The sequence below is a fragment of the Moorena sp. SIO3E8 genome, assembly GCF_010692445.1.
GTDB lineage: Bacteria > Cyanobacteriota > Cyanobacteriia > Cyanobacteriales > Coleofasciculaceae > Moorena > Moorena bouillonii.
Window position 1 is genome coordinate 1 of record NZ_JAAHHM010000047.1, and the last position, 51,462, is coordinate 51,462.

Sequence of the window (51,462 nt, forward strand, 5' to 3'; positions counted from 1 at the left end):
GGGTCAGGCATAGCACAAGTTGTGAAGAGTACAATAGGGTAAGCTGAGCATCGAGTAGGTAAGCAGTTCATCCTTCTATTTTACCATTATCAGCAGCTGCTCAAGTATTTCTGCCGCGCTGCACTAGGTTTCAATGAGCGGGTAGTTCCTTCACAACAGAGTAGCAACGGATACAGAAGTAATCACAGACCTGACTTTTCAACCAATGTAAAAAAGTTAACTCCAAACCTAACCCCCCAGCCCCCTTACCCTCATAAGGGTAGGTTTTTAACAAAGACGTGAGGTGTGGGGTGTGGGGTGTGGGGTGTGGGGTGTGGGGTGTGGGGTGTGGGGGATAAGAAGGCGCTGCATCGCTTATTCAGGTGCGACCCGTGGCGAATTTAATAATTAGATACGGAAAGCGCACCTAAGTTGTTTTCCTTTTCCTCTACCTCTGATCAGCCCCCGACCGGTAGGCGGTTGCGGGTGGGTTTGACCCTAATGTAAAAAACCTACCCCTGTGAGGGGGTGATGGGGAGATAGGGAGATGGGGTCAATTTTGGACGAATACTCGGGATTTTGGGCAAATTTATCTAACCTTTATCGAAGGCCGTTAACAAATTGTTAGTGATAAAAGTTGATTGAAGGCGGCTAATTCGTCAGATTTTAATGACCTTATTTGGGCATTCTTCGGTAAATTTTAGTTTATTTCCCTATCCCCCTATCGACTTTTATCGTTAACTTACTAAAGTTTGAAATAGCCCATGGTGACTTAAAGGGGTTAATTTGACCGAAACAATTGCGAAAAATTAATCATTATAATAACTAATTTAGGTGAAGTCGCCTGTGAGCAACGACTTCACCTAAGGAAAGTGGGATGGGTTAACAATTGCCTCCACAAGCAATTTTTAGTAAAAAAATCGGTCTATTATTGGTCAATCTACGGATTCTAAAGGTGCGCTTTCCGTGATGGCGTTCGCTTAGCGTGACCTACGGTCAAGGGATTGCTCGCCATCACGGGTCGCACCTAAAGGTATCGTAGGGATTGACACCTGTGGTAGATGTATTTTTTCAACTGTTGGAGTGTAACCCAGCCATTGTAGGGACTGTTGGGCAAACTGTTGAGGACAACCGCTGACCCCAAAGCGAGTTGGTCTTGGCTCCCCAGTATTCTTCCCTCCAATTAAATCCAGTTCTTGAGCAGCAGCAGCAACAACGTATTTTGCTGGGTCTACCAATTTAACGTCTGGGGGTAATATTTCCCGCAGGATCGGTTCTAGATGGGGATAATGAGTACAGCCATAAACTAGGGTATCGATTTGGGCTGCTAGCAAAGGTTCTAGGTACTGCCGTGCTACCGCTGTAGTGTAGGGTTCGCACAAGCGATTTTCCTCCACTAATGGCACAAACTCCGGACAACCCACTTGCCAGACCTGAGCAGTTGGTTCAACCTCTAAAATAGCATTTCGATAAGCATTGCTGGCAGCGGTAGCTGGTGTAGCAATCACCCCAATCCGACGACCTTGGTGGAGCGCCCCACGGGCACCTGGTAGAATCAGCCCCAGCATTGGGATATCAAACTCACTACGCAGAGTTTCCAATGCCAGAGCCGAACTGGTATTGCAGGCCATCACCACCATTTTGACCTCCTGTTGCACCATCCAGCTGAGAATCTCGAAGCCGAACTGCACGATTTCATCCGCAGACCTGGTACCGTAGGGTAGCCGTGCTGTGTCCGCAAAGTAAATAATTGATTCGGATGGTAGTTGTTTGTATAGTTCCCTCAGAACGGTCAGACCCCCCACACCACTGTCGAAAATCCCGATAGGACGACTCTGGGGTTGAGTTCGAGAGATCAAAATTGGGTTATTGATCATTGGTTAAGAATTGGCACCTACCCACCCAGGGGCAATAAACAGATTACTTGGGTTCGCTCAAAACAAGAAAATTGTTAGATTATAGGTTAGCAATTATGAATTAAGAATTGACAAAATATCATAACTTAACTTAGGTCAACCGATTCTGCCGAATATAACCGATTCTGCCGAATATATAGGAGGATGCCACGAGCGATCGCTCTAGCCATCTGGCTGCGATAGGCGGCAGTTTTTAGTTTAGCTGAGTCTTCATAGCCAGTTAGAAAACCAACTTCTACCAAAACTGCTGGCATGGAGGTTTTCCTGAGCACATAAAACCTCGCCCGTCGGGTACGTCGGTCACTAATATCCACGCTCCGCAAGATAGTGTAGTGGATGGTTTGGGCAAGACTCTGACCAGTAGAGTAGTAGTAAGTCTCTAATCCATTCACATCCGGTCGCTTACCCCCGATAGCATTGGCGTGGATGCTGACAAATAAATCAGCATCAGTCCGTTCTGCCACTTGAACTCGTCCATTCAGACTGATGAATCGGTCATCTGAGCGGGTCATGACAACCTGAATCCCCTGTTTTTCCAACAGCGCTTCCACCTGTCGGGAAATCGACAAATTAACATCTTTTTCTTGTATACCCCCAAGCCCAATAGCACCAGGGTCTTTGCCACCGTGTCCCGCATCAATGACCACTACCAGGCGCTCTTTGGGAACCCGACGTCTGGGAATTGGTGGGCGAGTCCGGTTAGGCGGTGGCACAGGAATCGAGTGAGGCGGTGGCACAGAAATCGAGCGGGGGGGTATCCTGGTTGGCCTGCGTGATATCAATGGTCTCAGTTGCAGAGCCAACAGCTGATCATTGAGCTGATTGAGGCTACCAATCCGGGTACCGTTTGATGGCTGTACCAAAATCAGCACCGTGTTTTTGTCCTCCTGCCGCACCATCACTTCTGATACGGGACTAGTGGTATTAAGTTGAGGGCCACTGAACTTCTCAGCTAGTTTGGCATTCGGTATAGTAATTTGGTAAGCCTTTGAACGAGGATCCCATTTGCTAGTGGCTCTGACCCGTTGGTTAGCCTTAATCAACAGCTGAGTCTGATTGCTAGACAGTTCCACTGACCCAATGGTGGCTAACTTACCGATATTAGCCGAGCCACGAGATTGAATCGGTTTCGTTGGCACTTTGGATGTTGGTCCATTATCTAAGCGTTGAGCTGGGATTCCCCTAGGGAAAATCAACACCCCTCCCAATCTTTGACTGAACGATGCCAGCCAATCAGGGCTGTCACTATCCACATTCAGGGTCATCCGGACAATCGGTGGGGACTCTTTTTTCTTTTCAAACTCGATTTTGCTAACCCCGTAGCGATTTACATCCAAATCCTCCCCTAACAAACTCTCGGGAATCGTAACCCCTTCTAGGTCGATGTTAATGCGGCGGTTATTGCGACTTCGTTCGATTTGAATGATAGGTTTCCCACCATCGGTACTGACAAAAAATCCATTTCTATTGATCTCAAAGCCTTGGCGGCGAATCCCCGGATTGGATCTCGGAATAGTTGGATTTGATCTTGGAATAGTTGGCCGTGGTGGAGGGGATTGAGTGCGAGTCGGTGGCTGAGCTGGTGGTAGGGATGGCGGTGCTGGGTTAGGCAGAACCGGCAATGACCCTCGATAAGGCTGAGGTAATTGTACAGTCCACTGATTGGGGCTAATACCCCTAAATTTTACCTGCTGGGGGTCTATAGTGTAACCAGGAGCCAATTCAACCACAATCCGAGTGGTTTGTCTCTCAAATTGACCCACTCGCACTGCTCGAATCGCCCCGCTTAGACGCTGATTTGTTGATGGACCTCCGACGTTAATTCCCGGTAAATCAATGACTAACCGGGTAGGATTAGAAATGAGTTGGGCTGTGGGTTGTACACCCACATCAGTGGTAAATTCCAGGCGATTCTGATTGCGATCATATTGCCAAAATAGTAATTCACGGGCTTGAGCCGCCAATGAAAATAGAGAAAATGTCAAAGAGCTGGAGAGTAGCAGTAGCCAGCGAAACCTCACAATTATTACTCCTGTATCATGTATCTTAGGTAATTGGTTATAGCAATTGGTTATAGCAATTGGTTATAGCAGCTGTTAGCGGTTAAGTATTAGACCCTAACAGCTGCCTAGAGTAGGCTATAGTTAACCGCTAATCCCTAACCGCTCACGATGAATACCCCTAATTAATAGCCCAGTCAACCAATGTAAGCGTCTGTTTGACTAATAAGATTAATCAGATTAATCTTATTAAAACCGTTAACAGACTCGGACGTAGAGTAGCTTGGTTAAGTTTCAAGAGTTTCAGTATACACGGGTTTCTCTGAATCGAAAATTTGGTTTTAGTTAACACACTTAGCTGTGTCAAATCTTAAAGCATACACAATCAACTAAATTGAACAGGATTCTTCAAGAATCCTGCATCAATAATTGTCTTCACTCAGCAAGCTCAGATACCATTAGAAAAAGTCTCAAGACTCTCCAGCTGTTTCCACCTGCTCAGATGGCTCTTGAAAGACCAACCGCAACAAAGGCGGAGCAATAAAAGTCGTTAAGATAACCATCATGATAATCGCTGCTTCAGTTGCTTCTGAAAGAGCACCACTTGCTGAACCAACACCAGCAAAGACTAGCCCCACTTCACCTCTGGGAATCATGCCAACCCCAATAGCCAGACGGTTAATTCCTGATTGACCAAAGACTGTCAATCCTGTGATCACCTTACCAAGAATTGCCACCACAATCAGGAAAGTTGCCAAGATCAAACCCTCGCGATTACTGGGAACTGCTGGGTTAAGCACACTCAAATCAGTTTTGGCTCCCACTGTAACAAAGAAGATGGGCACAAGTATATCTGCCACTGGTAGGACCTGTTCTTCCAATTCTCGACGCTTATCCGTTTCTGCTAAGACCAGCCCAGCAGCAAAGGCTCCTAAAATGGCTTCTAATTGGATAGCTGTGGCAATATAGGACAAGACAAAGGCAAAAATGAGTGCTGTCAGTAATACCTGACCTCGGGTTTTCATTTCCTTGACCAAGGCAACGAAATACGGACCAAGGAAGCGACCGATTAGAATTGCTCCAACTAGGAAGACACCAGCACTAATAATCAAATAGATCACATTAGTGATCACGACTTCCCCAGTTTTTGCCAGACTAGCCACCACAGCCAGGACAATAATTCCTAAGACATCATCGAGTACGGCAGCACCAATGATAATTTGCCCTTCTTTAGAACTCAGTTGTCCAATTTCTGCTAGGACTTTAGCGGTAATCCCGATACTAGTGGCAGTTAGGGCAGCACCAGCAAAAATAGCAGGAACAGCAGAAATATGAAATAGGTAAGCTAAACCAGCAGTACCAGCAGCAAAGGGAACAACCACCCCAACTACAGCTACTACAGCGGCCTGCGGACCAACACGGATCAGTTCTTTGAGGTCAGACTCTAGTCCAATTTCAAATAACAGGATGATCACGCCGAGTTCCGCTAAGACGGAAATCACCTCGCTAGTAGACTGAAATACTGAGTTGGTAGCTTCTGGGGTTAGACCAGCGGTAGTTTGGAGAAAGCTCATCATTACGGAATTGCTAGCCGCACTGCCCCCTTCTGGGAAAACTAGCAGATTTAGGGCAGAAACCCCGACAACTACACCACCGACCAATTCCCCTAATACCGGTGGTAAGTTAATCCGAGCACAAATTTCGCCTCCGAGTTTACTGGCGAAGTAGATCACCACTAGACTCAATAGCACTCCTGCAAGAACCAGTGAACCGTTTTCTGCTTCATTAGCAGTGGCTTCAGTTGCTGTTGCCAATAGGGATGGGAGAGGGTGTTCAGGGGGGAGTAATGGTAACGGGGTGAGGAGATTCACCCAGGCAGTTGTATCAGCCATGTAGTTGCGAATAAATCATTCATTATACTTTACAAAAATTATGGCAATCCTTGAGCCTCTAAGGTCTAGTCAGGGGCTCAAAATAAGCTAGTACTCTGTCAATTTAGTTTTGAGGGTTAGGTGTTAGGTGTTAGGTATTAGGTTTCAGGTGTTAGGTCTGAGGTGTTAGATGTTGGGTTAACTTCTGATATTTAATGCCTAAGCGTATCGTGCCTAAGCGTATCGTGCTATCATGCCTAATCAAGCCCATGGGAAAGGACCAGTGTGTCTAGGATAAGAACAACCCGATGGCTTAGTTAAAATAACTCATGGGGAAAATCATCACATCTTAACCTTTCGTATTCTTTGAGAGCCCACTCATTCTCTTCAGTGTATTTCGTTACCAGCTTAATGCATTGCTGTCTACGTTGATCCTGCTCCTGAGCTTTTTGTTGTGCTTTTTCTCTGGCTATGCGTTGAGCTTCTTGCTGGGCTTGTCGTCTGACTCGTTGAGCCTCTTGCTGGGCTTGTCGTCTGACTCGTTGAGCTTCTTGGTGGGCTTCTATGGTAGAAATTTTCGCATCTGCCCTGTCTATAATTGGTTCAACTTGCTTTTGCCAATAGCCAGTGGTCACCCTCCTAGCGTTTTGCTTAGCCTGTTGCCATTTACCTGCCTCCAGGGCTTGAAGTGCTTGTTGGCGAATCGATACATTCACAGCCCACTCTTGTTTCCATTGGGCAATGGTCTCGGGTAATTTTTGACGAATCAGATTAGTTTCAGGAATGACTTGAGTTAGAGCAATGGCTTCATTGAGCTTCCCTTGTTCCTGATACAGCTTGGTCGCTTTCTGAAATAGGCTGAATGACCACTGATTAATTAACTTTTGTGCCTCTTGGTAAGGAGCACTATCTGGGGTTAGTTTATTGGCCTCGATAATTGCGTCTTTATATTGGTTCGCTGCAGCTAGTATCTTAGCTTTGCCAAATAGTTTCTCGGCGCATTCATTGAAAATTACCTGAGTCTGTTGATATATAGGGGACTTTTCAGGAATAGTTGTGGCTTTATTGATGCATTCTTCATATTCCCGTTCTGATCGGTGCTTCTGAATCTCTTCTAAGCGTAATACTAGATTTCGATAACTTTGCCATTCTTGATATGACCAACCTAGCCCTGCACCAATGACAGCAACTGCTAGCCACATCCCTACCATTCGCAGCCATTGGTTGGTTGGGGGGGAAGACACAGGTGGAATTGAAGGTGGAAGGGATGACACAGGATTTCCTCCTGAGAGTGGATGCTATGGAATAGTAACTATACTATTTTGAACACATCTATCCGCTTTGTGCTATACCTGCAGTTCAGTAATGAGACCACTACCCCAAACCCCAAACCCAAAACCCCGTCAGGAATTGTGCATCTTCCCAACAGTGTCCACTCCCAACCCCTCTATAAAAGAATCCCAACAAAATTAATTCGTCTTTCAGGAAACTGTCATATTACTGCTGTAGTCTTCAAAGAAGAGTCCCAAGTCCGAGGGACAATCTGGATGGTTTTCTTGGGTACACCGAAGACGCATGAATAAGTGACACATTAAGACCAACCAGCTGGGTGCTGTTAGCCGTAAGGTTGAATCTAGATAGGCTGCAAATGAGGTTGAGGCAATTATGAATGCTCCTACTTTTCTAAATCGGCAAAACCATAATCGACAGTGGTTCCCAATGTCCCGCAAAAACCACAGGCATTTAGCACCAGTGAAGCTAGTGCCTAGAAAAAGCCACATACATTCTGTGAAAAGCCTGCGCACCTTAGCAAACTCGAAAGTGAAACAAGGGGATTACAGCAGTGCGATCGCATTGTTAACCCAGTTGATTAATCTAAATCCCACCAGTGCATCAGACTACAACAATCGGGGATTGCTGTATTTCCAAAGTGGTCAGCCTTACAAAGCTCTATTTGATTACAATCAGGCACTGCGAATTGATCCCAGATTGGACAGTGCTTACAACAATCGCGCTAATTATTATGCATCAGTTGGGCAACTGGCTGAAGCCCTCACCGACTACGAGCAAGCTATTGATCTCAATCCGGGAAATATCCGCACCTGGATTAACCAAGCGATCACCTTCCGGGAATTGGGATTGTACGATTTAGCCCTAGAAAACCTTGACATGGCTCTAATGCTAGGATGCCTGGAAGACCATGTCTATGCCCAAAGAGGGCGTACTTACCATCTCCGGGGTGACTGGAACTGTGCCATCAGCGACTATCAAAAGGCTTTGAAGTGGCTGCCATTGTCTGGTTCTTCTGATTCCTTGCGCGAGAAAGTGGAAAATTGGATCAATGATTTGCTTAAGCCACTGAGAGCTTGAAGGGATTAGTGGTTAGCTCTTGCGTCCCAAACAGCGATTCTCCCTAGGAGACGCTACGGGAGTCACGGGAAGCTTTCGCGCTTATGGGATTGGCCTATGGCCACGCTACGGGATTGACCGTAGGTCACGCGGGGCGCGAACCCACAGAGCTTGCTCTACCGATTACCTTTAGCTCAGTTTCTGCCCACCGGAAGTATAACTAATTTCCATCCCCTAAGTCTGGATCTTGCCAGACGACCTGAACCTGATTCGGATCACGTCGTAAGCTTTGCTCTCGCATTACTTTCTGGGCTTGCCTGGGGTCAAAAGAGCGACTGAATTCACGGCGCAAGTTATTCACTCGTGTCTCAGTTCGCTTCACCTCTCGTTTTACTTCTCGCAACTTGGCTTGCTGTGAGAGATGATAAGGTAATAGTTCCATGAGTGCGGTAATGGCAGCGGCACAGAGAACTAGGTTTACAAGTAACTTAGCAGTAGTTTCACCAGCAACTGCCCCGTAAGACTGTCGCTGCGGACGGTGCTTGATTCGAGGAACTCTTCGGCGAGGTTTTGATGGTACCCGAGTTGAGTCAGAGGGTTGGATTGCGTTCATTTCCGTTTACAATGCCACGCTGGTACACCAGCGCCCTTGGGTTTATTATTGGGTTGATTAGGATAGAGTTTTGAGTATGCACCTTTTATTTAGCCAGATAATTTAGCTAAAAAATAGTCTTTATGGAACAATCAAGCCCCCAAATAGACTAAGAGCTTAGCATAATGTGAGTTTGATCACATAAATTTCCTGGTTTTGACTTGAATCCAGGGGACAGGAGCTTCGAGTCAGGATAATAATTCAGAATTATTGCTTATAATATAGGAAATATCTATTAACCTTCCCAGGTAGACTGGCCTTGGCAGCCATCATTCAACTCCAATTCCCCTCCCGTTATACCCGCGTATGAAGCGCGGTAAAGGGGGCGTATAGGGTGTGGACGCAGGTGACCCACACAGCCCGGAGACGAAACCTTAAAATAAGGTTTGAAGTTACCGTAAGGAGAGTGGAGCCTTAATCAAACAGTTTTAACCCTTTTACGCATAACCGACTAACCATAAAGGCTCCACTCTCCTAAGGTTTCGTCTCTGGCCTTAATCATGGAGGCGCGCTTGACCCGTAATTAAATTCGCCATGGGTCGCGCCTCAAAGTTTTAACCAAAGGTGCGCTTTCCGTAGGCGAATTTAATTCGCCACGGGTCTTGAAGTTACCGTAAGTGTAGTGGAGCCTTAATACAATAGTTTTAACCATGCATCCTCATAGCCAGTCACCTATAAAGGCTCCACTACACTAAGGCGCGCGTCTCTGCACCTCTTTTACCCATAGCCGACCAACCATAAAGGCTGCCCCAGGGAGGGATTGCTCGCTGGGGTAACTTCTGACCCTTGGGAATTGGAGACTCAATCTGTTGCGCTTCTTGATGAGCTCTGCTAAGATTAAAAAATATTAATGCACCCAAAAGGTGCCGGTTTGCGCCCAAGCTGAAAAGCCGCTGCTAAAAGCGTAGATCAAGATGCAAGTAAGCTCAATGATTTTTTCAGAGAGTCTAGAGGCTGTTTGGATCAGCCATTAATATTTTTATGCTCTTAAGAATCCCTCACTATAATAATCGCGTGATGAGCGTGAGGGATTGTCAAGGATTTCACTAGCTTTAATGATGCTTCGCCATTGATTAACTAGTTTAACTAACCCACCCAAATCCTAGATTATGGGTGGGTTAGTTAAACTATTTTGTTTATCCTTTGTCCGCTCTAGATCTAGGCCGCTTTGGAGCAAGGCTTTGAGCTTCCCAGGATTATTTGTAAAGTTCCGTAGACAGCCGGAAGGCTAGAAATCCCGGAAGCAAAGCCAGCAATAGAGCTCCGATAACTTGCGCATCTGAAATAGCCATCGTATACAATCTCCTTTATTTGAGCGATATTCTATACCATTAACGGTGCGCTTGACCTAGGCAAATTTTATTAGCCATGGGTCGCACCTAAGCCAACTAATTGGGCTAGTTATGGAATTTTATCACAATAACTTGTCCAATCCAGATATTAGAATCCTTGTAGCTTAGGTTGATATCAAATTGGGATCACAGCTATGTACCTTTATCTTGCTGCAGGTTCGGTGTGGGTGTTGGAACCTCAGTAGGGTCGCAGCGCACTAAAATTCTGATTAAATGTTAAGATTAATTAAGTTAGATATCAAAGTTTTAGTAATTTTGGCGATTACATATATTACATATACTAAGTTAACCCTTTAAGACCTTAATAATTTTTAATGCTAGACCAAATTCTTAACTCATCGTTTAATGTTGGGCTTGAGGCTCCTGTGGTTTTGTTGATTCTGGTGGCACTAGAAGCTGTACTGTCTGCTGATAATGCGATCGCATTAGCTGCGATCTCCCAAGGCTTACAGACCAAACAACTTCAACGCCATGCTCTTAACTTGGGCTTAGCAGTTGCCTATGTGCTACGAATCACTTTGATTCTCACAGCCACTTGGGTAGTGCAGTTTTGGCAGTTTGAGTTATTGGGAGCAGCCTATCTGCTCTGGTTGGTCTTTGAGTATTTCAGATCTGATCAAGATGAAGACCATCACCATCATGGCCCGAAGTTTACTTCTCTATGGCAGGCAATTCCGCTAATTGCTGTTACCGATTTAGCTTTTTCCTTGGATAGTGTCACCACAGCGATCGCAATTTCTGACCAGACCTGGCTGGTTATTGCTGGTGGCACCATTGGGGTAATTGCCCTGCGCTTCATGGCGGGCTTATTTATTCGTTGGTTGAAAGAGTATGTCTATCTGGAGGATGCTGGCTACATTACCGTGGGCTTTGTGGGATTGCGGCTGTTGGTCAGAGCCATTAAACCGGAATTAGTGCCACCGGAATGGTTAATGGTTGCTGCCATTGCCCTAGTGTTCATGTGGGGATTTTCTGAAAAGTCTAAGACCCCAGACCTTGAGCCAATTCCTGTGGAAAACGAAGGGCGACCGGCTTTGACGAAAGACTAAAGGGCAAAAGAAGCTAGCCGCTAACTGCTTTTAACAAGAGTCGGGAAGAATTCGGCCATCTTTCAACCAATAATCCCAACGCTCACCAAACATGGGTAGAGCGTGGGACTTCCCGTTTAAAGGTAAATGTTACCGTTACTCATAAAGCCAAGAGGTTATGGTTGGTTCCCAGCTAACTAGCTCTTCGTCCTTAAACCAAAGACTAATCTCCTGCTGCGCTGTCTCAATGGCATCTGAGCCATGGATAAGATTGCGACCGGTGTCTAACCCATAATCGCCCCGAATGGTTCCTGGTTCAGCTTCCAGAGGTTTGGTAGCACCAATCATCTTTCTTGCGGAAGCCACTACTCCATTTCCTTCCCAGACCATTGCTACTACAGGACCAGAGATGATGAATTCGATTAGTTTGGGAAAGAAAGGTCTCTCTTTGTGAACAGCGTAATGCTGTTCGGCAAGTTCACGGCTGACGTTCATAAGCTTCAGCCCAACTAAGGTAAAACCTTTTGTCTCAAAACGCTGGATGATTTGACCAACAAGATTCCGTTGTACACCATCCGGCTTAACCATCAGAAATGTCCGTTCCAAGTTTATCTCCTCAAATTGTTTAACTCAGGTCAATCTTGGGCATAGCCTTTCCTATGATATTCCTTTAGGACTAAGATTCAAGCCCGCTCTATTGCTAGCTCAATTAACTGATCCACCAATTGTGGAAACGGAACACCTGTAGCTGCCCACAGTTGGGGATACATACTGGTTGCCGTAAAACCTGGTAAGGTGTTGATCTCGTTGATGAAGATTTCCTTAGTGGCTTCGACATAAAAGAAGTCTACCCGTCCTAAACCAGCCCCATCAACGGCAGTAAACGCCTGGATTGCCATTTCCTGAATCTGGGTAATGACGTCAGTGGGCAAGGGAGCGGGGATTAACAAGTCCGCTTGACCCTGAGTGTATTTGGTTTCGTAGTCATAGAAATCACTATCATAAGTAATTTCACCAACTACTGAGGCTTTGGGATGATCGTTCCCTAGTACAGCACACTCTACTTCTCGCCCTACTACCCCTTCTTCTACAATCAACCTGCGGTCATAATTAGCAGCATTATCTAAGGCGGCTTCTAATTCAGAACGCGATCGCACTTTGGCAATCCCTACCGATGAGCCTAAATTAGCTGGTTTGACAAAGTAGGGATAGTCTAAGGTTTCCTCAATTTGGTCACAGAGTTTGGTAAATACACAGGGATCAGACCAAACTTGCGATCGCAAAACTTCCATGTAGTTGACTTGGGGTAATCCGGCTTGGGCATATACTGTCTTCATTGCCAGCTTGTCCATGCCTACAGCAGAACCCAAAACACCACTACCGACAAAGGGAACTCCCATCAGGGTTAGTAATCCCTGAACTGTGCCATCTTCCCCATTGGGCCCATGGAGGATGGGAAACCAGACATCTACCTCACTGACAACGGCAGGAAATTCCCAGACATTACCGTTAGGAGCAGATTCTAGGGGAGTTCCCGAGTCTAAAACCTGTGCGATAGTTTCGACCGCTGTCCAGATGCCATTTTTTTGAATGTAAACTGGCACCAATTCGTACTTAGAGGCATTTTCATCGGCACACAGAGCGTTTGCGATCGCTCTTGCAGAACTAATCGAAACTTCGTGTTCTCCTGAGACACCACCAAACAGCAGTCCAACTCGGCGTTTTGTCATATTAGTATACAGTTAATTAAAAATCCTCTAATAAAGAACCCAAGCGACTTAGTAACGGATCATCAGATTGATCAGCGTCTTTTTCCCATCCTACTTGAGCCGTAGCATCTGACTCTCTAGTCGCTTTTGCTGTGGATCCCTGTTCTGTGGCGCGAGACACATCCGTCGTACTAAAATTGGACAGCACTGTTTCTACACCAGCAACTTGCTGTTTTAAGTGTTCGAGTTGTTGATGAGAACGGTCATCGACTTGCTTGACCTGTTCGATTAATGCCATCAATTGATCATCAAGTTGTTCAGAGGATTCTTCAGTAGATAGAACTTGCTCTAATTTCCCAAGCTGCTGTTGTAACTGGGTCAATTGTTGAGTTGTATTAGAGTCTATTTCCTCAATTCGTTGAGTCAGATCAGTTAGCTGACTATTCAGTTGGCTAGGACTCTGAACGGATAACGTCTGTACCACTTCAGTTAATTGCTGCTGCAGTTGGGTTAGCTTGTCTTCAAGATTTCCAACACTTGCTGTTTCCTCGGTTGTTCCCTCGGTTGTTTCCTGGGAGGATGCTTTTTCCTGAGAGGATTCTGGTTTTAACAGAAACTCTTGGATAGCTTGCTTGCAAAACATGCTAAAGCTAGGATACTGACCCTTAGCTAGTTCTTTCTCCACTGCCTTTAGTAGGGCTTGATCCTCCCGGTTAGTGGTAAATGCTACTGTTTTATTTACTTTTTTTGCGATCGCTGCCATGGGAATTATTCCTATAATCCTACTGGATAATTACAATAAAATTTATCGAGATGCTGATTGCTTCTGCACCTCTCCATAAATGTATTGTCCCAAAGCATTCGCTTTTCGAGAGGGTTGAGCTAAGTAACCCTTGAGTCTAGCTTCCTTAAAGATAAGTTGAAGATCATTCCAGAAGAATTGTCCACCACCACCGGTCACGACTACGTCTGTGGTGCGTTCTGGTAGCCAAGCGAGCAAGCGATCAGATAGTTCACGGGCAAAACTTTTGCGCAAACTCGGTATAATTTCGTCGAGGTCTGTGGGCTGAGCAGCACCCTTAGGACGATAAAAGCGCTCTCCCTCTGGACGATTAACCGCTTTGATTAATAGTAACGATTGACTGTCAGCTCCCTGAATTTGGGTAGCTAATTGATCATAAAACTCATTCATGGCAAATGCTTCACTCTGAGATGCTCCTCTAGCAAATCGGAACGAATCTGCCATTATAAAGTCAGTGGTTTGGTGGCCAATATCCACAACGGCGACGGAACGGTCATGTAATCCGCCATCGGATGGATCGTTTTCCTGAACTTCAACCCAGATCAAGCTACCATAGCCCTCTGGTATTACCCAAACTTTCTTAATCGTAATCGAGACTTGTTCCCCTCTGTAGTACATGACATGAGGAGAAGCCAGGATACCAATTAATTCCTCTTTTTCACGCTCAAACTGCTCTTGGGAATGGTAGGGCAATCCCATGATAATTGCCAAGTCACCTTGAAGCTCGAAATGTCCTACGCAGGCAAAAACTTTTATCAAGGCATCTTCTACTTTCGATTGACCAACACCCAAGTTAGCTCCGAAGTCAGCAGCTAGTTGTCCAATGGCGTATCCTTTGCCTTGATACTCCAGCCAAATATCTAATAGAGGGTCACCCAGTCGAGCTTCAAACCCACCCCGACGCACTTGCTCAACGGTAAGATGGGCAACGTTGGCAGGAATGAGCACTACACCATCGGGGTAACGGCTGATACAAGCTTTAGTGGAGGTGCGACCTAAGTCAATGCTGAGAATAGGAACTTTGTTCACGATGGTAGCAAGCTGTTTAGCAGTCATTGGTTAGTATATAAGAGTTTGTCTAACTCAACTCACAAAAAATAGTCCGATGTTTGGAAGCCCCGTCTAGGCAAGAGCGGGGTGGGGACATTGATCAGGCTGTTTGCGATCGCTCTGGCACCAATGGCCAAAAATCCTTAGACTAGTTGTGCAACAGACGCAGGTTGACTCAAGTTGGTTGGACACTATGGCATCTAGCTATTTCATCTCATAATAGTAGAATACTGATTCATAGACCTGTTATACACCTAAGATTAAAACCAATTTCCAATTACTAGATAAGGTGCCCAATAGGCGGGGCGAGCATATTGTCCTCCTGCTTCCAGTAAAGCGATTTGAGCAGCACGAAGGGCTTGGGCTTTGTTTAAGTTTGATTGTCGCAAACCCTGGTAAAATTGGGCGGCAATTTGGGCAGTGGTTTGATCATTAATGAACCAAAGCGAGGCTAAGGCACTTCTGGCTCCTGCTTGAACAGCTACACCGGCTAAACCTAAGGCCGCTCGGTCATCACCAGTGGCAGTTCGACAGGCAGTGAGGGAGATTAACTCCACTGGCTCAGTAGTACTAGCTACGCTGCGAATTACCCGATCTAATTCATCAATGGTGAGTTGATCATTTTCCCCGGTGACTAGGAAAGTATCCTCCGGTTCAGTGCCGAATTCACCATGAGTAGCTATGTGAATAATCGGGTAAACCGTTGCACCTAATTCTTGTTGTAAGCGATCGCGGGTAAATTCCTCATCCAATAGCTGTTTGCTCTCTGGTATGGTCTGTGTCACTGCCTTAACTTCTGTGGATACATTGCTCAAGGCTTCAAATTCACGACCATCGACAATAGCTTCTTTGGTTAAGCCCAACACCAGTGCTCGCCAACTCTGAGGGGTTAATGCTTTAGGCTCAGTCAGGGTGAGGGTGGGAGTGGTTGCGATCGCATAGCGTTCAACTAAAAATTTTTCCCCGTCGTGGAGGGCTGCCATTGGCACAGTGCGTAGGATGCCATCATTGATGAAGACCAGGGTTTCTATTTGAGCTTGTTCTAATTGATTGGCAAAAGGACGAATTAACCAATTATAAATTTTTTGTGCCTGTTGGGAATTGTAAGGCTCAAAAAAGCTTTCTAGTTCTCTACGAAATTGATTAATGTCTTGTCTTATACTTTCGCGATCACTATCAATCCACTCCAATTGCTTTTCACCATTAGGCAGACTTAAAATCACTGCAGTTCGGTCTTTGAGGATAATGGTGCTAATCACAGCTGTCCGAGTACTGACTAGGTCAACTCTGGCTGGATTCACTGCTGCTAACACACAGTCGTTACCAAAATAATCTTGTAATTCTGCTAGTTTGAGACCATCAATGGTTTTCAGGACAATGTTAATATTCTGAGTACGCACATCGGGTAAAGCTGATTTTAGGAAAGTTTGATCTCCCTCTAACCTCAATGCCACTAACTGTCGGTAAATTGGGTTAACGGTGTCAAGAAAATCAAATTGGACATCTCGACTGGCAGTTAGGATATCGCTACGGATTGTTTCGAGAGTAGCGATCGCGTTTTCATAGGCTCCGATTGCCTCAGTTACTTTCCCCTGCTCCTTAAAAATCCGTGCTGTTTGCCACTCCCACAAGTACAGACTATCCTTTGCCAGCAAGTTTTGCTCAGCTGCTAACCTAGCCTGTTGGCTTAACTCTAGGGCTTTGGTATACTGGTCACGACACTCATAGATATGACCCAGTTCCCCTAGGGCAAAGGATTGGGAGCGGTGGTCATTAATCCGTTGCGCTATTCTTACGGCTTGAGCCAGGAGTGCAGTAGCCTGGGGTTCTAGTTTGGGCTGATAGCATCGTATCCAGGGACTAGTTTCATGAGCCGGAGCAATCGGTTGCAACAGGTTAGCTAACTCAATGGCAGCATAAACCTTATCCTGGGAATCTGGTAGAGTTTCCAAGAGGGAGTAGGCTTTTTGCCATTCTTTTTGCCATTTCATAACACTAGCGCTAGATTCACTAAGGCGGTAGTACAGGGGAATCTCATTAAGCCTTGCCCGGATTTGACCGGATTGGTCGTTTTGAGTAATAGCAATATCGAGGCTTTTATGAAAATACTTTAGTGCTTCGCTATCGTTATTTTTAGCTTTTGCTTCGAGTGCCAAAGCCTTTCTTGTGTAGCCGATTTTTTCAGCAGAGTTTGCCCGACGATAGCTGAGCTGAGCTTTGCTACTGTAGGCATTTCCTAAACTATTCAGGGCTGAGGATTGATAGGGAAGGTGGTCAATTTCTTGGGCAATAGTTAAGCTCTCTTCGAGATAGTTAATGGCTAGATCGTACTTGCCCCTGAGGCGATAAGCATCCCCTAAACTCCCCAGAGCCGCAGCAACTCCAAGTTGGTCTTGATGGCTGTGAGCCAGTTGTAAAGCACTTTCTGGCACACAGGGGTTATCTTGGGGGTAATCGTAATTAATGGTACCACATAATAATGCGATCGCTTTTTGATTTTGCCCCAATTTACTATAAGCTTGAGCCAGTTCGGTAAGCATCCGCCCTACCTGTTGTAAATCCCCCAGTTGCTGATAATTAGTGATAACTTTTTCCCAGTAGTTAATGGCTTGGTCGATTTGACCAATTTGCTGATAAGCTCTCGCTAAGTTTTCTAGAACAATAGTTTGGTTAGGGCGGTTGTTGGTTTGTTGATAAGTAGTCAGGGCAGTTTGCCAATATTCTATAGCGCTAGTAAAATCTCCCAGTTGGTAGCGTTCCACCCCTTGTTGGACAAGTTGGCTAGCATCAGGGGATTGAGCTGTGGCTGGGTTTCCCACTTGCAGTTGCCAGGTGGTAGCGGGAACATGACCGAGCCACAGGGTAATGGTGACGCTGGATAGGAAAAGAAGTCCTAGAACGGTTCGGACACTGGATTGGCGGCTCATGGGAGAATGCCAGTTGCAGATTTAAATGATAGCAAAGGGAGTAGGGAGTCGGGAGTCGGGAGTCGGGAATCGGGAGTAGGTTTTTACATTTAGGGTCAAAGGGGGAGTGTGGGGGGAGAACAGAGAACAACAGAGAAAAGGAGAGAGGGGTAGTTTTTTTGTGTAAGGGCGATTTCGTCAGATCCGATCACAGGGAAATGGGGAGAAGGGCAGAAGGAAAGAATTGTCTCGGTAATTATTGGGTGTTGCTGATTCTGGGTATGGTTTAGCCCCCCTAGCCCCCCAATTTTGGGGGGAACAAAACTCTCTTGCGTCTCCCGATTCCTGATTCCCGATTCCCGATTCCCAATTCCCAATTCCCAATTCCCGATTCCCGATTCCCGATTCCCGATTCCCGATTCCCGATTCCCGATTCCCAATTCCCAATTCCCAATTCCCAATTCCCAATTCCCAATTCTTAATTCTTAATTCAAAAAAAAATAGCCGTAGAAATACTATCCACGGCTATGGCAATCACATATGTCAGAAATTTCCGAAACCCTTGGCCCCCGGGGGGAAAACCCCCCAGAAAGTTAAGGTGTTATGGCAACAACCAATACTTGGTCATAGTAGTAACTACTTCTCCTGGAATATCGGTCGGTTCTAGAGGAGTCCACTCCGCGATTTCTGCATAACCTAGGGAATAAAGCATGTGCATACTATTGATTACTGATTCACGAGGACCTTTGAGAGTGTGCTGAGTCGGTTTTTTCTTGAAATTGCGAGTAAATTGTTCTGACATTGTGAAAAACTCCAACTTGGTTAATATTGATTATTGTAATGATTACATTTTTAATTTTCAAGGGTTTTAAAAAGTTTTTTTGTGGGAGTTTTAGGATTAGTTAAAAAAAACTATTGCATAGAAATTAGAAAGCATACATTAGCGTTTATTTAGGGTGTATCTCACTTTTGTAAATTTTGCGTAGTGCGTTAGGGGTGGGCTCGCCCTGATTTTCTGCCTCTTTGCCACCATTGAAATAGCCCACCCCGTAACGCACCACCGAGTCAAACAGCTTTTAGGAAATGCACCCTTTATTTAAGACACATGTCAGTTTGGTTAATTCCTTTTAGATCCCCCTAAATCCCCCTTAATAAGGGGGACTTTTGAATCTCGTTGCCCCTGACTAATAGAAAAATAGAGATTTAACTTAAATAAGTTAGTACCATGTTTAGCGAATAATACGTTAAAAAAAATACTTTAATTCAATTAATTTTATGGTTAATAACTGTGATAAAATATAAAAAATACCCCAACAATAGCAATCATTTTACCTGGGTTGTAAACCCCGACATTTCGTTAATGATTGTCGGGGTTTACTGGGAATTTAAAGAGTGAGTTAAGTGCCCAATATTTCCGACATACCTTTCCCTGGCTTTAGCGATGCAGCGCCTTCACACGGGGGTTTCCTCCACTCGCTATTGCATCAAGAATTGAAGATGATTTGGGATAGGTTCGAGTCGTCGAATTTGTGGCTCTTAACCCTCTTTTCGATTAGTTAACCAGAATTGACTTAGTTAGATCAGATGTGTAATGACTTACGACAGTACCCTCAAATATTTAGTTGAACAATATCCCCAAGCCTTTACCCGTTGGTTATTTAACCAAGAACCAGCAGAGGATATCGAAATTCTCAACACCGAATTAAGCACAGAACCAATTCGGGCAGATGCCTTGTTTTTTGTGCGAGTTGCTGATGCTATTTTGCATCTGGAATTTCAAACCCTACCCCAATCTGAACCTCCCTTACCCCTGCGGATGCTGGATTATTGGGTCAGGTTATATCGACAATATCGCTGTGATATTGAACAGGTAATAATATTCCTGAAACCAACCCGATTAGCGGGAGTATTTGTGAATCAATTTACCGAGAGGAACCTATCCTTCCGCTACCGAGTGATTCGGATTTGGGAATGTGATCCACAACCATTACTAACCACCCCAGGGTTACTACCCTTGGCAGTATTAGCACAAGCGGAAGTGCCAGAAAACCTGCTATCCCAAGTAGCAGCCAGAATCGATATGATTGAAGATAGACAACAGCAGCGTAACCTATCTGCTTGCGTGCAACTGTTGGCTGGAGTGAAATTTGATGAACAGTTAATTCAAGCTTATTTTCGGGAGGATATGATGCAAGAGTCAGTAGTTTATCAACGGATTATTCGCCAAGGATTAGAGCAAGGATTAGAGCAGGGATTAGAACAAGGGTTAGAACAAGGAAAGCGCAATGAGCTTAATTTAATTATCCGTCAAATTAGCCGTCGCTTAGGTGAAATCAATCCCCAATTACAAAATCAAATTGAGAAATTATCCTTTGACCAGTTGGAGGATTTAGGAGAAGCGTTGTTAGATTTTGAAACCGAAGTGGATTTGACCAATTGGTTGAACCAGTTAATGGATACGTAACATCCGGTTAGGTGTCCCATTCAGCCGTCAGCTGAATGGGACACCTATGAACTTTAAAAATATTGTTTTTTTACAGATAAGTTTTATCAAAAAAAGTAGCGTTTATATCTGCTTTTTTTGAACACGCTTATTGCTAGCATGCCTATTCCCTATTCCCTACTCCCTGTTCCCTGCTCCCTGTTCCCTGTTCCCTGTTCCCTGTTCCCTTTGGTATATATGATTGAAGACAGACAACAGCAGCGTAACCTATCTGCTTGCGTGCAACTGTTGGCTGGGGTGAAATTTGATGAACAGTTAATTCAAGCTTATTTTCGGGAGGATATGATGCAAGAGTCAGTAGTTTATCAACGAATTATTCGCCAAGGATTAGAACAAGGATTAGAACAAGGGTTAGAACAGGGATTAGAACGGGGATTAGAACAGGGATTAGAACAAGGAAAGCGCAATGAGCTTAATTTAATTATCCGTCAAATTAACCGTCGTCTAGGTGAAATCAATCCCCAATTACAAAATCAAATTGAGAAATTATCCTTTGAGCAGTTGGAGGATTTAGGAGAAGCGTTGTTAGATTTTGAAACCGAAGTGGATTTGACCAATTGGTTGAACCAGTTAACGGATAAGTAACATCCGGTTAGGTGTCGCATTCAGCTATAGCAATTCTACGACTGGTGAGGTACAAATATCTGGTTTTTAGGGAGCAGGGAGCAGGGAGCAGGGAGCAGGTAAGAGAGAAGAAGCAAAAGCCAATAGTCAAACAGTTATGTGTACCTCATGAGTCCTAGAAACGCTATAGCTGATAGCTATTAGCTGATAGCTTACCTTGCCTATTGCTAGCATGCCTATTGCTAGCATGCCTATTGCCTGCTCCCTGCTCCCTGCTCCCTATTCCCTATTCCCTCTTACCATGTGAGGAAATGGGACTCGTTAAGAACAAAACAGTACCGGGTTTTAATACACTCGTACTACTAAATTAGCAACAAGTACTATTTACTGAGAAATTAGTACTGTTAAATGATAAACAAGTACAGTTTAACGAAAAACTAGTACTTGTTTGTTATACACCAGTACTAGTTAACGAAAACGAGTACTAGTATGTGAGAAACGGGTACCCGTTTGTTATACACCAGTACTAGTTTGTTATACACCAGTACTAGTTAACGAGAAACGAGTACTGGTATGTGATAAACGAGTACTAGTTTGCGGTTAATGGGTACTCGTTTGCGGTTAATGGGTACTCGTGTGTTAGATATTAATACAGCACTACCCACTTCTGACTTCAGACTTCAGACTTCTGACTTCAGACTTCAGACTTCTGACTTGTTAGGAATGCTATAATTTACAAGGTTCTGCCTCTTGCCTTTTCCTAAGGGATAGCAGCAGACAGTTTGGCCAATGGCGGAAGATTGGTAAATCCAGGGTGCTTTCAATAAGTCGAATTTTTGAATAACTATTGTATAGCAGTGGATGGCAATGGCTGACAACACATCTGATGCCCAACTTGACTTTCTCTTACAGGTACTACAAGCAACTGCAGACAGTAATGGTGATCAGCAGGTAGTTTACCCATTACTGGCAGCAAATATAGACAAAATTAATCAGACTTTAGCAGAAAAGTTGCGGGATTGGGCAACACGTAAGCTGGCGGAAGCGAAACCAGATGAAGCAAAATTACTAGCAGCAGGTATTTTATTTCTCAGCTATCTAATCCAGCAATTCCCCTTGGGTGACCAAGCCAGCAATATAGAAATTGCCATCACTGGCTATGAAGTCGCCCTAACTGTTTTCACCCGTGAAGCTTTTCCGATTGATTGGGCATCGACACAAACTAATATCGGTAATGCTTACTATCACCGAATAAAAGGGGAGAAAGCACAGAATATAGAAGAGGCCATCGCTTGTTGGCAACAGGCTCTTACCGTTTTTACCTTTGAGGCATTTCCTGAATATTGGGCAAGGACACAAACTAATCTCGGTAATGCTTACCGTGACCGAATAAAAGGTGAAAAAGCACAGAAGATAGAAGAAGCGATCGCTTGTTACCAACAGGCTCTTAGAGTATTAACCTTTGAGGCATTTCCTGATGAGTGGGCAAAGACACAATATAATCTCGGTATTGCTTACGCTCACCGAATAAAAGGTGATAAAGCAGAGAAGATAGAAGATGCCATCCCTTGTTTCCAACAGGCTCTAAGAGTATTAACCTTTGAGGCATTTCCTTATGAGTGGGCATTGACAAAAACTAATCTCGGTGGTGCTTACTATCACCGAATCAAAGGGGAGAAAGCACAGAAGATAGAACAAGCCATCCCTTGTTTCCAACAGGCTCTTAGAGTATTAACCTTTGAGGCATTTCCTGATGAGTGGGCAATGACACAAAATAATCTCGGTCTTGCTTACGGTGAGCGAATCAAAGGGGAGAAAGCACAGAATATAGAAGTTGCTATCGCTTGCTACCAAGAAGCTCTAAGAGTATTAACCTTTGAGGCATTTCCTGATGAGTGGGCATCGACAAAATATAATCTCGGTATTGCTTACTATGACCGAATCAAAGGGGAGAAAGCACAGAAGATAGAAGTTGCTATCGCTTGCTACCAAGAAGCTCTAAGAGTATTAACCTTTAGACATCTCCAAAAATTAACCTCAAACCCTAGGAATGCCTGGGTCAAAACCGAGTTTATGGAGATGTATTTTGAGGCATTTCCTTATGAGTGGGCAAGGACAAAATATAATCTCGGTATTGCTTACTATGACCGAATCAAAGGGGAGAAAGCACAGAAGATAGAAGAAGCGATCGCTTGTTTCCAAAAGGCTCTTATAGTTTATACCTTTGAGGCATTTCCGATTGAGTGGGCAAGGACACAAACTAATCTCGGTATTGCTTACGATGAGAGAATCAAAGGGGATAAAGGACAGAAGATAGAAGAAGCGATCGCTTGTTTCCAAGAAGCTCTTATAGTTACAACCTTTGAGGCATTTCCGATTGAGTGGGCAACGACACAAAATAATCTCGGTAATGCTTACGGTGACCGAATAAAAGGTCAGAAGGCAGAGAATATAGAAGAAGCAATCGCTTGTTACCAACAGGCTCTTAGAGTCAGAACCTTTGAGGCATTTCCGATTGATTGGGCAATGACACAAAATAATCTCGGTCTTGCTTACAATAACCGAATCATAGGTCAGAAGGCACAGAATATAGAAGAAGCGATCGCTTGTTACCAACAGGCTCTTAGAGTTAGAACCTTTGAGGCATTTCCGATTGATTGGGCAATGACACAAAATAATCTCGGTCTTGCTTACAATAACCGAATCATAGGTCAGAAGGCACAGAATATAGAAGAAGCGATCGCTTGTTTCCAACAGGCTCTTAGAGTCAGAACCTTTGAAGCATTTCCGATTGATTGGACAATGACACAAAATAATCTTGGTCTTGCTTACAATAACCGAATAAAAGGGGAGAAGGCACAGAATAGTGAAGAAGCGATCGCTTGTTACCAACAGGCTCTTAGAGTCAGAACCTTTGAAGCATTTCCGATTGAGTGGGCAATGACTCAACACAATCTAGGTTTTGCTTACAATAACCGAATAAAAGGTGAGAAAGCACAGAATAGTGAAGAAGCGATCGCTTGTTACCAACAGGCTCTTAGAGTCAGAACCTTTGAGGCATTTCCGATTGAGTGGGCAATGACACAAAATAATCTCGGTGCTGCTTACGGTGACCGAATCAAAGGGGAGAAAGCAGAGAATATAGAACAAGCCATCGCTTGTTTACAACAGGCTCTTAGAGTTTATACCTTTGAGGCATTTCCGATTGAGTGGGCAAATAAACAAAATAATCTCGGTGCTGCTTACTATCACCGAATAAAAGGTGAGAAAGCACAGAATATAGAACAAGCCATCGCTTGTTTACAACAGGCTCTTAGAGTCAGAACCTTTGAGGCATTTCCTATTGAGTGGGCATCGACACAAAATAATCTCGGTGCTGCTTACGGTGACCGAATAAAAGGTGAGAAAGCACAGAATATAGAAGAAGCCATCGCTTGTTACCAACAGGCTCTTAGAGTTTATACCTTTGAGGCATTTCCGATTGATTGGGCAACGACACAAACTAATCTCGGTATTGCTTACGGTGACCGAAAAAAAGGGGAGAAAGCACAGAATATAAAACAAGCCATCGCTTGTTACCAACAGGCTCTTAGAGTCAGTACCTTTGAGGCATTTCCCCAAGACTATCTAGATACTAACAATAACCTTGGTTTTGCTTACCGAGATGCTCAAAATTTCCGGGAAGCTTACAAGGCTTTTGATGCTGCAATTAAAACAGTAGAATTCCTGCGAGATGAAATTAGTTCTGGTTCTGGAGTAGAAGAATACAAGACTAAACTAGCTGAAAAAAACCACCGAAGCTATCAAGGCATGGTATTAACTTGCCTAGACTTAACTAATATCACTGAAGCCATTGACTATGTTGAACGGAGCAAAACCGGCAATTTAGTTGAAGAGATTCTCAGCCGTGACCTGAAAACCATCTTTCCCGCAGATGTTGTTACTCAACTAGAACAATACAGGGATGAAATAGCCATAGGTCAATATAAAATCCAGCATGGCAAAGCTGAAAATATAAAAGTCTTAGCACAACGTCTTCAAGAATTGCGACAACAGCGCAATGATTTACAAGACCAACATTTACGTATCGGTTCTAGCTTTAACTTTGAGGAATTTCAGAACAAATTAGATGACCACACTGCCATTATAGAGTTTTATATTACAGGGGATAAGCTGCTCAGTTTCATCTTTACCAGCGAAACTCAACAACCCATAGTTTGGCAATCTGAGCCACAAGACTTAGACAAATTGGTAAAGTGGATAAATGGATATTTAAGAGCTTACAATAATCATAAAACCTGGCTAAGCAACCGAAAATATCCAAAAGAATCGCCTTGGCAGTGCCACCTGAATACTCGCCTCCATCTGTTGGCAAAAATTATTCACATAGATGAAGTTATTCAGCAAATACCCCCAGAGTGCGATCGCTTAATTTTAATCCCCCATTTGTATTTACATTTGTTGCCGCTTCATGCCTTACCGATTAACAGTCAGCAGGGAGAAGGTAAATCTGAAATTATGATGGATCGCTTTCCAGCAGGGGTAAGTTACGCCCCTAGCTGTCAACTACTGCAACTTACTCAAACCAGAAAACGCCCCGACTTTATCCAGCTGTTTGCGGTTCAAAATCCCACTGCTGATTTGGTTTACACTAATATCGGAGTAGAAGTGATTAAAGGCTACTTCAATCCACCACCAGATACAGAAGTCCTCGTGGAAAACGCTGCCACCAAAGCCGCCATAGATAGCAAACCTCTCAACACTTACCACTGTGTCCATTTTAGCTGTCACGGTTACTTTAATCTTAACCAGCCTCAGAAATCGGCCTTAATCCTGGCAGATTCCCACTTTAGCCCTGCACCGGCTAAACTCAATCCAGAACAACATCTACCTTTGGATGACGGTGAAGTAATTGACTTAGACAAATGCCTCACCTTAGATGCAGTCTTTGCCCTAAAATTAGAAAAATGTCGCCTTGTCACCCTTTCTGCTTGCGAAACGGGATTAGTCAAGTTGAATAACGTCAGCGACGAATACATTGGTTTACCCAGTGGTTTTATAGTTGCGGGTAGTCCAGCTGTGGTTAGTAGCCTATGGAAAGTGAACGAATTGTCTACGGCGTTGTTGATGATTAAATTTTATGAGAATCTACGAAACCAGATGTCCTTAGCAGTTGCCCTTAATAAAGCGCAATTCTGGCTGCGGGATGTGACTAAGGAAGAATTACAGCAGTGGGCAAGCCATTTGCCCTTGAGTCGGAATCACCGAGGACAGTTAGGCGACTGGTTTTATAAGCTGGGTTCTATGGAAAAACCTTTTCAAGAACCCTATCATTGGGCAGCTTTCTGTGCAATTGGTAAATGGTCTTGAACATTGATTAAATTTGGAAGATTGAGAATGACATTTGCACAAAAAAACGTCAAGGCGTTTATCCACTTACTACAAAACACTCCAGGACTGTTTAATACTCAAGACAGACAAACTCTCGCGGAAAAAATTCCAGAAGATATAGAGGAAATATCGGAATTAATCTTGGATTGGTGCGACGAACAACTACCAGAAATTAATGATGCTTTGCAGCAAGTACGTAGAAGTTTTCCAGATGATGAACCAATCAAAGAGCTGGGACCTGGAGGCACTTTCCCCACTCCTGAAACTAAAGCCGAAGACGAAAAAAACCTACGGGAAACCCTGATTAATGAGCTCCGCAAGAGTTCTCCCCCAGAAACCAAAAAACCCAACACTCCCAAAGGCTGATGACTGACACCACCTTGCGACTCAAAAACCCCAGCGTCACCCTTTATGCCTTCCATCTCTGCCAAGACTTAAGCCAAGAACTGGGACAGTTGCGACCGGATGCGGATCAGTTGTGGCAACACTGTGCTAACCTCAGCGAACCCCTAGGTATCCCAGAGCTGAAATCTTTACCTGAAAAAATACCATCCCCTCTAAGCCAAACAGCAATTACAAGCCGTTACGTAGAGTTACTCCCAGGGAATGCTGCCTTAACCAACACTGCACCACTGCAACTAGCAGGGTCTCCCCTAACCGTCCACGTCTATCCGGTTAAAATTCATGATACCTATGCCCTTGACCTAACCCTGTTTTGCCAGAATACCGTTGCAGCCAGTGAATTTAGTCACTTCAATCCCGAAGGGTGCCTCCTAGCCAGCACCATTCAAGCTTCTTTAGGACAAACCTTAGTGCTCTATGGCGAACCAGTGGGCACTCCCGATGAAGATAGAACGTTAGCCGATGCCTGTGTGGATGGTTTTTTCCAGGGAACCGACCAAAAACCCCAATTTACCGCATCTGGGAAGTTATTTGGTAGCCCAATATTTGCCTATGACAACGGTAAAGAGAAACCAACGGAGCAATGTCACGTTCTGGTCTGGTTAAACCGTCACCCAGAAACCTTAAACCTGGTTGAAAAGACTTCCTTGTCATTTTTCAATCTATTGTGCTGTCGCAGTAAAATCCTGTTTGCTTATCATGAAGCCCGTTGGTGTTATCGCCAAACTAGAGCACTCTATGGGCAACTGGAACAAGAGGTTAAAGGTTTCAAGGAATTGGCAACGAAGGGAGAAACAGGCATTACGGAAAGGGCACCGGGAGGGGAACAAAACTCTCAAAGTCCCCCAAAATTGGGGGATTTAGGGGGCTTGACCAAAACTAAGCGATCGCCCATTGATACTTCAATTCAGCAACGTCCAGAAACACGGCTAGAGCAACTGAAGCAGAAACTGACCGACATGCCATCCAAGACCGTTGAGTATGCTGGTTATCTGCGAGACATGGAGGATCACAACAATGCGATCGCTACCAATGCCCACAACTATGACTACTGGCTAAACAAAATCTGTGAACATAGTCTCGAAGACGATAGTATCAAGTTTTTGGAAGACTTCCTCAACCAAAGAACTAAACGGTTTGAAAAACAGATTGAAACCGACCTGAATTATCTCAAACCCGGTCAGCAACTATTTGACCAGATGCTTGGTAGTATCCGAGGCATCGTGGACATTGAGCAGGCAGAATGCGATCGCGCTTTGGAAAAAGCCCTCAGAGATAAGGAGAAGGCTGATCAAGCCCGAGAAAAACAATTAGAGTCAATTCGGCATCAGGAACAGAAAGCTGCTGAAGAACGAGAAAAAAATTTAGAACGTTGGATTACCCTGGTCGGTACTGGTTTAGCGGTCAGTGGTATTTCGTCCCAAACCGATGCTAAACCGGTAGAGTCTGTTATCGCCCAACTATTCTCGAAAGAATCCTTAGATTGCCCCACCGCTGGTGTTACACCTTGCTTGACTTACAGTGTCGTGTTTGTGGTAGTTCATGTGTTAGTTGGTTTAATCGCTGCGTTAATTATGGATCGAATTATCAAATTGGTATCAAAATGAGTACTCAAGGGAACAGGGAACAGGGAACAGGGAATAGGGAGTAGGGAGCAGGGAGCAGGGAGCAGGGAGCAGATGGATTTTTGAGCGCTTTACACAAGTTAATACAGCGATGCATCAAGACAGAGAATTACTATATTTTTGTCCAGCTACTTACAACCTGAAAAGCTTTTGTAGTAAACTTTTGCCTTTTGCCTCTTGCCTCTTGCCTTGCGCGTAGCGCTATAACTATCAGGTACACAGGATGGTTTTCCCTCTTACCTGCTCCCGTCTTGATGCAGTCGCTCATGGGGGAAACCCCCAAGACCGCGCTGCATCGCTGCTCCCTGCTCCCTGCTCCCTGTTTTAGAGATAATAATTACAGCCATAAAATTATTACTTACTTGTTAAGGAATCGGTGCTTTGATCAAACAAACTAGGCTGAGTCGGTGCTCGCAATTGGGATTGGTAAGTACAGTAGGCATGGCAAGTTCACTAACACTGTCACTGTTAATCCCATCTACTAGTAATCAAGCCCATGCTCAGAGCAATATCGTACCAGATGATACCTTGGGAGCTAATGGTTCGGTGGTGATTCCTGATGCTTCTGTAAAGGGATTGCCAGCAGAATTAATTGAAGGAGGAGTTCAACGGGGAGTTAACCTATTCCACAGTTTTCAAGAATTCAATGTCTCAGAAGGGTTGCGGGTTTATTTAGCTAATCCAGCTGGAATTGAGAATATCCTGTCGCGGGTGACCGGAATTAATCCCAGCGATATTCAAGGAACCTTGGGAGTAGATGGCGCAGCTAACCTGTTTTTACTCAATCCCAATGGGATTATATTTGGGTCGAATGCCAGGTTGGATGTGGAGGGTTCATTTGTAGGAAGTACGGCGAATGCGTACGCATGGGGAGACGATGGATATTTTAGTGCCACCGAACCAGAAACTAGCCGTTTACTAACCATTAATCCCGGAGCATTGTTTTTTAATCAGGTTGCTTCTGTCTCAGGGAATATTATCAATACTGGCACCTTGGCAGTGGGGAAAGATTTAACCCTTTCCGGATTGAATCTAGATTTACAGGGTCAGCTATCCGCTGGGGGGAATTTGACCCTATCGGCCATGGAAACCCTAAAGATCCGGGATAGCATCGCGCTACCTTTTGTGGCAGCAGCTGGGGAGAAACTATTGCTTGAGGGTAACCAAAGAGTAGATATATTGGCTTTGACTCATCCGGATAGTGGGTTGTTTTCACTAGGGGATATGGTGTTGCGTTCCAGTAGCCCAATTAGAGGGGATACCCACTATTGGAGTGGAGGAAATTTTAGCATTGAAGACATAGATGGAACTTTGGGTGATTTGTCAAGTCCCAATGACCCGATTATTCGCTCAGCGGGGGATGTCAGTTTTAAAAGTTATAAAGGTGCTTCCCTACACATTTTCGCCGGTGGTTCGGTAACGGTTGATAATGTCAAGATTACAGGCTCTGATCCCGCAAATAATATTCAGGAAACCGTCACCCTATCCGATGACACCACCACCATATCAATAGATGGTAGTAGTCGCCCCACCCTAGATATTAGGGCTGGCACCACAGCTATCGGTAACCCGAGTGAAATTCCTGGCAATCCCATGGCTGAGCAACTGGTGTTGTCGGAGCCTCCAACCACGGCAACTATTAAGATTGGCCAGGTAATGATTGAGCCGCCCAATGGTCAGGTGTTTATCACCAATCAATACCAACCCAATTCCGCTGTGACTGGTTCGATTGAGGTAACCACAATTAATACCAGTAGTGAAGTCGGAAATGCCGGGGATGTGATTATTGACTCCGGTAAAGATATCATCCTCATTGGTACTAATAGCTTTACTGATGATCAGGGCTTGATTGTCGCTAATACTTCTGGTCCTCGGCAGGGGGGTCAAATCAAGCTGGTGGCAAACCAGGAGATTTTGTTGAGGGATGACTTCTTCGTCATAAGTGATACTGAAGGTTCAGGTAATGGCGGTGAAATTACGATTGAGGCTGAGTCGGTTACTGTCACAGATGGAGCAGTGGTTGGCACCCGTACCTTGGGAAAAGGAGATGCGGGTTCGGTAAGGATTAAGACACAACGGTTACTGGTGGAGGATGGAGCACAGGTTAGCGTCAGTACCTTTGGAAAAGGAAATGCCGGAAATTTGACCATCGAGGCCAAAGAATTGGTGCAAGTCACTGATAAATCCGCCGATGGTAACTTTGACAGCGGTATATTTGCCCAAGCTAATCCAGACTCAACCGGAGATGGGGGTAACTTGATTATTAAGACACAACAGTTACTGCTTAAGGATGGAGCACAGGTTAGCGTCAGTACCTTTGCACAAGGAGATGCAGGAAATTTAACCATCAAGGCCAAAGAACCGGTGCAAGTCATTGGTAAATCCCCCGATGGTAAGTTTCCCAGCGGTATATTTGCTCAAGCTTTCAAAGACTCAACGGGAAAGGGGGGTTCATTGAATATTAATACACAACTGTTACTGGTTGTCGATGGAGGACTGGTTGGCACCACTATCGACGCCAGCGTGATCGAAAACAGCCTGACCTTCTTACCAGACAATCAGATTGACACCACTACTTTGCTGTCCAATAGCTGCATTTTCCGCAGTCGGGAGCAACCAGGTAGCTTCATCATTACTGGCAGCGGTGGAAAACCCACTGCTCCAGGAAGTGCTAGGATTTCACCCTTTGCCACTGGCACCGTGCGCACCATACCCAGTGATGGTAGCTCTAGCCGGAGCACCCAAGCGGATCGCCCTTGGCAAATCGGTGATCCGATTGTAGAACCTCAAAAGGTATATCGACTCCCAGATGGACGGCTAGTTTTGAGTCGCGAGTGTGTAGAATAATTCCTGCACTAGCTAATGTGAAACTTTCATGGGTGTTTATCTAATTTGGAGATGGATGGCGATTGCGCTACGGCCACGCTATGGCATGTGGCAGCCACCACCAAAGGCATACCCCCTGAAGGCAAAGGCAGGTTTTGGTGTGTCTAGTTTTGGTGTTTCTATCTTAGTGATCTCAGCTCTAAATGGGATGGCTCAATCTACGATTCCTAATTCATCTAATTCTCCCCTTCCGATTACTTCCGCATCTGGGTCATCGCTACTAGACTCTACTGCTGAAGCTACCTCTACTCGACCGCCACCTCAGGTTAGATGTCCCGTTGAAAACATCGGGTCAGAATTAATAGGAAGACAGGGAGAGGGAGAGACAGGGAGAGAGTTTTGGCCTATTTGTCAAGATTTTCGATATAAATCAAGACTTACGCAAAGCCCCCTAAATCCCCCAATTCTGGGGGACTTTGAAATCATTACCCCCCCAAATTGGGGGGTTAGGGGGGCAAAACCAACTAAACTTCGTAAGCCCTATAAATCTTTATATCAAACCGATGCTACCGGAGTTGATCTTATCGCTTCATCCGGTCAGCGTTTCCTTGTCAAAACTGTAGAAGTGCTCGGTAACACCGTTTTACAAGAACAGATTACAGAATTAATTGAAGAAATTGAAAACCAGGAAGTCACCTTTGAAGATTTAATTGAACTGCGCTCTAAAATTACTCAACTGTATATTAACAACGGTTACGTTACCTCTGGTGCATTTTTACTGAATAATCAAGCACTGGACAGTGGCACTGTGCAAATACAGGTTGTTGAGGGTGAGCTAGAACGAATTGAACTGAATGGATTAAACCGTCTGCGACCTGACTATGTACTCCGTCCCCTAGAAATTGCTACTACTAAACCCTTAAATCAGCAACGCCTAGTCAAAGCACTGCAACTGCTGCAGCTAGACCCCTTAATCGAACGAGTGAATGTGGAATTGACCGCAGGGAGCACTCCCGGTCGTAATATATTACAGGTGACACTAAAAGAAGCCCCAGCCTTTCACACCGGTGTCAAAACAGAAAACAACCGTTCTCCCAGTATTGGTTCAACCCAAGTCAGTGTATTTGCTGCTCATGATAATCTATTGGGATTTGGCGATCGCATTCGTGGGGAATACGGTCTAACCGAAGGACTCGACATTTACGATATTCGGTATACCATCCCCATCAATGCTCGTAAAGGAACCCTGAGCTTGGGCTACAGTAATAGTGAGAATCGCCTTGTTTCCGAGAATTTCCAGGATTTAAACATTAGAGGTGAAACCCAGAACTATTCCCTCAGTTTCCGTCAGCCCTTATTGCGATCGCCAGAGACTGAATTCGCTGTGGGCTTAGGCTTAGACCTGCGTCACCGACAAACCTTCATACTCGATGACATTCCCTTGTCCTTCTCTGAAGCAACCGCAGATGGTACATCCAAGGTCACAGTAATTCGGCTGTTTCAAGATTGGGTCAAGCGCAGTCCAGAACGAGTATTAGCCGCCCGCTCCCAGTTTAGTCTAGGAATTGATGCCTTTGATGCCACCATTAGTGACTCAAGTCCTGATGGGCGTTTCTTTACCTGGGTCGGACAATTTCAGTGGGTGGAGCAATTATCACCATCTATTCTGCTGATCAGCCGAATTAATACTCAACTCACCCCAGATTCCTTACTATCCCTAGAAAAGTTCAGTGTAGGTGGTAGAGATACCGTCAGAGGCTATCGACAAAATCAAATCATTGCTGATAATGGCATCTTGGGGGGAGTAGAGGCACGTATTATGCTCACCTCAGACTCCAGACTACAATTAACCCCTTTCTTTGAAATCGGTACAGCCTGGAATAATCAAGGACTTGACCCCAAGCCTGCCACCATTGCTGGTGTAGGATTAGGCTTACGTTGGCAGATCGGATCGGGATTTAATCTCCGTCTCGACTATGGTATTCCCCTGATCGGGGTAGATAATCCGGGGGACTCACTGCAAGACAATGGCATTTACTTTACCGTAGACTACCAGCCCTTTTAGTAAGCTCTCACGGATTTAAATTGTGAAAGTCGGGAGATGGGGAGATGGGGAGATGGAGAGATAGATGTAGGGTGGGCAGTGCATCAGCAAGATAATATCAGCACGCCATAGTCAATAGACCTCTTGCAAAAATATTTTGAGTTATAATAATAGTTTTGGGAAAAATTACGTAGATTGTGTACTAGGCTTATACAAAAACAAAGTACAAAGCACGTTTGTTAGTCTTAAGCGATCGCTAACTCGGAAATTCCCAGACTAGTGATTATACCAGGAAAAACTTTTGCAAGAGGTCTAATGTAAGCACTGCCCACCAGCAACGGATAAATCAGCAAGGTTTGAATTAGGATTGCTATAGTAAGGAACTTGTGGGCAGTGGTGGGCAAAATTTCGAGGATCTAGACTACTCCAAACCACCAAAGTGTTTTTGCCCACCCTACAAGCTTTGTAAAAAACCTACCCTTGTAAGGATAGGGAGATGGTAGACCGGTTTTTGCACAAGGGTCGCGATCTGAAAGTTAAATGCACATTAGCTTAAGGTATCCAGTAAAATTAAAAATTAAAAATTAAAAATTAAAAAGGGTAAATTCACAATGATAAATAACAAATTAAAAATCATCTCAAAAAAAAACACAACAAATATAGCACTACGTATTAAGGTGGGTGTTTGACATTTATAAAAGCAGCAAAAGCTATTATAATCAGCTATTGCCTATTGCCTATTGCCTATTGCCTTGGGCTTAGCGCTATAACAAGTAGACTTAACTATGAAACCAAAAATTATTGTCATTGACGACCACGAATCGGTTCTAGAGGGAACCGTGAGCCAACTGCAAAAGCAATACCCAGAGGCAGAAATTGTTACGGCTAAAACTGCCCAGATCGCTCAAGAATACGTAGAAAGGTTATCCCCTGACTTAGTTGTTGCCGATCTTTCCATTCCCAAGCAGCAGGGGGAGACTGCCCGAACCGATACCGGAATTCAACTGCTCAAAACATTAATGAAACTATACCCTACCCTCAATATAGTTGTTCAAAGCGCTAATATCAAAGCCTTAATCCGTTTAAAACCTGCTATTAATGAACATGAAGGAGGCTTTACCATCGTAGATAAAAGCCTGCCCCAAAAAGAAATGTTAATTAAAGTTGACTGGTCACTTCAGGGATTGATTTACACCCCCAAAGCGATGCGAAATGGCTTGGAAATCAAATCCGAATGGCTAGACGTTCTAACCTTAGCCTTTGAAGAAGGATTACAGGATAGAACCATTGCTCAGCGGATGCAAATCTCCGAGCGCACCGTGCGTAACTATTGGACTAAAGTTCAAGACGTTTTAGGGGTTTATCCAAAACCCGGTGAAAATATTCGCATTAAAACCGAGAAGCGGGCAAGAGAAGTCGGTCTAATCGATTGAGCTATGAAACGTTTTACTGAGGAGGAAATTAAAACCTGGCGGGTAGGATTTATTCCAGGACTAGTCCTGATCGGACTAGTAATCCTATTTCGCCTCACTGGCTCCCTGCAAAATCTAGAATGGATTGCTCTGGATAGTTTTCTCCGTTGGCGTCCTGAGGAATCTATTGATAAAAGAATTCTGATTGTTGGTATTAATGAAGAAGACATCCGAAGCATAGGTACCTATCCCATACCCGATCGAGACTTAGCATCACTGCTGAGAAAACTAGCAACCTATAACCCTAGAGCTATTGGTATTGACATCATCAGAGATTTACGGGTTGAGCCTGGTTACACTGACTTAGTCGCAGCATTTCAGGCTATCAAAACCGTGATTGGCATTGAAAAAGTCTTACCTGGCAAATATGGCGATACCATTAATCCACCACCCACCTTACCCCCCAAACAAGTTGGCTTTGCCGATGCCATACCTGACGCTGACGGACACATCAGGCGCAGTTTACTAGGAACTTCAAATCTCGAAGGAGAGTATAAATTTTCTCTAGCTATACTGCTAGCAGAAGCGTATTTATGTAAACAAGGAATTTGCCTAACCAATGGCACTGATGACCCAATAGCCATGCAGTTTGGTACTACGGAACTCACTCGCTTTCGCCCCAATTCCGGAGGCTATGTCAGAGCCGATGCTGGGGGAAATCAGATCCTAATTAATTTTCGCAATGCTCGGGAACCGTTTCGGATCGTATCCCTCAACGATATCCAAACTGGCAACATTGATCCAAGCTGGATTCGCGATCGCATAGTCCTGATTGGTATCACTAGCCCTAGCGTTAAAGATATTGTCAATGTTTCTGCTATCCCTAGCTCTACTCCTGGATTAGTATTTGGTGTAGAAGTGCATGCTCATACAGTTAGTCAAATCATTAGTGCTGTTCTCAATGGACGACCATTGTTAAGGGTTTGGTCAGATAGCTGGGAATATATATGGATTATGGTTTGGGGCTTTCTGGGTATCAGCCTCGCTAGACTAACTAAGACACCGCGACAGAATCTATTGAGTGTTAGTCTTGCTGGCATTAGTTTGGTGGCACTAAGTTATTTGCTTCTGATCTGGGGTTGGTGGATACCTGTAGTACCAACCTGGTTCGTTTTAACTGTCAATGGTGTCAGCATCAATGCCTTCTATCTATACCAGCAAACCTTAAAATCCCGCATAAATGAACGGCAATATATGATTGATTATACCTTTGACATCATTCATAATGGACCATTACAAACCTTAGCTAGGATACTCAGCTGCACTCAAGATCAGGATTTATCTGATGAGCAATTGCGCTCTCAACTAGAACAGTTAAACCAAGAACTCAGAGCAGTTTATGAATCAGTGCGTCGAGAAACCCTAACCCAAGATAGCAGTATCCATATCGGGATTGATTTAGACCTAGATTTGGAGCAACCCACTCACGAGATTCTCTATGAAGTTTATAGCAATACCCTAGCCTTAAACTTTCCTTGCTTTGAAACCATTCAGGTAAAAATTATAACATTTGACCCAATCGATAGTCCGCCATTAAGTATCGAACAGAAGCGAGGATTGTGTCGATTTATGGAAGAAGCATTGTGCAATGTCGGTAAATATGCCAAAGGGGTAACTCGTCTGAAAGTTACCTGCACCCAAACCGAAGGTATTAATATTATTCGCATTCAAGATAATGGGTTGGGCATTAGCTCATCATCTCAACCCAAGAAATCTAAGCCTTCAGCAGGTCGGGGAACTAAACAAGCTAGAGCACTAGCGCGACAGCTAGGGGGAAGGTTTAAGCGATCGTTTTTGTCTCCTAAAGGAACAGTTTGTGAACTCACTTGGTCTGTTAAAAAAGGTCGATTTTGGTTTTTAAACTAGGTATTATATATAGCAATCATACGACTTGTGAGGTACAAATTTCTGGTTTTTAGGGAGCAGGGAGCAGGGACCAGGGACCAGGGACCAGGGACCAGGGACCAGGGACCAGGGACCAGGGACCAGGGACCAGGGACCAGGGACCAGGGACCAGGGACCAGGGAGCAGGGACCAGGGACCAGGGACCAGGGACCAGGGAAGAGGTAAAAAATAATGTGTACCTCATGAGTCCTAGAAACGCTATATTAGCTGATAGCTGATAGCTGATAGCTGTTAGCTGATAGCTGATAGCTGATAGCTGATAGCTGATAGCTGATAGCTGATAGCTGATAGCTGATAGCTGATAGCTGATAGCTGATAGCTGTTAGCTGTTAGCTGATAGCTGATAGCTGATAGCTGTTAGCTGTTAGCTGTTAGCTGTTAATCATTTATTAATGGCAATTTTAAATTTTTAATTTTATGATGTTGGCATAATTAGAGGCTAATTTAATGAAGAGAAGATTTCAGTTACTCAACCATTGCTTAGATAATCACCGATTGACTATTGGTGTGTTTAGTCTATTTTTAGGGATGACAACTGTAGCCCTAGCCGACTATAAACCACCTTCTGAGCCATCTCATCCCGAACAACCTACAATTATTAGCGGTACCAGGGGAGGATGTTCTAAGAATGGACAAGCAAACTTAACTACACTAGCTCCTCAGGAACATATTGGAAAAACTGTTTCGACTCACCCAACCTTTGCTTGGTTTGTACCGGATGCTGAAGCATTGCCAATGAAATTTCAGCTTTATCAAGATGATGTAAATGAGCATCCCCAACCCATACAAAATATTGAATTGCAAACAACACCAGGAATAATGACTCACTCACTATCAGAGGATGAACTAGGCTTATCCGTGGGACAGAGATATCTTTGGCAAGTGGTCATTATGTGTGAACCCAATCATCCATCGAGTGCTATCATAGCCCAAGCTTATATCGATATCGTTCAAAAGTCACCAGATTTAAAAATAGCCCTTGCTGCAGCCACTAACCCCGTTGATAGGGCAGATATCTATGCTGACAAAGGTTTCTGGTATAATGCCTTCGGTGAAGTTGTGGGTTCTGCTGACGATGCTAGACATAGAGAGTTAAAGCTAAATCTTTTAACTGATTTAGCAAAAATCGAGGCATCTGGAAATTCACACTATGCCAGCCAAAAGAGTGAGCGAATCAAGCAGATTTTAGAGATAGAACGGAAAGCCCGTTTGTAACTAAGTTAAGTGTAAGCATTTAGCTAATGCGCTACGCGCAGGCTACGCCAACAGCTGATAGCTGACAGCTGACAGCTGAATGCTTACCACCATAGTGAAAGTTAACACCGATAGACAACTTCAAATCAAGTTTTGCAGTTTTCAGCAATAGTCATAGTATAATTATGCATTTACTGTTTCTCAACTTGGAAAGTAAGTTAGCATAAAACGTGAATGCATTACCTGTTTCATTCTTTTATTGTATTAAGTAAGGGAACAGTTAGTCGAGGAGACAAGCATGGACTACTGTTTCCGATTCCTTCAATAGTTGTTGATAGTTTTTGGTCTGCTCAAGGTACCTAGTCATTTATAGGTGCCTTTTTGTTAACAGTGCAGCTCTCCCGGCATTTTGGGATAAACTGTAGAATACGTTACAAATTAAAATTTGGTGGGTTAACTTAGATGTAGTTGAATGACCAAAGTTTTGGAAGCTCTTGAAATCCCGTAGGTTGGGTGGAGAGAGGACACCCAACGCAATCGGTTGTCGTGGTTGGGTTGAAGTATGAATCCCAACCTACATCGACGCCTATTTGTCAGTCAATCAGATAGTGTAAGTTCACACCGATATACAACCTCGAAGTAAGTGTTGCAGTTTTTAGCAATCGTGATAGCGTAATTGTGCAGTTGCTGTTTCTCAACTTGGCAAGTAAGTTAGCATAAAACGTGAATGCATTACCTGTTTCATTATTTTAATGTATTAAGTAAGGGAACAGTTAGTCGAGGAGACAAGCATGGACTACTGTTTCTGATTCCTTCAATAGTTGTTGATAGTTGATAGTTTTTGGTCTGCTCAAGGCACCTAGTCATTTATAGGTGCCTTTTTGCTCACAGTGCGGCTCTCTCGGCCACAGCCCAGACCCAGTAATATCAAGTCTGGTTGAATAGCCATAATTATTCAGGAGAGGGTGGGAGGTGTGGGGAGATGGGGAGATGGGGAGATGGGGAGATAGGGAGATAGGGAGATAGGGAGATAGGGAGATAGGGAGATAGGGAGATAGGGAGATTTTTATTAAGGGTAATTATCCTGAGCTGCTTGTCACCCCTGACAGACCTCAATCCAAGCTACGATGTTCTTCCTTGTATGGAAGTAGCCCATTTAATAACACCCCAAGAATGCTAGAAAGTCCAATCCCTGTCTTGATGCAATAGCGAGTGGGGGAAACCACGGCAGTTGCTCATGGGGGGAACCACGGCAGTCGCTCATGGGGGGGACCCCCAAGACCGCGCTGCCTCCCCAAGACCGCACTGCCTCCCCAAGACCGCGCTGCATCGCTTCCAAGGCAAACCCTCCTGCCTTGACGCTCATTTCCCCTACCCCTAGCATTAAAATTACAGCAACGATCACAAGATTACGGGGTTGTAATAAATCTGCGCTAGAGCGAACAATACTATTCATGCCAATTACCACAATTGTACCAAATAAAACAATTAAAATTCCTCCCATGACTGGCACAGGAATGGTTTTTAAAAGGGCTTCTAACTTTCCTAAAAAAGAGAGTAAAATAGCGATAATAGCTGCCCAGGTCATAATCGCTGGATTAAACGTTTTGGTTAAGGCAACTGCCCCTGTAACTTCCGAATAGGTGGTGTTGGGAGGGCCACCAACAAAAGCCGCCAATATTGTTGATAACCCATCCCCTAACAGGGTGCGATGTAAACCGGGTTCTCGAAGATAATTATTTCCAGTCACAGAACTAATGGCTAACACATCCCCAATATGTTCAATGGCAGGAGCGATCGCAACGGGTACAATAAATAAAATTGCCGGTAAACTAAAACTGGGTCTGGTAAATTCTGGAATTTGAAACCAAGGAGCTTGACTAACAGGTGTAAAATCCACCATTCCTAAGGGTAAAGTTACCAGATCACCGACTCCTATCCCCATCAAAATCGGAACTAATCGTAAAAAACCCCGCCCTAAAATTGCAGTTAGCATGGTGGCTAGTAGAGAAACCATTGCTACACTAATAGCCATCCCTTCGGTGAATTCACTCATAAGTTGCTGACGCTTTTGTCAATTCTCTTGGTGCGCATTCCCGTGGGCGTTGAAACCTCGCGCCGGGGTTGCACCGCTGCTTAAAGGTTATCTTACACTGAACTGAGTGGGGACGCTTGGAAATAATCCCATATCATAACTAGGGATTGATTCAGTAATTCCTCAAGGGACATTACCCACCAAAGCTGATAAGATTCCAAACAACTAGGTTATAACTTTATATAAGTTGATAATTACAAACAAAAAGGGAACAAGCTATGGAACAGAAAGCAACTGCGTCTACTAAACTAGTCACCGGTAACTTTGTGGTGATCCAGGGAGATATCAATCGCAGAATTGGCGATGGTGGTGCTAGCCTCTGGAAAAAGACTTTCAACACAGAAGGACGCTACAAGGGCGGCGCTGCCATCCTGATGTTGATGGTTAAAGGATTGACAGCAACCGACAGTGATGCAGAGGTCAAAATCAATGGTAAAAGTGTAGGGAAGATCTACTCCTACGAGGGAGCTAATCCCAATCACTGGTTTACCCAAATCATTAACATTGGTGCTGGAATACTCAAGGATGGCGATAATGAGCTGGAGGTTGAAGCCGTAGATTTACCAAACCCCTCTGCTGGCGACCTCTATAACGATTTTTACATACGGGATGTGGTTTGCTTCTTCCAGCGGGAAGATTAGGAAACGTCTATAGCGAAAGTATAGTTTAGGACATAGTTTTTGGTTTAAAGGGAACAGGGAATAGGGAATAGGGAATAGGGAATAGGGAACAGGAAACAGCGGATCTCGGAGCAGAAATTATGTTTTAACCTTTACTTCTACTGCTATAGTTTCAGTTTCTATTTTTAAGGGGGTAGGTAAACTACCTGATCAGGCTAGTTTACCTACCCCCGCCCGACTCCCGATTCCCGACTCCCGACTCCCGACTCCCGACTCCCGATTCCCTAATTCCCTATTCCTTTACTCGCTCACCAGTCAAGCTAAAGGCACGAGCTTCAGTAATTTTAACTAGAACTAGCTCACCTTTGAGGTGATTAATATCCCCAGTGAAGAACGTCAGACGATTTCCTTTGGTTCTGCCCATGACTTGAGTATTGTCTTTGGGATTCTGGTCTTCCACCAGCACTTCCTCAATCCGTCCCAGATAACGTTGCGATCGCTCAGCTGCTTTTATCGCAACTAGGTGGTTGAGACGTTGAAGGCGATCGCATTTGACCTCCTCAGGGAGCTGATTTTCCCACAATGCGGCTGGTGTGCCAGGACGAGGAGAATAGGCAGCGGTATTGAGCTGGTCAAAGCCAATATCTTCTACTAGTTTTAGGGTATTTTCAAATTGTGCTTCCGTTTCCCCAGGAAAGCCCACAATCGCATCTGCACTAATCGAAGCATCGGGCATATAGTCTCGAATGGTATTAATAATACGGCGATATTTCTGGTGGGTATAGCCCCGTGCCATAGCTTTGAGAATATCGTTATCCCCAGATTGGAAGGGAATGTGGAAATGTTCGCACACTTCCGGCAACTCGTGACAGGCACGGATCAGACGTTCTGTAAAGTAGCGGGGGTGACTGGTAGCAAAGCGGAGCCGCTCAATCCCGGGTACATTGCTAACATAATACAGTAAATCTGTCAAGGTGTGCTGATGCCGCCCCGATTCAGTCACCCCTGGTAAGTCACGTCCGTAAGCATCAATATTTTGTCCCAAGAGGGTGACTTCCTTATAGCCTTGCCGTCCTAACTCCTCCATTTCTGCCCGAATCGCTTCTGGAGTACGGGATTGCTCTAAACCTCGGACATTGGGGACTACACAGTAGGTGCAGCGTTCGTTACAACCATAAATTATATTTACCCAGGCGCTAATGCTGCTGTCCCGTCTTGGTTTAGTGATGTCTTCAACAATATGAATTGGTTCTGTAGCAACTAGCTGGTTGCCATCAAATACCTGGTCTAGCAAATCCCCTAAACGATTGGCGTGTTGCGGTCCCATGACTAAATCAACTTCTGGGACTCGCCGCAGCAGTGCTTCTCCCTCCTGTTGTGCCACACAACCCGCTACTACCAAGGTCAGGTCTGGTTGTTGGTGTTTGCGCTTTGCCTGTCTTCCTAGGTAGGAATAAACCTTTTGCTCAGCATTATCTCGAATAGTGCAGGTGTTGTAGAGAATTAAGTCAGCCTCGTTGGGATTTTCTGACCACTGGAAGCCGATATCTTCTAGGATTCCAGCCATCCGCTCGGAGTCGGCTTTGTTCATCTGGCAGCCAAAAGTGGTGATATGGTAGCGGCGGGGAAATGAGGTCATCTTACGTTAAACAGCTAAGGATTCGATCAGGGGATCTCCTCTAATTATAGATTTGTTAGACCTACTCTTCTTTGTGATCCCTCTGCCAAAGGTCAACTACACCCCTAGACAAAACCTATAGATAGTTAGCAGCATTTTTCTCTAATCAACATTTTATTAACCAGAAGTTTGGTCTGCTTGCTTTACCTTGATTGACTCTTTAATTATATCCGTAAATACACCTATTTTAAACATCAAGCTATTTCTATATATCCCTAAACTTATCGTTTTTATTGGATTTTAATTAAGTTAAACTAGTATTTTTTTGCTTGTTTTATTATTTTTAATATTTTTTTTTACTTGATTATTTATTTAAAAATCATGCGGATATTGCTGAAAAAGTTGTGAAGTAATGAGTATAAACTTTGAGCAAGGTCACCACAATGGTTTTTCAAAGCTATATCTTGTTGTCTACTCTGTTAGTTACGGTTTTAGGAAGTAATTTTTACCTAGGTGAGTCTAGTTTTCGAGAGGGATATCAGTCTGATTATTTTGAACATCAATTACTAGCTGTACAGCCGGAAAGCTGTCCTCCAGGAAGCGGACGGCGAGAGACTTATGATTGTTTAAGTTGAAAGTATTTAACGTTAATTATTTAGCTAGATACTGCAGGAATTAATAGCTAAATTTCAGGTGAATTTATCAGGTAAATTGAAAAGACTACTACCTGGATTTCCACTGACCATGAAAGCTGAAGGGGATAACCTTTGGTAATCCCAGACGACATATCGGTTCTTGATTTAGGGTGTTTCTACTAAATACCATCACTTCACTAGTATCAGAATTTCCGTCATACACAACTGTTAATATCCAACCCTGGTCAGGATTAAGGCTATCTGGTGCATAAACGGGTTCCGAGAGATAGCGATTTTCCCCTAAATCAGCCACAATCAAGGTGCCAGTTTTGTGGTCAAAACATCCAATTGCACCCAATAATTCTTTACTAATATCGACCACTTCGCGATGTACTGATAGATAAGTATGAGATGAGAATTGTCCTACTAGCTGTTGCGGCACCACAGGAAATTCACAGCTTCTATCCAACAACTGTTGTAACTGCACAACCTGACCAGTGTCAGGATTGATTCGGGCTTGCCACAGGGTTCCTTTCGCTTTGGTCTTAGTTTGACCAGTGGCAACTTCTTTCAAATACTGATTGGTCTGAAAGTCAGCATAACGGACAAAATCAATCACGATCAAGCCATCTTTCTCCACATAACCATTGCTGAAGTGCCACTGATACCAGGGTTCAGCTTCACCGCGACTGACTTCACTAAGGCTGTCACAATCTACGATAATAATTTGGGTTGACTTATTTGGGTGCCACTCCATAGCATCACCATAGCTGCACCAACCCAGAGCTACTTTCAGGAAATTCACTCGCACTGGGGGTACAAAAAATACTAGATACGGCCCTGCCAGAACAAAATCATGGATGAAGGGCAAACCCTCTAGCTGTACTGACCCTTGTTGGATAATTTTGCCAGTGGAGTTGCTTTTGTAAATGTTGAGTCTGCTATTGAGTTCAGCAGTCAGTCCAAAGTTGAAAATCTCTCCAGTTTTGGGATCAATCTTGGGATGGGCAGAAAAGCTTGCTCCTTTGCCTAGGCCAGATAAGTCATCAGTGCCTCTGGTTTCTAAGGTTTGCAGGTCTAAGGCATGGGGATGACCACCTTCCCATAGGGCTAACAATTTATCTGGTAATGGTAGCACTGAGGTATTGGCAGCATTTTTAACTGGCTTACTCCAGCGTTTCCAGATAGGTCCTGGTGTTGTCATGCCATAGTTGGGGTACAGTAATTTGTCAGCAGCTGCTTCTGCTTGATAGCCAGAGGTTTGGACGTAGCGATAAACTCCTGTGGCACCACCAGGGGTAAAATGTACTGCTAAAATTGCTCCATCACCATCAAACCAATGTCCAACCGGTACACCACCTCGCTGTAACCGTGCAGGACCATTTCTATACAGAGAACCTCGCAACCCTTCTGGGATTTTGCCAGAGATGACCGGGAGGGCAGTAGGCGGAAATTCAGTTGCCGGTTTTGCGATCGCATTCGCCCAGCCTTTTGTTGTAGATGCTTGAGGGATCATGTTTTAAAGGGAACAGGGAACAGGGAAGAGTGTGGGGAGATGGGGAGATGGGGAGATGGGGAGATAGGGAGATAGGGAGATAGGGAGATGGGAAACATTTTTATAGTGAGGTGGAATGGGCATCAGGCGTGGAACTGGCATCTTGCCAGTTTCATGGTTATTTGCGGGCGGGCAGGATGCCCACTCTACTTGATAGTGAGGTGGAATGGGCATCAGGCGTGGAATGGGCATCTTGCCAGTTTCATGCTTATTGTCGGGCGGGCAGGATGCCCACTCTACTCCTATTCAAAAGAAGATTCAGCAACGCCGTAAATTTTAGTCTTACCCCGATTCCCGATTCCCGATTCCCGATTCCCGATTCCCGACTCCCGATTCCCGACTCCCGATTCCCTATAGTTATTAGCCAGCAACTGCTGTTGCTTCTGGTTTCTCGGCAGACTCCTGATCTTTGCGCTGGATCAGTTCAATCTTGTATCCACTCGGGTCTTCCACAAAAGCAATCACTGTTGAACCATGCTTCATCGGTCCTGGCTCCCGCACTACCTTACCACCAAGAGATTTAATTTGGTCGCAGGTTTGGTAGATATCGTCTACACCAAGGGCAATATGACCGAAAGCATCCCCGATGTTGTACTGATCAACCCCCCAGTTATAGGTTAGTTCAATAACCGTGTTGTCAGATTCATCCCCGTAGCCTACAAATGCTAAGGTAAATTTTCCCCCTGGATAGTCCTTCTGACGGAGCAGCTTCATGCCTAGGACATCGCAGTAAAACTTGATCGATTCCTCAAGATTGCCGACTCGCAGCATTGTGTGTAGCATTCGCATTAGCTTAGTGTCTCCTCTTGAATCAGTCAATTCGGTTCTATTGTATAGCAGTTGTTAGAGGGAGCAGGGAGTAGGGAGTAGGGAGTAGGGAGTAGGGAATCGGGGAGTCGGGAATCGGGAATCGGGAATCGGGAGTCGGGAGTCGGGAATCGGGAAGAAATCCTGTTTACCTGATGAGTATCAGAATTGCTATAGCATTTTGCTTTGATATCTGAAATATAATTGAGAACCCAGCGCTATCCCTCGAATTCTGATCAAGGTCAGGTTTGGAGGTCTCTCTACTAGACCTGGCAGAGTTTACGAGCTTCTTGTGTCTAGAGTAGAGTTGATTATTCTACAGTTCATTTAGCGATCGCATTTTCCCACTCCCGATTCCCGATTCCCGTTCCCCTCCTGGGAGGGGTTAGGGGTGGGTTCCGATTCCCTACTCCCTGTTCCCTTCAACCAACTAACCTTCAACCCTAAACATGGTCACTTGGGATCCCTATCTAGCATCAATCCGTCAAGAGTACGCCCAATGGTGGCACGTTTATACCCTGACCGATGTCGAAGACCGCAAGCGCAAGGAGCAGCAAGCAACCCCTGGGCTGTTTAACTTTGACCTGATGGTGCAAACCATCAAGTCCGAGCAGCTACAAAGAGACCAGAATCGGGAAGAAACTGAGCGGTTGCCTGTGCTGGCAGGATTGCGGAAGTATGCTGCGGAGCATGTTTTACTGGTAGGACGTCCGGGGTCCGGTAAATCCACAGCCTTAGTGCGATTGTTGGGGGATGAAGGGATACAAGACAAAATTCCAGTACTGGTGGAACTGCGATATTACCAGACATCCGTGTTGGAGTTAGTGAAGCATTTCCTAGAAAGCCATCTTGGTCAACCGCTGGACTCGAAGGAGATCGAAAAACTACTGTTTGATCGACAATTATTGCTACTGATCGATGGCGTAAACGAGCTACCGTCAGAAGCAGCACGCCTGGATTTGACTAAGTTTCGGCAGAAATACCAGAAGACTACTCCCATGATTTTCACCACTAGGGATTTAGGAGTTGGTGGTGACTTAGGGATTGAAAAGAAGTTGGAAATGCAACCCTTGAGTGCAGACCAAATGTCGGAGTTTGTCCGAAAGTATTTGCCTCAACAGGGGGAGCAAATGCTTAACCAATTGGGCGATCGCTTACGGGAGTTTGGGCAAACTCCCCTACTATTGATGATGCTGTGTGCCCTGTTTCAGGATAAGGGAGAGATACCGTCAAATCTGGGTTTAGTCTTTCGCTCATTTACCCAGTTCTATTCTAAGCAAATCAAGCAAGATGTTAAGGTTTCCGATAATGAATCAAGAAAATTTTGGCCTGAGCTGCTGGAACAGTTAGGGTTTGTGATGACAACAGGGGATAACCCTGATAAACCCGAGGAGATAAGCGTTGCTATTGCCAAGACCAAAGCCGAAGAAATTTTAACTAACTATCTACTTAAGAAAGCTGTTGTTAATCCTAATGTTTGCGCCAAGACTTGGCTTGATGACTTACTCAACCATCACTTGATTCAACCATCAGGAGAGTTGATTGAGTTTCGACACCAACTGATCCAAGAATACTATACAGCGGAATATTTATTGAAGCAATTACCACGTCTTAGTGATCAGGAGTTACAACAGGACTATCTCAATTATTTGAAATGGACAGAAACTCTGGTGCTAATGCTGCAATTGGTAGACAATCCAAAGCAAGCAAAGCGGGTGGTAAGGTTAGGGTTAGCAGTGGATTGGCAACTGGGAGCCAGGTTAGCAGGAGCAGTAAAACCAGAGTTTCAGGAGCAGACTGTTGGGTTAGTGGCTCAGTTAAAGGTTCCGAAGTTTTTTAAGGTTGAGCTGTTGGGAATAACTGAATCAGATAGAGCGATACCTGAGCTAACTAAATGCTTGGATGATGACGACTCTTCTGTGGGTATTATGGCGGTATATGCTCTGGAAAAAATTGGTACAGAAGCCACGATTGATCCGTTAATTCAATGCCTGGATGATGACCACCATTCTGTCCATAGGAGTGCGGCAGAAGCTCTGGGTAAAATCGGGATAGAAGCCACCATAGACCCCTTAATTAAATGCCTGGATGATGACCACTATAATGTGCGTAGGAGTGCGGCATCTGCTCTGGGAAATATCGGGACAGAAGCCGCTATAAACCCCTTAATTAAATGGCTGGATGATGACCACTATAATGTGCGTTATAGTGCGGCATTGGCTCTGGTAAATATCGGGACAGAAGCCACTATAAACCCCTTAATTAAATGGCTGGATGATGACGACTATAATATGCGTATAAGTGCGGCATCTGCTCTGGGAAATATCGGGACAGAAGCCGCTATAAACCCCTTAATTAAATGGCTGGATGATGACCACTATAATGTGCGTAGTAGTGCGGCATTGGCTCTGGTAAATATCGGGACAGAAGCCACTATAAACCCCTTAATTAAATGGCTGGATGATGACCACTATAATGTGCGTCTTCATGCGGCATATGCTCTGGGAAATATCGGGAGAGAAGCCGCTATAAACCCCTTAATTAAATGGCTGACAGAAGCCGCTATAAACCCCTTAATTAAATGGCTGGATGATGACCACTTTTGGGTGCGTAGGAGTGCGGCATCTGCTCTGGGAAATATCGGGACAGAAGCCGCTATAAACCCCTTAATTAAATGGCTGGATGATGACCACTATAATGTGCGTTATAGTGCGGCATTGGCTCTGGTAAATATCGGGAGAGAAGCCGCTATAAACCCCTTAATTAAATGGCTGGATGATGACCACTATAATGTGCGTAGGAGTGCGGCATTGGCTCTGGGAAAAATCGGGACAGAAGCCGCTATAAACCCCTTAATTAAATGGCTGGATGATGACCACTATAATGTACGTAGGAGTGCGGCATCTGCTCTGGGAAATATCGGCACAGAAGTGGCGATTGACCCATTAATTAAATGGCTGGATGATGACCACTCTTGGGTGCGTAGGAGTGCGGCATTTGCTCTGGGAAAAATCGGGACAGAAGTGGCGATAGACCCCTTAATTAAATGTCTGGATGATGATATCTATGATGTGCGTAGTAGTGCAGCAGAAGCTCTGGGAAAAATCGGGACAGAAGTGGCGATAGACCCCTTAATTAAATGCCTGGATGATGATATCTATGATGTGCGTAGTAGTGCGGCATCTGCTCTGGGAAAAATCGGGACAGAAGCCACCATCGACCCCTTAATTAAATGGCTGGATGATGACGACTCTTCTGTGCGTTATAGTGCGGCATCTGCTCTGGGAAAAATCGGGACAGAAGCCACTATTCCTAAACTAATTAATCTGCTGAACAACGAAGAATTGGCAGCAACTAATGATAAAGATACTGTTCAGGAAACCATAAAAGCTATTACAGCCATTCAAGAGCGCTACCAAGTCTACAACCCAACCTATCGTCCCAAACCAATTCCCAAACCCGATCCTCCCAAATTTATTACCACTCAAACCATATACATCCTCCACCTCTCGGACCTCCACATCACCACCCCTGACCAAGCTACCCTTTGCTCAAACCAACTCGCCCAAGACCTCAAGCAAGACCTTGAAATCCCTAAGCTTGATGCTCTTATCCTCTCCGGTGATATCGCCAATAAGTCTACTCCAGACGAATACCAGGCTGCACAACAGTTTATCGACAACCTCCGCCAAGACTTCCCCCTAGACCCGAAGCAAATTGTCCTAGTTCCCGGTAACCATGACCTCAACTGGGAACTAGCAGAGGAGGCTTATGAGTTACAGTATCGCAAAAAATACCACGGTGAACTAAAAGAGGGTCACTACATCAAAGTCAGTGAAGAGGTGATTGAAGTCCGAGACGAAGCCAAATACCAACAACGGTTTGCCCACTTCAGCCAATTCTATCAAGCTATCAAAACTGAACCCTATCCCCTCGACTATGACGAGCAAGGGATTATCGACTATTTCCCAAACCAAAACGTGCTGATCCTAGGACTAAACTCGGCTTGGCAACTGGATCACCACTTCAAAGACCGTGCTAGCATTCACTCAGGTGCTCTGAGCAAGGCTTTGAGCGAGATTCGCCGTAATAAAGACTACCGCAACTGGCTGAAAATAGCGGTTTGGCACCATCCCCTCAATAGTGTTGGAAGCGATAGGATTACCGACCAAGGATTCATGGAACGACTCGCTGTTGCTGAATTTCGCTTGTTCCTCCACGGGCACATCCACAAAGCCCAAGCCAGCGTTTTCAGTTACGACAAAATCCCAGGTGGGCGCAAACTCGATGGAATTTGTGCTGGCACCTTTAGCGCACCGACCTTTGAACTACGATCCGCTTATCCCTGGCAATATAATCTACTGACATTTGAAGGTAATCAGCTCACTGTCCGGACTCGCCGCCGGGAAGAAGCCAATGGTGCTTGGAAACCTGATTCACGGTGGACTCAGGGTCCAGGACTTGGTAGTTTGGATTATTATTCCATTGACTTGTAGGGAGTCGGGAGTCGGGAGTTATGTTGTGCCAATAGCTGCTCAAATTCCTCAAGGGAGTTACTCTCAAGAGAGTGATCAATCAACTGTTTCAACCCAGAGATATCCTCTATGCTATTAATCGCTGCCACCAATTCCGCTGATACCGATTCAAAGTGATTTTGTAAAATTTTAACTACTGTCCCTTGTAAACCTTGCCGATATTCTTGAAGTCCTTGTTGAAGTCCTTGTTCCACACCCCTCTTCATTGCCCTTTCTTCCACTCGACTAATTAAAGGCATCTGTCTTTCCTCCTGATAACGTTCGAGTTCTTGATTCAGCTCCTGTTCTAACTGTTCCGGTAAAGCCATCATCTGGTCAATACACTGGAATAGCTTCACTATATCGTTTTTACTATAACCTTGTTCAAAAAGTCTCCGAACCAGGTACCACTTCCATCGCTTGCGCTCCATCGGTTGTTTATGGGTGGCTTTCGTTTTTAAATGAGCCATCACCACTACTGCAAAGCGATGCAGCGCGGTCTTGGGGGTTTCCCCCATGAGCGACTGCATCAAGACAGGGATTGGTACTCGATTCCAACACCTGCCACATTGACTCATAGTTGAGTAATTTAATAATCGGAAATTCTAGACTCAGCCGACAACCTCCCAAGCCATATTCATAGGATGATGGAGACCAAGAAGCATTCTCATCCCCCAATACCGCTAAGCTAATCACAGGTTTTTCGTAGAGGTCAAATGCCCTGTAATGATATTGGTACATTCGTTTGGCAAAGGTTGATTCTTTTTGGCTTTGTACCTCTACATGAATCAAGACCCAAGTTTCATTTCCACCACAGAGCCACACCTGGAATAATTTATCAGCGATCCGTTTTCCTGACTCAGCCGCACCAACTATCTGCTGTAGCTCTGTATCAAGGGCTTGGGGTGTCTGGTTCCAATCAATCAGAGTGTGAACTTCGGGAAAACAAAACTGTAAAAATGACTCAAAATACGCTTGTAATGCTTCTTTCCAAGGATTGTCATAGTCAGCTATTGCTTCACTCATTTCTATCTTTTCATACTACACTAACACTAACAACCATCTAAACACAAAGAGACAACTGCTCTCATTTATGTCATGGTATTCAATGTATAAAATTGTAGATAAAAATATAATACTATGGAGAGATTAATCCTCAAATTACTGAAAGCAATCTCTAGGATTTATAAAATAGGTTAAGTACACAATTTTTGAATTTTATGGAAATTGTTCTAGTTCCTGGTAACCATGACCTGAACTGAAAGCAAAAGAGGCTGAAGTAATGCGATGCTCTGAAAGAGCCGCTACGCGAACGCAAAAAATACCAAGGTCAAATCGAACAGAGTTGAAAATAGGGGTTTGGGACTATCCCAGAGCTAATGCTGGATGCGATGGCCTTTCGGCCACGCTACGCGATTGGCCGTAGGCCACGCTAAAAGCGAACGCATTACTGACCTTGGATTCATCGAACAACTTGCCCAAGCTGAATTCCGCTTATTATTCCATTGACTTGTCTTGAGTCGGGAATCGGGAGTCGGTGTAAGACGAAAATTTACTGTACCTCGTCAGTATGATAAACGCTATAAAAATGTTTCCCATCTCCCCATCTCCCCATCTCCCCAAACTTCCCACACTCCCTGTTCCCTGTTCCCTGTTCCCTGTTCCCTTAGCGCACTAATGCCTCTTTCTCCAACAACAGTGTCACAGGACCATCATTCTCTATACAAACCTCCATCATAGCACCAAACTCACCAGTTTCTACCCGCAACCCACTCATCCGTAACTTATCCACAAATAGTTGATATAATGCCCTAGCGTATTCTGGAGCAGCGGACTGACTAAAGGAAGGGCGACGTCCTTTGCGACAATCTCCGTAAAGGGTAAACTGGCTAACCACCAATAGCTCACCACCTATATCCTGCACGGACTTTTCCCAACGGTCATTACCAGTAGTGCAACATTTAACCTGTGCAAACCTACTTATCAGCAGGAATGACCTGTATAGCACCAGGTGAAAACCTGGTGGTTGATTAAACTAAGCCGGTGAGTCGCCCCACCGACTCGTCTTCAGAACCGGA

Annotated in this window: 43 protein-coding genes; 19 read left to right on the plus strand and 24 right to left on the minus strand. The window is 44.6% G+C overall.

Features of this window, described 5'->3' with window-relative positions; genetic code table 11:
- Nucleotides 1–959: 959 nt before the first annotated feature.
- From murI to F6K46_RS20005, 4 genes are all read right to left on the minus strand, one after another.
- Complete coding sequence (murI, locus tag F6K46_RS19990) at nt 960–1,856, minus strand: glutamate racemase (protein WP_293060336.1); 897 nt, start codon at nt 1,854–1,856, stop codon at nt 960–962.
- Between the two features lie 125 nt (nt 1,857–1,981).
- Nucleotides 1,982–3,916 (minus strand): N-acetylmuramoyl-L-alanine amidase, encoded by a 1,935-nt coding sequence (locus tag F6K46_RS19995; protein WP_293060345.1) that lies wholly within the window; start codon nt 3,914–3,916, stop codon nt 1,982–1,984.
- Between the two features lie 449 nt (nt 3,917–4,365).
- A complete protein-coding gene (locus tag F6K46_RS20000) occupies nt 4,366–5,787 on the minus strand; it encodes a cation:proton antiporter (protein WP_143727672.1) in 1,422 nt (473 codons plus the stop codon).
- A gap of 296 nt (nt 5,788–6,083) precedes the next feature.
- A complete protein-coding gene (locus tag F6K46_RS20005) occupies nt 6,084–7,040 on the minus strand; it encodes a hypothetical protein (RefSeq protein ID WP_293060370.1) in 957 nt (318 codons plus the stop codon).
- A gap of 48 nt (nt 7,041–7,088) precedes the next feature.
- Between F6K46_RS20005 and F6K46_RS20010 the strand changes: the two genes are divergently transcribed.
- From F6K46_RS20010 to F6K46_RS20020, 3 genes are all read left to right on the plus strand, one after another.
- Nucleotides 7,089–7,349, plus strand: a complete 261-nt coding sequence (locus F6K46_RS20010; RefSeq protein WP_293060371.1) for a hypothetical protein — start codon at nt 7,089–7,091, stop codon at nt 7,347–7,349.
- Between the two features lie 82 nt (nt 7,350–7,431).
- Nucleotides 7,432–8,136: a tetratricopeptide repeat protein gene (locus F6K46_RS20015; RefSeq protein WP_070393684.1), complete on the plus strand. Its 705-nt coding sequence runs from the start codon at nt 7,432–7,434 to the stop codon at nt 8,134–8,136.
- Between the two features lie 19 nt (nt 8,137–8,155).
- Nucleotides 8,156–8,308 (plus strand): hypothetical protein, encoded by a 153-nt coding sequence (locus F6K46_RS20020; RefSeq protein ID WP_293060372.1) that lies wholly within the window; start codon nt 8,156–8,158, stop codon nt 8,306–8,308.
- A gap of 27 nt (nt 8,309–8,335) precedes the next feature.
- On the opposite strand, the gene F6K46_RS20025 is transcribed toward F6K46_RS20020, so the two are convergent.
- Entirely contained in the window at nt 8,336–8,728 is a 393-nt protein-coding gene (locus tag F6K46_RS20025) for a hypothetical protein (RefSeq protein WP_293060373.1), read from the minus strand.
- Nucleotides 8,729–9,963: 1,235 nt separating this feature from the next.
- The gene (gene psaM / locus F6K46_RS20030) at nt 9,964–10,059 is read right to left on the minus strand and encodes a photosystem I reaction center subunit XII (protein ID WP_075900824.1); all 96 of its coding nucleotides are present in this window, start codon (nt 10,057–10,059) and stop codon (nt 9,964–9,966) included.
- A 374-nt stretch (nt 10,060–10,433) separates the two neighbouring features.
- Here psaM and F6K46_RS20035 point away from each other — a divergent pair, with 374 nt between their 5' ends.
- The gene (locus F6K46_RS20035) at nt 10,434–11,168 is read left to right on the plus strand and encodes a DUF475 domain-containing protein (RefSeq protein ID WP_293060374.1); all 735 of its coding nucleotides are present in this window, start codon (nt 10,434–10,436) and stop codon (nt 11,166–11,168) included.
- Nucleotides 11,169–11,303: 135 nt separating this feature from the next.
- Here the strand turns inward: F6K46_RS20035 and ndk are convergent, their stop codons facing one another.
- From ndk to F6K46_RS20060, 5 genes are all read right to left on the minus strand, one after another.
- Complete coding sequence (ndk, locus tag F6K46_RS20040; protein ID WP_070393679.1) at nt 11,304–11,753, minus strand: nucleoside-diphosphate kinase; 450 nt, start codon at nt 11,751–11,753, stop codon at nt 11,304–11,306.
- 77 nt (nt 11,754–11,830) lie between these two features.
- Nucleotides 11,831–12,877, minus strand: coding sequence for a D-alanine--D-alanine ligase family protein (locus F6K46_RS20045; RefSeq protein ID WP_293060377.1), 1,047 nt, complete (start codon nt 12,875–12,877; stop codon nt 11,831–11,833).
- A 16-nt stretch (nt 12,878–12,893) separates the two neighbouring features.
- Nucleotides 12,894–13,619: a hypothetical protein gene (locus F6K46_RS20050; RefSeq protein WP_075900801.1), complete on the minus strand. Its 726-nt coding sequence runs from the start codon at nt 13,617–13,619 to the stop codon at nt 12,894–12,896.
- A gap of 42 nt (nt 13,620–13,661) precedes the next feature.
- Nucleotides 13,662–14,714 (minus strand): ParM/StbA family protein, encoded by a 1,053-nt coding sequence (locus F6K46_RS20055; protein ID WP_075900799.1) that lies wholly within the window; start codon nt 14,712–14,714, stop codon nt 13,662–13,664.
- Nucleotides 14,715–14,968: 254 nt separating this feature from the next.
- On the minus strand, nt 14,969–17,635 hold the full coding sequence (locus F6K46_RS20060) for a CHAT domain-containing protein (protein WP_293060380.1): 2,667 nt from the start codon (nt 17,633–17,635) through the stop codon (nt 14,969–14,971).
- A 288-nt stretch (nt 17,636–17,923) separates the two neighbouring features.
- Between F6K46_RS20060 and F6K46_RS20065 the strand changes: the two genes are divergently transcribed.
- Nucleotides 17,924–18,103, plus strand: a complete 180-nt coding sequence (locus F6K46_RS20065) for a hypothetical protein (protein WP_293060382.1) — start codon at nt 17,924–17,926, stop codon at nt 18,101–18,103.
- A 112-nt stretch (nt 18,104–18,215) separates the two neighbouring features.
- Here F6K46_RS20065 and F6K46_RS20070 read toward each other — a convergent pair whose 3' ends face one another.
- On the minus strand, nt 18,216–18,416 hold the full coding sequence (locus F6K46_RS20070) for a hypothetical protein (protein ID WP_293060384.1): 201 nt from the start codon (nt 18,414–18,416) through the stop codon (nt 18,216–18,218).
- A 789-nt stretch (nt 18,417–19,205) separates the two neighbouring features.
- On the opposite strand from F6K46_RS20070, the gene F6K46_RS20075 reads away from it, so the two are divergent.
- Both F6K46_RS20075 and F6K46_RS20080 read left to right on the plus strand, forming a co-directional pair.
- Complete coding sequence (locus F6K46_RS20075; RefSeq protein WP_070393673.1) at nt 19,206–20,078, plus strand: DUF4351 domain-containing protein; 873 nt, start codon at nt 19,206–19,208, stop codon at nt 20,076–20,078.
- Between the two features lie 117 nt (nt 20,079–20,195).
- Nucleotides 20,196–20,702 carry a DUF4351 domain-containing protein gene (locus F6K46_RS20080; protein ID WP_293060388.1) on the plus strand — a complete coding sequence of 169 codons (507 nt, stop codon included), beginning with the start codon at nt 20,196–20,198 and terminating at the stop codon, nt 20,700–20,702.
- Nucleotides 20,703–20,709: 7 nt separating this feature from the next.
- Here the strand turns inward: F6K46_RS20080 and F6K46_RS20085 are convergent, their stop codons facing one another.
- A complete protein-coding gene (locus F6K46_RS20085) occupies nt 20,710–20,832 on the minus strand; it encodes a hypothetical protein (RefSeq protein ID WP_293060391.1) in 123 nt (40 codons plus the stop codon).
- A 716-nt stretch (nt 20,833–21,548) separates the two neighbouring features.
- On the opposite strand from F6K46_RS20085, the gene F6K46_RS20090 reads away from it, so the two are divergent.
- The 5 genes from F6K46_RS20090 to F6K46_RS20110 all read left to right on the plus strand — a co-directional run bounded on the left by F6K46_RS20090 (nt 21,549) and on the right by F6K46_RS20110 (nt 32,990).
- The gene (locus F6K46_RS20090) at nt 21,549–26,051 is read left to right on the plus strand and encodes a CHAT domain-containing tetratricopeptide repeat protein (protein WP_293060393.1); all 4,503 of its coding nucleotides are present in this window, start codon (nt 21,549–21,551) and stop codon (nt 26,049–26,051) included.
- Nucleotides 26,052–26,078: 27 nt separating this feature from the next.
- Nucleotides 26,079–26,438 (plus strand): hypothetical protein, encoded by a 360-nt coding sequence (locus F6K46_RS20095; protein WP_293060395.1) that lies wholly within the window; start codon nt 26,079–26,081, stop codon nt 26,436–26,438.
- Nucleotides 26,438–28,081 carry a hypothetical protein gene (locus F6K46_RS20100; RefSeq protein WP_293060398.1) on the plus strand — a complete coding sequence of 548 codons (1,644 nt, stop codon included), beginning with the start codon at nt 26,438–26,440 and terminating at the stop codon, nt 28,079–28,081. Before F6K46_RS20095 ends, F6K46_RS20100 begins: the two co-directional genes overlap by 1 nt.
- A 459-nt stretch (nt 28,082–28,540) precedes the next feature.
- Complete coding sequence (locus F6K46_RS20105) at nt 28,541–30,946, plus strand: filamentous hemagglutinin N-terminal domain-containing protein (protein WP_293060403.1); 2,406 nt, start codon at nt 28,541–28,543, stop codon at nt 30,944–30,946.
- 28 nt (nt 30,947–30,974) lie between these two features.
- Nucleotides 30,975–32,990: a ShlB/FhaC/HecB family hemolysin secretion/activation protein gene (locus F6K46_RS20110; RefSeq protein WP_293060407.1), complete on the plus strand. Its 2,016-nt coding sequence runs from the start codon at nt 30,975–30,977 to the stop codon at nt 32,988–32,990.
- A gap of 224 nt (nt 32,991–33,214) precedes the next feature.
- Here the strand turns inward: F6K46_RS20110 and F6K46_RS20115 are convergent, their stop codons facing one another.
- On the minus strand, nt 33,215–33,373 hold the full coding sequence (locus F6K46_RS20115; RefSeq protein WP_293060409.1) for a hypothetical protein: 159 nt from the start codon (nt 33,371–33,373) through the stop codon (nt 33,215–33,217).
- A 381-nt stretch (nt 33,374–33,754) separates the two neighbouring features.
- Between F6K46_RS20115 and F6K46_RS20120 the strand changes: the two genes are divergently transcribed.
- The 3 genes from F6K46_RS20120 (at nt 33,755) to F6K46_RS20130 (ending at nt 37,561) form a co-directional block, all read left to right on the plus strand.
- A complete protein-coding gene (locus F6K46_RS20120; RefSeq protein ID WP_293060411.1) occupies nt 33,755–34,402 on the plus strand; it encodes a response regulator transcription factor in 648 nt (215 codons plus the stop codon).
- 3 nt (nt 34,403–34,405) lie between these two features.
- A complete protein-coding gene (locus tag F6K46_RS20125; protein ID WP_293060413.1) occupies nt 34,406–36,307 on the plus strand; it encodes a CHASE2 domain-containing protein in 1,902 nt (633 codons plus the stop codon).
- Between the two features lie 486 nt (nt 36,308–36,793).
- Entirely contained in the window at nt 36,794–37,561 is a 768-nt protein-coding gene (locus tag F6K46_RS20130; RefSeq protein ID WP_293060415.1) for a DUF928 domain-containing protein, read from the plus strand.
- 1,135 nt (nt 37,562–38,696) lie between these two features.
- On the opposite strand, the gene F6K46_RS20135 is transcribed toward F6K46_RS20130, so the two are convergent.
- Entirely contained in the window at nt 38,697–39,596 is a 900-nt protein-coding gene (locus F6K46_RS20135; RefSeq protein WP_293060417.1) for a solute carrier family 23 protein, read from the minus strand.
- Nucleotides 39,597–39,853: 257 nt separating this feature from the next.
- Between F6K46_RS20135 and F6K46_RS20140 the strand changes: the two genes are divergently transcribed.
- On the plus strand, nt 39,854–40,276 hold the full coding sequence (locus tag F6K46_RS20140) for a hypothetical protein (RefSeq protein ID WP_075900761.1): 423 nt from the start codon (nt 39,854–39,856) through the stop codon (nt 40,274–40,276).
- A gap of 271 nt (nt 40,277–40,547) precedes the next feature.
- Here the strand turns inward: F6K46_RS20140 and miaB are convergent, their stop codons facing one another.
- Nucleotides 40,548–41,894, minus strand: coding sequence for a tRNA (N6-isopentenyl adenosine(37)-C2)-methylthiotransferase MiaB (gene miaB, locus F6K46_RS20145; RefSeq protein ID WP_293060420.1), 1,347 nt, complete (start codon nt 41,892–41,894; stop codon nt 40,548–40,550).
- Between the two features lie 404 nt (nt 41,895–42,298).
- Here miaB and F6K46_RS20150 point away from each other — a divergent pair, with 404 nt between their 5' ends.
- The gene (locus F6K46_RS20150) at nt 42,299–42,508 is read left to right on the plus strand and encodes a hypothetical protein (RefSeq protein ID WP_293117280.1); all 210 of its coding nucleotides are present in this window, start codon (nt 42,299–42,301) and stop codon (nt 42,506–42,508) included.
- Nucleotides 42,509–42,596: 88 nt separating this feature from the next.
- Here the strand turns inward: F6K46_RS20150 and F6K46_RS20155 are convergent, their stop codons facing one another.
- From F6K46_RS20155 to gloA, 4 genes are read right to left on the minus strand one after another with little or no spacing between them, the layout of a single operon-like run.
- On the minus strand, nt 42,597–44,024 hold the full coding sequence (locus F6K46_RS20155) for a carotenoid oxygenase family protein (protein WP_293060424.1): 1,428 nt from the start codon (nt 44,022–44,024) through the stop codon (nt 42,597–42,599).
- 3 nt (nt 44,025–44,027) lie between these two features.
- Nucleotides 44,028–44,255 carry a hypothetical protein gene (locus F6K46_RS20160; protein ID WP_293060426.1) on the minus strand — a complete coding sequence of 76 codons (228 nt, stop codon included), beginning with the start codon at nt 44,253–44,255 and terminating at the stop codon, nt 44,028–44,030.
- Between the two features lie 50 nt (nt 44,256–44,305).
- Complete coding sequence (locus tag F6K46_RS20165; protein ID WP_293060428.1) at nt 44,306–44,434, minus strand: hypothetical protein; 129 nt, start codon at nt 44,432–44,434, stop codon at nt 44,306–44,308.
- Nucleotides 44,424–44,852 carry a lactoylglutathione lyase gene (gene gloA, locus F6K46_RS20170; RefSeq protein ID WP_293060431.1) on the minus strand — a complete coding sequence of 143 codons (429 nt, stop codon included), beginning with the start codon at nt 44,850–44,852 and terminating at the stop codon, nt 44,424–44,426. The genes F6K46_RS20165 and gloA overlap by 11 nt, the downstream gene beginning before the upstream one ends.
- A 467-nt stretch (nt 44,853–45,319) precedes the next feature.
- Between gloA and F6K46_RS20175 the strand changes: the two genes are divergently transcribed.
- Nucleotides 45,320–49,366 (plus strand): HEAT repeat domain-containing protein, encoded by a 4,047-nt coding sequence (locus F6K46_RS20175; protein ID WP_293060433.1) that lies wholly within the window; start codon nt 45,320–45,322, stop codon nt 49,364–49,366.
- Here the strand turns inward: F6K46_RS20175 and F6K46_RS40190 are convergent.
- Together F6K46_RS40190 and F6K46_RS40195 are read right to left on the minus strand one after the other, a co-directional pair.
- The gene (locus tag F6K46_RS40190; protein WP_366510732.1) at nt 49,348–49,914 is read right to left on the minus strand and encodes a hypothetical protein; all 567 of its coding nucleotides are present in this window, start codon (nt 49,912–49,914) and stop codon (nt 49,348–49,350) included. The genes F6K46_RS20175 and F6K46_RS40190 overlap by 19 nt on opposite strands.
- On the minus strand, nt 49,823–50,410 hold the full coding sequence (locus F6K46_RS40195) for an Rpn family recombination-promoting nuclease/putative transposase (protein ID WP_366510733.1): 588 nt from the start codon (nt 50,408–50,410) through the stop codon (nt 49,823–49,825). Before F6K46_RS40195 ends, F6K46_RS40190 begins: the two co-directional genes overlap by 92 nt.
- Nucleotides 50,411–50,666: 256 nt before the next feature.
- Between F6K46_RS40195 and F6K46_RS20185 the strand changes: the two genes are divergently transcribed.
- A complete protein-coding gene (locus F6K46_RS20185) occupies nt 50,667–50,810 on the plus strand; it encodes a hypothetical protein (protein ID WP_293060435.1) in 144 nt (47 codons plus the stop codon).
- A 71-nt stretch (nt 50,811–50,881) separates the two neighbouring features.
- On the opposite strand, the gene F6K46_RS20190 is transcribed toward F6K46_RS20185, so the two are convergent.
- Nucleotides 50,882–51,007: a hypothetical protein gene (locus F6K46_RS20190; protein ID WP_293060437.1), complete on the minus strand. Its 126-nt coding sequence runs from the start codon at nt 51,005–51,007 to the stop codon at nt 50,882–50,884.
- Nucleotides 51,008–51,050: 43 nt separating this feature from the next.
- Complete coding sequence (gene dtd, locus F6K46_RS20195) at nt 51,051–51,374, minus strand: D-aminoacyl-tRNA deacylase (protein WP_293060440.1); 324 nt, start codon at nt 51,372–51,374, stop codon at nt 51,051–51,053.
- Between the last annotated feature and the right edge of the window lie 88 nt (nt 51,375–51,462).

Excerpts from the sequence above, each read along its gene's own strand:
- murI (WP_293060336.1), bottom strand. The coding sequence starts at position 1,856 with ATGATCAATAACCCAATTTTGATCTCTCGAACTCAACCCCAGAGTCGT.
- F6K46_RS20000 (WP_143727672.1), bottom strand. The coding sequence starts at position 5,787 with ATGGCTGATACAACTGCCTGGGTGAATCTCCTCACCCCGTTACCATTA.
- F6K46_RS20015 (WP_070393684.1), top strand. The coding sequence starts at position 7,432 with ATGAATGCTCCTACTTTTCTAAATCGGCAAAACCATAATCGACAGTGG.
- F6K46_RS20025 (WP_293060373.1), bottom strand. The coding sequence starts at position 8,728 with ATGAACGCAATCCAACCCTCTGACTCAACTCGGGTACCATCAAAACCT.
- psaM (WP_075900824.1), bottom strand. The coding sequence starts at position 10,059 with ATGGCTATTTCAGATGCGCAAGTTATCGGAGCTCTATTGCTGGCTTTG.
- F6K46_RS20035 (WP_293060374.1), top strand. The coding sequence starts at position 10,434 with ATGCTAGACCAAATTCTTAACTCATCGTTTAATGTTGGGCTTGAGGCT.
- F6K46_RS20045 (WP_293060377.1), bottom strand. The coding sequence starts at position 12,877 with ATGACAAAACGCCGAGTTGGACTGCTGTTTGGTGGTGTCTCAGGAGAA.
- F6K46_RS20050 (WP_075900801.1), bottom strand. The coding sequence starts at position 13,619 with ATGGCAGCGATCGCAAAAAAAGTAAATAAAACAGTAGCATTTACCACT.
- F6K46_RS20055 (WP_075900799.1), bottom strand. The coding sequence starts at position 14,714 with ATGACTGCTAAACAGCTTGCTACCATCGTGAACAAAGTTCCTATTCTC.
- F6K46_RS20060 (WP_293060380.1), bottom strand. The coding sequence starts at position 17,635 with ATGAGCCGCCAATCCAGTGTCCGAACCGTTCTAGGACTTCTTTTCCTA.
- F6K46_RS20070 (WP_293060384.1), bottom strand. The coding sequence starts at position 18,416 with ATGTCAGAACAATTTACTCGCAATTTCAAGAAAAAACCGACTCAGCAC.
- F6K46_RS20075 (WP_070393673.1), top strand. The coding sequence starts at position 19,206 with ATGACTTACGACAGTACCCTCAAATATTTAGTTGAACAATATCCCCAA.
- F6K46_RS20090 (WP_293060393.1), top strand. The coding sequence starts at position 21,549 with ATGGCTGACAACACATCTGATGCCCAACTTGACTTTCTCTTACAGGTA.
- F6K46_RS20095 (WP_293060395.1), top strand. The coding sequence starts at position 26,079 with ATGACATTTGCACAAAAAAACGTCAAGGCGTTTATCCACTTACTACAA.
- F6K46_RS20100 (WP_293060398.1), top strand. The coding sequence starts at position 26,438 with ATGACTGACACCACCTTGCGACTCAAAAACCCCAGCGTCACCCTTTAT.
- F6K46_RS20105 (WP_293060403.1), top strand. The coding sequence starts at position 28,541 with ATGGCAAGTTCACTAACACTGTCACTGTTAATCCCATCTACTAGTAAT.
- F6K46_RS20110 (WP_293060407.1), top strand. The coding sequence starts at position 30,975 with ATGGGTGTTTATCTAATTTGGAGATGGATGGCGATTGCGCTACGGCCA.
- F6K46_RS20120 (WP_293060411.1), top strand. The coding sequence starts at position 33,755 with ATGAAACCAAAAATTATTGTCATTGACGACCACGAATCGGTTCTAGAG.
- F6K46_RS20125 (WP_293060413.1), top strand. The coding sequence starts at position 34,406 with ATGAAACGTTTTACTGAGGAGGAAATTAAAACCTGGCGGGTAGGATTT.
- F6K46_RS20130 (WP_293060415.1), top strand. The coding sequence starts at position 36,794 with ATGAAGAGAAGATTTCAGTTACTCAACCATTGCTTAGATAATCACCGA.
- F6K46_RS20135 (WP_293060417.1), bottom strand. The coding sequence starts at position 39,596 with ATGAGTGAATTCACCGAAGGGATGGCTATTAGTGTAGCAATGGTTTCT.
- F6K46_RS20140 (WP_075900761.1), top strand. The coding sequence starts at position 39,854 with ATGGAACAGAAAGCAACTGCGTCTACTAAACTAGTCACCGGTAACTTT.
- miaB (WP_293060420.1), bottom strand. The coding sequence starts at position 41,894 with ATGACCTCATTTCCCCGCCGCTACCATATCACCACTTTTGGCTGCCAG.
- F6K46_RS20155 (WP_293060424.1), bottom strand. The coding sequence starts at position 44,024 with ATGATCCCTCAAGCATCTACAACAAAAGGCTGGGCGAATGCGATCGCA.
- F6K46_RS20160 (WP_293060426.1), bottom strand. The coding sequence starts at position 44,255 with ATGCCCATTCCACGCCTGATGCCCATTCCACCTCACTATCAAGTAGAG.
- gloA (WP_293060431.1), bottom strand. The coding sequence starts at position 44,852 with ATGCGAATGCTACACACAATGCTGCGAGTCGGCAATCTTGAGGAATCG.
- F6K46_RS20175 (WP_293060433.1), top strand. The coding sequence starts at position 45,320 with ATGGTCACTTGGGATCCCTATCTAGCATCAATCCGTCAAGAGTACGCC.
- F6K46_RS40190 (WP_366510732.1), bottom strand. The coding sequence starts at position 49,914 with ATGCAGTCGCTCATGGGGGAAACCCCCAAGACCGCGCTGCATCGCTTT.
- F6K46_RS40195 (WP_366510733.1), bottom strand. The coding sequence starts at position 50,410 with ATGAGTGAAGCAATAGCTGACTATGACAATCCTTGGAAAGAAGCATTA.
- F6K46_RS20185 (WP_293060435.1), top strand. The coding sequence starts at position 50,667 with ATGCGATGCTCTGAAAGAGCCGCTACGCGAACGCAAAAAATACCAAGG.